Origin of the sequence: Paenibacillus sp. J23TS9, assembly GCF_018403225.1 — a bacterium.
Taxonomy (GTDB): Bacteria; Bacillota; Bacilli; order Paenibacillales; family Paenibacillaceae; genus Paenibacillus_AQ.
The window spans coordinates 1,725,742-1,783,412 of the sequence record NZ_BOSG01000001.1 but is presented as its reverse complement, the minus strand read 5'-3'; the positions used below and the strand labels follow the sequence as shown (position 1 = coordinate 1,783,412).

55 protein-coding genes and 1 pseudogene (2 of these 56 only partly in view) are annotated in these 57,671 nt (G+C 44.6%); 41 read left to right on the top strand and 15 right to left on the bottom strand.

The features are described from left to right. The 9 genes from KJS65_RS08490 to KJS65_RS08450 all read left to right on the top strand — a co-directional run. A protein-coding gene (locus tag KJS65_RS08490) for an alpha/beta hydrolase family protein (RefSeq protein ID WP_213649435.1) crosses the window boundary here: on the top strand, positions 1 to 1,363 show its 3' portion. The gene continues 92 nt to the left of window position 1, outside the view; only the last 1,363 of its 1,455 coding nucleotides appear in the window; the start codon falls outside the window, past its left edge; it ends in the stop codon at positions 1,361 to 1,363. 314 nt (positions 1,364 to 1,677) lie between these two features. Further along, entirely contained in the window at positions 1,678 to 2,664 is a 987-nt protein-coding gene (locus tag KJS65_RS08485; protein ID WP_374706144.1) for an alpha/beta fold hydrolase, read from the top strand. A gap of 128 nt (positions 2,665 to 2,792) precedes the next feature. Next, entirely contained in the window at positions 2,793 to 3,146 is a 354-nt protein-coding gene (locus tag KJS65_RS08480) for an ArsR/SmtB family transcription factor (protein WP_213649433.1), read from the top strand. Beyond that, the gene (locus KJS65_RS08475; protein WP_213649432.1) at positions 3,146 to 3,739 is read left to right on the top strand and encodes a YdeI/OmpD-associated family protein; all 594 of its coding nucleotides are present in this window, start codon (positions 3,146 to 3,148) and stop codon (positions 3,737 to 3,739) included. The genes KJS65_RS08480 and KJS65_RS08475 overlap by 1 nt, the downstream gene beginning before the upstream one ends. Before the next feature lie 338 nt (positions 3,740 to 4,077). After that, positions 4,078 to 4,749 carry a helix-turn-helix transcriptional regulator gene (locus tag KJS65_RS08470; protein ID WP_213649431.1) on the top strand — a complete coding sequence of 224 codons (672 nt, stop codon included), beginning with the start codon at positions 4,078 to 4,080 and terminating at the stop codon, positions 4,747 to 4,749. A gap of 40 nt (positions 4,750 to 4,789) precedes the next feature. Then, entirely contained in the window at positions 4,790 to 5,965 is a 1,176-nt protein-coding gene (locus KJS65_RS08465) for a MalY/PatB family protein (protein WP_213649430.1), read from the top strand. 35 nt (positions 5,966 to 6,000) lie between these two features. Next, positions 6,001 to 7,527 carry a Na+/H+ antiporter NhaC gene (nhaC, locus tag KJS65_RS08460; RefSeq protein ID WP_213649429.1) on the top strand — a complete coding sequence of 509 codons (1,527 nt, stop codon included), beginning with the start codon at positions 6,001 to 6,003 and terminating at the stop codon, positions 7,525 to 7,527. A 154-nt stretch (positions 7,528 to 7,681) separates the two neighbouring features. Continuing rightward, positions 7,682 to 8,068, top strand: coding sequence for a RidA family protein (locus KJS65_RS08455; protein WP_213649428.1), 387 nt, complete (start codon positions 7,682 to 7,684; stop codon positions 8,066 to 8,068). 334 nt (positions 8,069 to 8,402) lie between these two features. Beyond that, complete coding sequence (locus KJS65_RS08450) at positions 8,403 to 10,247, top strand: Ig-like domain-containing protein (RefSeq protein WP_213649427.1); 1,845 nt, start codon at positions 8,403 to 8,405, stop codon at positions 10,245 to 10,247. Positions 10,248 to 10,330: 83 nt separating this feature from the next. On the opposite strand, the gene KJS65_RS08445 is transcribed toward KJS65_RS08450, so the two are convergent. Beyond that, positions 10,331 to 11,593: an FAD-binding protein gene (locus KJS65_RS08445; protein ID WP_213649426.1), complete on the bottom strand. Its 1,263-nt coding sequence runs from the start codon at positions 11,591 to 11,593 to the stop codon at positions 10,331 to 10,333. A 214-nt stretch (positions 11,594 to 11,807) separates the two neighbouring features. Between KJS65_RS08445 and KJS65_RS08440 the strand changes: the two genes are divergently transcribed. Both KJS65_RS08440 and KJS65_RS08435 read left to right on the top strand, forming a co-directional pair. Continuing rightward, positions 11,808 to 12,248 carry a DnaJ family domain-containing protein gene (locus tag KJS65_RS08440; RefSeq protein WP_213649425.1) on the top strand — a complete coding sequence of 147 codons (441 nt, stop codon included), beginning with the start codon at positions 11,808 to 11,810 and terminating at the stop codon, positions 12,246 to 12,248. Between the two features lie 293 nt (positions 12,249 to 12,541). After that, positions 12,542 to 12,850 carry a hypothetical protein gene (locus KJS65_RS08435; protein WP_213649424.1) on the top strand — a complete coding sequence of 103 codons (309 nt, stop codon included), beginning with the start codon at positions 12,542 to 12,544 and terminating at the stop codon, positions 12,848 to 12,850. Between the two features lie 280 nt (positions 12,851 to 13,130). On the opposite strand, the gene KJS65_RS08430 is transcribed toward KJS65_RS08435, so the two are convergent. The 6 genes from KJS65_RS08430 to KJS65_RS08405 form a co-directional block, all read right to left on the bottom strand. After that, the gene (locus KJS65_RS08430; RefSeq protein ID WP_213649423.1) at positions 13,131 to 14,651 is read right to left on the bottom strand and encodes an ABC transporter substrate-binding protein; all 1,521 of its coding nucleotides are present in this window, start codon (positions 14,649 to 14,651) and stop codon (positions 13,131 to 13,133) included. A 29-nt stretch (positions 14,652 to 14,680) separates the two neighbouring features. Next, positions 14,681 to 15,442 carry a response regulator transcription factor gene (locus tag KJS65_RS08425; protein WP_136605384.1) on the bottom strand — a complete coding sequence of 254 codons (762 nt, stop codon included), beginning with the start codon at positions 15,440 to 15,442 and terminating at the stop codon, positions 14,681 to 14,683. Then, positions 15,417 to 17,180, bottom strand: a complete 1,764-nt coding sequence (locus KJS65_RS08420) for a sensor histidine kinase (protein WP_213649422.1) — start codon at positions 17,178 to 17,180, stop codon at positions 15,417 to 15,419. Before KJS65_RS08420 ends, KJS65_RS08425 begins: the two co-directional genes overlap by 26 nt. A gap of 136 nt (positions 17,181 to 17,316) precedes the next feature. Next, on the bottom strand, positions 17,317 to 18,822 hold the full coding sequence (locus KJS65_RS08415; RefSeq protein WP_213649421.1) for an ABC transporter substrate-binding protein: 1,506 nt from the start codon (positions 18,820 to 18,822) through the stop codon (positions 17,317 to 17,319). Positions 18,823 to 18,907: 85 nt separating this feature from the next. After that, entirely contained in the window at positions 18,908 to 19,837 is a 930-nt protein-coding gene (locus KJS65_RS08410) for a carbohydrate ABC transporter permease (protein ID WP_213649420.1), read from the bottom strand. A gap of 13 nt (positions 19,838 to 19,850) precedes the next feature. Beyond that, complete coding sequence (locus KJS65_RS08405; RefSeq protein ID WP_213649419.1) at positions 19,851 to 20,807, bottom strand: ABC transporter permease; 957 nt, start codon at positions 20,805 to 20,807, stop codon at positions 19,851 to 19,853. 325 nt (positions 20,808 to 21,132) lie between these two features. On the opposite strand from KJS65_RS08405, the gene KJS65_RS08400 reads away from it, so the two are divergent. The 7 genes from KJS65_RS08400 to KJS65_RS08370 all read left to right on the top strand — a co-directional run bounded on the left by KJS65_RS08400 (position 21,133) and on the right by KJS65_RS08370 (position 27,583). Continuing rightward, the gene (locus tag KJS65_RS08400) at positions 21,133 to 21,498 is read left to right on the top strand and encodes an MmcQ/YjbR family DNA-binding protein (protein WP_213649418.1); all 366 of its coding nucleotides are present in this window, start codon (positions 21,133 to 21,135) and stop codon (positions 21,496 to 21,498) included. 204 nt (positions 21,499 to 21,702) lie between these two features. Next, complete coding sequence (locus tag KJS65_RS08395; protein ID WP_213649417.1) at positions 21,703 to 22,623, top strand: hypothetical protein; 921 nt, start codon at positions 21,703 to 21,705, stop codon at positions 22,621 to 22,623. A gap of 86 nt (positions 22,624 to 22,709) precedes the next feature. Beyond that, positions 22,710 to 23,450 (top strand): ABC transporter ATP-binding protein, encoded by a 741-nt coding sequence (locus tag KJS65_RS08390; RefSeq protein ID WP_213649416.1) that lies wholly within the window; start codon positions 22,710 to 22,712, stop codon positions 23,448 to 23,450. Then, complete coding sequence (locus KJS65_RS08385) at positions 23,443 to 24,189, top strand: ABC transporter permease subunit (protein WP_213649415.1); 747 nt, start codon at positions 23,443 to 23,445, stop codon at positions 24,187 to 24,189. Before KJS65_RS08390 ends, KJS65_RS08385 begins: the two co-directional genes overlap by 8 nt. 15 nt (positions 24,190 to 24,204) lie before the next feature. Then, entirely contained in the window at positions 24,205 to 25,686 is a 1,482-nt protein-coding gene (locus KJS65_RS08380) for a sensor histidine kinase (RefSeq protein WP_213649414.1), read from the top strand. After that, positions 25,683 to 26,369 carry a response regulator transcription factor gene (locus KJS65_RS08375; protein WP_213649413.1) on the top strand — a complete coding sequence of 229 codons (687 nt, stop codon included), beginning with the start codon at positions 25,683 to 25,685 and terminating at the stop codon, positions 26,367 to 26,369. The genes KJS65_RS08380 and KJS65_RS08375 overlap by 4 nt, the downstream gene beginning before the upstream one ends. Positions 26,370 to 26,869: 500 nt before the next feature. Beyond that, complete coding sequence (locus KJS65_RS08370; RefSeq protein WP_213649412.1) at positions 26,870 to 27,583, top strand: alpha/beta hydrolase; 714 nt, start codon at positions 26,870 to 26,872, stop codon at positions 27,581 to 27,583. A 164-nt stretch (positions 27,584 to 27,747) separates the two neighbouring features. On the opposite strand, the gene KJS65_RS08365 is transcribed toward KJS65_RS08370, so the two are convergent. Then, positions 27,748 to 28,551, bottom strand: a complete 804-nt coding sequence (locus KJS65_RS08365) for a helix-turn-helix domain-containing protein (protein WP_213649411.1) — start codon at positions 28,549 to 28,551, stop codon at positions 27,748 to 27,750. A 172-nt stretch (positions 28,552 to 28,723) separates the two neighbouring features. Between KJS65_RS08365 and KJS65_RS08360 the strand changes: the two genes are divergently transcribed. Beyond that, positions 28,724 to 29,533, top strand: a complete 810-nt coding sequence (locus KJS65_RS08360; protein WP_244864437.1) for a phytanoyl-CoA dioxygenase family protein — start codon at positions 28,724 to 28,726, stop codon at positions 29,531 to 29,533. Between the two features lie 172 nt (positions 29,534 to 29,705). Beyond that, on the top strand, positions 29,706 to 30,335 hold the full coding sequence (locus KJS65_RS08355; RefSeq protein ID WP_213649409.1) for a type 1 glutamine amidotransferase family protein: 630 nt from the start codon (positions 29,706 to 29,708) through the stop codon (positions 30,333 to 30,335). 103 nt (positions 30,336 to 30,438) lie between these two features. Here the strand turns inward: KJS65_RS08355 and KJS65_RS08350 are convergent, their stop codons facing one another. Then, the gene (locus KJS65_RS08350; protein ID WP_213649408.1) at positions 30,439 to 31,005 is read right to left on the bottom strand and encodes a TetR/AcrR family transcriptional regulator; all 567 of its coding nucleotides are present in this window, start codon (positions 31,003 to 31,005) and stop codon (positions 30,439 to 30,441) included. Between the two features lie 201 nt (positions 31,006 to 31,206). Here KJS65_RS08350 and lpdA point away from each other — a divergent pair, with 201 nt between their 5' ends. Together lpdA and KJS65_RS08340 are read left to right on the top strand one after the other, a co-directional pair. After that, on the top strand, positions 31,207 to 32,586 hold the full coding sequence (gene lpdA, locus KJS65_RS08345) for a dihydrolipoyl dehydrogenase (RefSeq protein WP_213649407.1): 1,380 nt from the start codon (positions 31,207 to 31,209) through the stop codon (positions 32,584 to 32,586). A gap of 56 nt (positions 32,587 to 32,642) precedes the next feature. Further along, positions 32,643 to 32,795 (top strand): hypothetical protein, encoded by a 153-nt coding sequence (locus KJS65_RS08340; RefSeq protein ID WP_213649406.1) that lies wholly within the window; start codon positions 32,643 to 32,645, stop codon positions 32,793 to 32,795. Between the two features lie 185 nt (positions 32,796 to 32,980). On the opposite strand, the gene KJS65_RS08335 is transcribed toward KJS65_RS08340, so the two are convergent. Genes KJS65_RS08335 through KJS65_RS08325 form a run of 3 tightly spaced genes read right to left on the bottom strand, consistent with a single transcriptional unit; the run spans position 32,981 to position 35,078 of the window. After that, positions 32,981 to 33,586, bottom strand: a complete 606-nt coding sequence (locus tag KJS65_RS08335) for a response regulator transcription factor (protein ID WP_213649405.1) — start codon at positions 33,584 to 33,586, stop codon at positions 32,981 to 32,983. After that, positions 33,583 to 34,683, bottom strand: coding sequence for a sensor histidine kinase (locus KJS65_RS08330; protein WP_213649404.1), 1,101 nt, complete (start codon positions 34,681 to 34,683; stop codon positions 33,583 to 33,585). The genes KJS65_RS08335 and KJS65_RS08330 overlap by 4 nt, the downstream gene beginning before the upstream one ends. 17 nt (positions 34,684 to 34,700) lie before the next feature. Beyond that, positions 34,701 to 35,078: a hypothetical protein gene (locus KJS65_RS08325; protein ID WP_213649403.1), complete on the bottom strand. Its 378-nt coding sequence runs from the start codon at positions 35,076 to 35,078 to the stop codon at positions 34,701 to 34,703. Positions 35,079 to 35,513: 435 nt separating this feature from the next. On the opposite strand from KJS65_RS08325, the gene KJS65_RS08320 reads away from it, so the two are divergent. Further along, positions 35,514 to 37,910, top strand: coding sequence for an Ig-like domain-containing protein (locus KJS65_RS08320; RefSeq protein ID WP_213649402.1), 2,397 nt, complete (start codon positions 35,514 to 35,516; stop codon positions 37,908 to 37,910). Between the two features lie 11 nt (positions 37,911 to 37,921). On the opposite strand, the gene KJS65_RS08315 is transcribed toward KJS65_RS08320, so the two are convergent. Next, on the bottom strand, positions 37,922 to 38,092 hold the full coding sequence (locus KJS65_RS08315) for a hypothetical protein (RefSeq protein ID WP_213649401.1): 171 nt from the start codon (positions 38,090 to 38,092) through the stop codon (positions 37,922 to 37,924). Positions 38,093 to 38,438: 346 nt separating this feature from the next. Here KJS65_RS08315 and KJS65_RS29810 point away from each other — a divergent pair, with 346 nt between their 5' ends. From KJS65_RS29810 to KJS65_RS08250, 14 genes and pseudogenes are all read left to right on the top strand, one after another. Next, positions 38,439 to 38,543, top strand: coding sequence for a DUF6254 family protein (locus KJS65_RS29810; RefSeq protein ID WP_244864436.1), 105 nt, complete (start codon positions 38,439 to 38,441; stop codon positions 38,541 to 38,543). A gap of 382 nt (positions 38,544 to 38,925) precedes the next feature. Next, the gene (locus KJS65_RS30250; protein ID WP_213649400.1) at positions 38,926 to 39,825 is read left to right on the top strand and encodes an exosporium glycoprotein BclB-related protein; all 900 of its coding nucleotides are present in this window, start codon (positions 38,926 to 38,928) and stop codon (positions 39,823 to 39,825) included. Between the two features lie 24 nt (positions 39,826 to 39,849). After that, entirely contained in the window at positions 39,850 to 40,314 is a 465-nt protein-coding gene (locus KJS65_RS08305; protein WP_244864435.1) for a DUF3889 domain-containing protein, read from the top strand. A 320-nt stretch (positions 40,315 to 40,634) separates the two neighbouring features. Further along, a complete protein-coding gene (locus KJS65_RS08300) occupies positions 40,635 to 41,552 on the top strand; it encodes a LacI family DNA-binding transcriptional regulator (RefSeq protein ID WP_213649399.1) in 918 nt (305 codons plus the stop codon). A gap of 26 nt (positions 41,553 to 41,578) precedes the next feature. Beyond that, positions 41,579 to 42,943 carry an alpha/beta hydrolase-fold protein gene (locus KJS65_RS08295; RefSeq protein WP_213649398.1) on the top strand — a complete coding sequence of 455 codons (1,365 nt, stop codon included), beginning with the start codon at positions 41,579 to 41,581 and terminating at the stop codon, positions 42,941 to 42,943. Further along, positions 42,927 to 44,279: an alpha/beta hydrolase gene (locus KJS65_RS08290; RefSeq protein ID WP_213649397.1), complete on the top strand. Its 1,353-nt coding sequence runs from the start codon at positions 42,927 to 42,929 to the stop codon at positions 44,277 to 44,279. Before KJS65_RS08295 ends, KJS65_RS08290 begins: the two co-directional genes overlap by 17 nt. Positions 44,280 to 44,480: 201 nt before the next feature. Next, the gene (locus tag KJS65_RS08285; RefSeq protein ID WP_213649396.1) at positions 44,481 to 45,167 is read left to right on the top strand and encodes a response regulator transcription factor; all 687 of its coding nucleotides are present in this window, start codon (positions 44,481 to 44,483) and stop codon (positions 45,165 to 45,167) included. An 84-nt stretch (positions 45,168 to 45,251) separates the two neighbouring features. Then, positions 45,252 to 46,181 carry an ATP-binding cassette domain-containing protein gene (locus KJS65_RS08280; protein WP_213649395.1) on the top strand — a complete coding sequence of 310 codons (930 nt, stop codon included), beginning with the start codon at positions 45,252 to 45,254 and terminating at the stop codon, positions 46,179 to 46,181. Further along, entirely contained in the window at positions 46,174 to 46,917 is a 744-nt protein-coding gene (locus KJS65_RS08275) for an ABC transporter permease subunit (protein ID WP_213649394.1), read from the top strand. Before KJS65_RS08280 ends, KJS65_RS08275 begins: the two co-directional genes overlap by 8 nt. A gap of 21 nt (positions 46,918 to 46,938) precedes the next feature. Next, a complete protein-coding gene (locus KJS65_RS08270; protein WP_213649393.1) occupies positions 46,939 to 47,832 on the top strand; it encodes a sensor histidine kinase in 894 nt (297 codons plus the stop codon). Positions 47,833 to 48,181: 349 nt separating this feature from the next. After that, the gene (locus tag KJS65_RS08265; RefSeq protein ID WP_213649392.1) at positions 48,182 to 48,778 is read left to right on the top strand and encodes an RNA polymerase sigma factor; all 597 of its coding nucleotides are present in this window, start codon (positions 48,182 to 48,184) and stop codon (positions 48,776 to 48,778) included. Then, complete coding sequence (locus KJS65_RS08260; protein ID WP_213649391.1) at positions 48,711 to 50,027, top strand: DUF4179 domain-containing protein; 1,317 nt, start codon at positions 48,711 to 48,713, stop codon at positions 50,025 to 50,027. Before KJS65_RS08265 ends, KJS65_RS08260 begins: the two co-directional genes overlap by 68 nt. A gap of 157 nt (positions 50,028 to 50,184) precedes the next feature. Next, positions 50,185 to 50,346 (top strand): annotated as a pseudogene (locus KJS65_RS29800) (cation:proton antiporter domain-containing protein); the annotation flags it as partial. 52 nt (positions 50,347 to 50,398) lie between these two features. Continuing rightward, on the top strand, positions 50,399 to 50,893 hold the full coding sequence (locus KJS65_RS08250; RefSeq protein ID WP_213649389.1) for a DinB family protein: 495 nt from the start codon (positions 50,399 to 50,401) through the stop codon (positions 50,891 to 50,893). 138 nt (positions 50,894 to 51,031) lie between these two features. On the opposite strand, the gene KJS65_RS08245 is transcribed toward KJS65_RS08250, so the two are convergent. Further along, positions 51,032 to 51,904, bottom strand: coding sequence for a helix-turn-helix domain-containing protein (locus KJS65_RS08245; protein WP_213649388.1), 873 nt, complete (start codon positions 51,902 to 51,904; stop codon positions 51,032 to 51,034). A gap of 88 nt (positions 51,905 to 51,992) precedes the next feature. Between KJS65_RS08245 and KJS65_RS08240 the strand changes: the two genes are divergently transcribed. The 4 genes from KJS65_RS08240 to KJS65_RS08225 all read left to right on the top strand — a co-directional run bounded on the left by KJS65_RS08240 (position 51,993) and on the right by KJS65_RS08225 (position 56,207). After that, on the top strand, positions 51,993 to 53,351 hold the full coding sequence (locus KJS65_RS08240) for a sulfatase family protein (RefSeq protein WP_244864434.1): 1,359 nt from the start codon (positions 51,993 to 51,995) through the stop codon (positions 53,349 to 53,351). A gap of 379 nt (positions 53,352 to 53,730) precedes the next feature. Further along, complete coding sequence (locus tag KJS65_RS08235) at positions 53,731 to 54,051, top strand: ArsR/SmtB family transcription factor (RefSeq protein WP_213649386.1); 321 nt, start codon at positions 53,731 to 53,733, stop codon at positions 54,049 to 54,051. Positions 54,052 to 54,143: 92 nt separating this feature from the next. Next, positions 54,144 to 55,145, top strand: coding sequence for an NADP-dependent oxidoreductase (locus KJS65_RS08230; protein ID WP_213649385.1), 1,002 nt, complete (start codon positions 54,144 to 54,146; stop codon positions 55,143 to 55,145). Between the two features lie 255 nt (positions 55,146 to 55,400). Next, positions 55,401 to 56,207, top strand: a complete 807-nt coding sequence (locus KJS65_RS08225; protein WP_213649384.1) for a TetR/AcrR family transcriptional regulator — start codon at positions 55,401 to 55,403, stop codon at positions 56,205 to 56,207. Positions 56,208 to 56,271: 64 nt separating this feature from the next. Here KJS65_RS08225 and KJS65_RS08220 read toward each other — a convergent pair whose 3' ends face one another. Next, positions 56,272 to 57,671 carry the 3' portion of an MFS transporter gene (locus KJS65_RS08220; protein ID WP_213649383.1) on the bottom strand. 160 nt of this gene lie beyond the right edge of the window, so only the last 1,400 of its 1,560 coding nucleotides appear in the window; its start codon lies beyond the right edge, outside the window — the gene reads right to left on this strand; it ends in the stop codon at positions 56,272 to 56,274.

Here is a 57,671-nt window from a genome sequence, read left to right as displayed (position 1 = left end):
GCTTCTGAGTATAGGAAGCAGCGTTATATTCGTAGTTCAATTGTTGGTTGAGGGGTACAGATGGCAGCTGCTTTTGGTATATATGATGACGGCTCTATTCATACTCATCGTGTTATTCAGGCATTCAAAAAAGATGGTGAATATAAAAATAGGGAAGCCGTTGAAATATAGTTTATCTTCCATCATCGTCATTTTACTTGTTGTATCTACCAGCTTGTCTGTATACTTGCCTGTCTTTCATTTGCCGAAGCCTGATGGGCCAGACAAGGTGGGGACGCAAACATTTCATTTTACGGATCAAAACCGAGATGAGGTCTTAACTGAAGATCAAAGCGATAAGAGGGAGCTAATGGTTCAAATTTGGTACCCTACTGAAAATAAGAAGAACAACAAGAGTGAAACGCTTTTTCCAAAAGATAAAGGAATGTTCAAAAAGTATATTCAGACATACGCTAATTCTTTAAACCTTCCCGATTTTGTGTTCGATTACTGGAAGTATAGTAGAACCAACTCTTATGAAAATGTAGAAATATTACCTTCTACTAGTCCTTATCCCTTAGTGCTGCTATCTCATGGCATGGGAACCAGTAGAGTTCTGCATGCATCACAAGCTGAGAATCTTGCCAGTCATGGGTTTATCGTGGTCACAATCGATCATACGTATAGCACCTTTGCTACCATTTTTCCGGATGGTCATGTAACGGACTATAAAACAAAGATGACAACAATAGATGATCGTAAAAGAATTGGGGATATATGGACGAAAGACGTAGAGTTTGTAATCAATCAAATTGAAAAGCTGAATTCAGGTGCAATCGAAAGTCAATTTAAAGGGAAAATAGATTTAAATAACCTAGGCGTGATGGGGCATTCTTTTGGGGGTGCAACGGCGTTTAATACAACTTATTTAGATCATAGAATCAAGGCCGGGATCAATATGGACGGGTCACTATTTGAAGTGGAAAATAGAGATGCTATCAACAAGCCGTTTATGTTCATAAGATCGGGAAGTTTTAAAGACTGGTTAGTAGATTTTAAAAATGATAAAAATTCGGATAATGAAATAAATAAACAACTTTCAGATGAGCTGCACATTATTAAAAATGTTATCAATCAGGGGGGAAGTGCGATTTATGTAGAAGGAACCCAGCACTTCAATTTCACGGACCTTCAATTCTATTCTGAGTTGATTAAACTGACGGGGATAACAGGAGATATAAATGGTAAAAGAGGCTCAAGCATCGTAAATCAATACGTACTCGATTTCTTTAATAAGCAACTGAAAGGAACGGGTGGAAATCTGATTCAGGGACCGAACGATATGTATCCAGAGGTGAAATTTATAAAGCCGGAAGACCTTTAACCGATCATGTCCGACTGCGTAAAAATAATAATCATGATGATCAAAATATGAGGAGCCATCGTTTTTCGCTTTTGCACTGTTTATTGCCATTGTTTATATTGTTAACAACAATTCGGAGCAAGATCAAATAAACCTAGTCAAATCCTCCATGCTACGGCGTCATGTTCAAGCTTCATTGCACGTGACGCTGCAGCATTTTTTTTACTTGTTCATGCTCCGTTCATATTGCCGCCATTGGGAGTACATATTCGTCGTATAAGCTATTTATTACGGCGGTTTAAGATAGTCCAATAAACAGATAAAGACAGGAGAAGATGAGAGTGACACAAACAGAGGAAATGAAAACGAAGAATGGAACGAAATTAAAGAAAGCACGCAATATTTTGCTTAAAATCTTAGGAGCAATTGTGATAGTCATTGTTCTTTTTCTAGGCATTGTTTATTCCGTTAATGTGATCAGTAACCTCTCGGAGCAAAAGAGAATAGAGCCCTATGGTCAGCATGTATCAGTAGACGGGAAAAATATGAATGTGTTGATTCAGGGAAATGGCGAGGAAACCGTCGTGCTACTACCTGGTTATGGAACAGCAGCACCTGCCCTTGATTATAAGCCGCTAGTGGAAGAGCTATCTCCATTTTATAAAGTCGTCGTGATTGAGCCTTTTGGTTATGGATTAAGTGATGTAACCGAAAAAGAACGAAGCATAGAAAATATTGTGAGTGAGACTCATGAAGCGCTGAAGAGTCTTTATATTGACCGATATATTCTAATGGCCCATTCCATTTCAGGCATTTACGGACTCGATTATGTGAACAAGTATCCAAACGAAGTAAGTGCATTTGTCGGAATCGATAGCAGTGTTCCAACGCAAGGCGGTACGGATGATGAATTTCCGACAGAAACTTATAAACTACTCAAAAAATCAGGTTTCTTCAGATTGCTAATGAAACTAAGCCCTGACCAACTTGTTACACCAATAGTTGATGATGAAACAAAAGAACAAATAAGAATCCTTTCTCTCAAAAACATGTTTAACCCGAACATCTTGAATGAAGGCGAAAATTTTAATCATAATTTTAAAGCAGCTCAAAATTTAACTTTTCCTAAAAATCTTCCTGTTATTTTCTTTTTGCAAGCGAATGATACAGAGACTGAAGGATGGATACCACTGCATGAAGAGCAAGTCAAAAATTCTGTACATGGAAAAGTAATAACAATGGAAGGAGACCATTACTTACACCATACGAAATATAAAGAAATCACTGAAAACTTTAGGGAATTTATGAAAGATATAAAATAATCGTTCACTTGACATGTCATCGTTTGGTGTCCTACACTCATTTGGACAACAAAAGGTGTCCTATTTGGTTAGTATGAAGTTTACTCGTTTGTATTACAGGAGATATTGATGAAAAGGTGGGGGGGATTATGAACGTAAAAAGCCAAGTAAGGGATGTGTATGACGCTGTTGCCGATCCAACAAGGCGGAAATTACTCCAAATGTTGGCAGATGTTGAGGAATTACCCCTATATGAAATAACGGTTCATTTTCAAATGGGTCGTACTGCAGTTTCTAAGCACTTGGCTATCCTTAAAGATGCTGATCTTGTCCTTGCTCGAAGGGTTGGTAGAGAAACGAGGTATCGGTTGAATGCCGCCCCACTCCAAGAAATTCAAGATTGGGTATCATTTTACGAAGGATTCTGGAAAGATAGAATTGGGGAGAACTCTAAAAATGTTTTGAAAACACAGTATTATTATGATGAAGAAAGGTGTCCTTGATGACAACTAGTAGATTGAATCCTAAGGTTGATGAATATATAAGTAAATCTAAAAAGTGGAAGAAAGAGTATGAGAAGTTGAGAAATATCGTTCTTGACTGTGAGCTGACCGAAGAATTTAAGTGGATGCATCCTTGCTACACGTTTGACAATAAAAATATCGTTTTAATACATGGATTTAAAGAATATTGTGCGCTTCTGTTTAACAAAGGTGCCTTGTTACAGGATACCCATCGGATTCTAATCCAACAAACGGAGAATGTACAGGCGGCGCGTCAGATTAGGTTCACAAATGTTCAAGAAATCATTGAAATGGAAACCATTTTGAAGGCCTATATTTATGATGGCATTGAAGTTGAAAAGGCTGGTTTGGAAGTGAATTTCAAAAAGAATACAGAATTCATAGTTGCTGAAGAATTTCAAAATAAATTAGATGAAATTCCTGCCTTGAAAACTGCTTTTGAAGCGTTGACACCCGGACGGCAAAGAGCATACCTTCTTCATTTTTCTGGACCCAAGCAATCCAAAACCAGGGAGTCAAGGGTAGAAAAATGCATGCCGAAAATTCTGGATGGAAAAGGATTAAATGATTAGATTTAAATGAAGAATTTTTTAATAATAATGAAAAAGCTCAATTTCCCTATTCATTTCTGGAGAAATTGGGCTTTTAGTATTGAAATTTTCTTATTCTTATTAATCCTTATCTTTCTGAAGGTACCCGAAAAGAAGTTTTTTTGTTCGTTAAAAAGAGGCTGTAAACCTTGTTCCAATCAGGAAAATCGGAGCATATCCGGAAATTCAAATAAACTTTTTGCAAATTAGGGATTGAAACCGCTTTATCAATGTAATATAATTTTATTACGATAATAAATTATTATAACGATAATCAAAAAAACACATAAAGCAAGCAGGGAAGGAGACAGATATTATCCATGAACGAAAACCAGCAGTTTCTTGAGAAATTTTTCCCGATTGCTTCATTTATCGCGGCCATTATTGGACCCAAGTGTGAAGTGGTTGTGCATGATATCAGCGACCCGGAAAGATCGATTATCTTTATTGAAAACGGTCACATCAGCGGGCGCAAAGTTGGAGACGCCTCCACCGATCTGGTTCTTAAACTGTTGAAAGCGGAAGCATATCGGGAAGAGCAGTTTATTGCCAACTACAAGGCTTCGGGCAAACTGGGTCAAAGCTTCAGATCATCCACCTTTTTTATAAAAAATGACGAGCATGAGCTGGTGGGACTGATGTGCCTGAACATTGACATTACCCATATGGAGGTCGCTGCGGAATGGATTCAGCATATTTTGCAGGGAGGCTCGCTGTTACCGCCATCTGCGATTGAGGCGCCTCAGGAGGACAAGCAGGCCAAGGAATATTTACAGGGAAACGCGGATGATTTGCTTCAGCATATGATCACATCGGTACTTAGCAAAATAACAATTCCGGCTGACCGGTTATCTCCGCAAGAGAAAATTGAGCTTGTGCGGGAATTGAACGAGCAGGGCGTATTTTTGCTGAAAGGCGGCGTATCTCAGGTGGCAGCATCATTATCGATATCAGAGCCTACTGTGTACCGTTATTTGCAAAAGCTGAAATAATTACGAGCATGTACATGTACGATCAAGGGAAGGTGACATCATGAAATATAATTTTGACCAAATCATCAGCAGATTCGGCACGAATAGCGCAAAGTGGGATGGCATGGCCCAGTCCCTGGGAAGGGATATGATCGCACTTTCGGTAGCCGACATGGATTTGCCTGCGCCACCGGTCGTGGTGGAGCGGATAACGGAGATGGCAGGACACGGAATATACGGTTATACGGATCCGTTCCCCCCATACTTTGAAGCTGTACAAGGATGGCTGTCCAAAGCCTACGATTGGCAAGTGCCGCAGGAATGGATCGTATTTTGCCCGCGGATTGTACAGGCCGTGTCGGTTATTATTCAGAAATTGACGGAGAAAGGAGACCGTATTTTAGTCCATACCCCGGCCTATCAGCCTGTTGCGAAGGCGGTTTCGCTAAATGACAGACAGCTGGTGCAAAGCCCGCTGCAGCTCGTCAGCGGCCGGTATGAGATTGATTTTGAAGACATGGAGCGTCAGATGAGTGAGGGTGTAAAAATGGTCATGCTGGTCTCCCCGCATAACCCGACGGGAAGGGTATGGACGATCGATGAGCTGAAGCGGATCTGTGAGTTGTGTATAAAATATGATGCACTTATCGTATCCGATGATATTCATGCGGATTTCATCCATGCAGGCCATGAACATACTGTGATTGCCAAGCTATCGGATGAGGTGGCAGACCGTTCGATCATCTGTACTTCTCCAGGAAAAACCTTTAATCTCGCAAGTCTGGAAATTGCCAACATTATCATTCCTAACGGGCAGCTGCGGGAACGCTTTAGGGAAGGATTGCAGCAGGCAGGCATTCATAACCCGACCTTTTTCTCCGTGCCGGCCTTGGAAATGGCCTATACGGCAAGCGATGAATGGCTGGACGAGCTTCGCACTTATATTACGGACAATATCGCTTATACGATGGATTTTATAAAGGCGCAGATGCCTGAACTCAAAGTTATTCAGCCTGAAGGAACCTATTTATTGTGGGTGGATTGCACAGCCTGCAGCAGTGATGAAAGCGGTTTAATTGAATGGATTCAAGAAAAGAGCAGGGTAAGTGTGAGCTACGGAACCTCCTTCGGGGCGGACGGTGAGGGCTACATCCGACTGAACGTTGCTGCTCCAAGGCCTCTTCTACAGGAGGCTCTGCAGCGTATGGCGGATCACTATCCTTTACACCAGAAGTAGTCAGCAATTCATTTTATCCCAGGGGGAATACAACGATGACTGAGCCAAATAAGGTAAAACACATCAAGGAACCAACGCTGTTTTTGGCTTTACTTCCGATTATTACGATGGTCGTGCTGCTGTGCTTAGGATATGTGATGTTCGAGCTACCGCCAGAACCGCTTATTATTGCGTCAACGGTTGTCGCAGGGATCATTGCGGTTAAACTGGGCCACAGCTATAACGATATATTAAATTCCATTGCTCAAAAAATCGCCAAAACGATGCCGGCCATTCTGATCCTGATTACCGTAGGATTCATGATCGGCGCATGGATGGTGGGCGGTACGATCCCGATGATGATTTATTACGGGCTCAAAATTATTAACCCGCAGTTTTTGTTAATTACCGCATTTTTGGTGACATCGGTCGTATCGGTCTGTACAGGTACATCATGGGGATCGGCGGGCACGATCGGGGTCGCATTTATGGGCGTCGGCGCCGGGTTGGATGCGAATCTGGCAGCCGTTGCGGGTGCGGTTGTAGCCGGTGCCTATTTCGGTGACAAACTATCGCCGCTGTCGGATACAACGAATATTGCCTCTCTGTCTACCGGAGTGAATCTGTATGAGCATATTGGACATTTGCTGTATACGACACTGCCTTCGTTTATCGTAGCTGGAATTGTCTATGTGATTACCGGTCTGAACACGCATGCATCCGGCGTGGGTGTCCCTGAAAAAGTGGGTACCGTCATGGATACCCTAGGCATGATTTACCATTGGAATTTGCTGCTTATCGTTCCGATACTCATCGTGTTATACGGCTCGATCCGAAAAAAACCAACACTACCGGTCATGCTGCTGTCCTCAGCCTTTGCGATGGCCAATGCATTGATATTCCAAGGTTTCTCTCTGCATGATGTCGTAAGTTCTGTACTGAACGGATTCGACATCACGATGGTTCACGTGAAGGGATTTGATCCGGCTGCGGTCATTCCGGATGTGCCGAAGCTTCTGAACCGCGGTGGAATGAACTCCATGATGGGAACGCTGTTAATCTGTTTCAGTGCTATCACGTTTGCAGGCACGATTTCGCTCACGAAATCGCTCGAGCTGATTGTGAACAAAATCCTGAAGCATGTACGCTCCACAGGTTCGCTGATCGTGGCGACAATTGTAACCGGTTTAACGATGATTGGCGTCACAAGCAACGGTCAGGTTTCGATTTTGATGCCTGGAGAAATGCTGCGTGAGGCGTATATCCGTCGGGGATTGCATCCGAAGAATCTCGGGCGGACGGTCGAAGACTCCGCAGCGATAACAGAACCGATTCTGCCTTGGACTGCAGCAGGTGCATATATGGCCGGTACCCTAGGCGTCGCAACGCTTGCATATTTGCCATGGGCAATGCTGTGCTGGACAGGAATTATTTTCGCTACGATCTGGGGCTTTACCGGATTTGGGATCGCCAAGCTGACACCGGAGCAGCAAGAGGAAATGTTAAAAGAGTATGACGGACAGGGTGGAGGAGAAATGAACCCGAAGCCAACCGCAGCTGCAAAAGCAGCGCAAGCCAATTAACGACGCCATTGATATGCTCAAGCAGGTATTTGCAAAAATTCGGGTTACGGCTGCCTGAATGTTGAAATGTCTTCCTAGTCGCATCGCTGACCGGATTTTTGCAATGACAATAACTATATAAGCGTTTATTAGCGCGAACAAGGAGAGAGAAACCATGACAACACAAGAGAGACATACTATTGCAACAACCGAAGCTCCTGGAGCGATCGGCCCCTATTCCCAAGCGGTTCAGCTCGGAAATATGCTGATCACTTCCGGTCAGCTCGGAATGGATACAACCGGCGAGTTTCCAGCTTCGGTGGAAGAGCAGACTCAGCGCTCACTGCTCAATGTGAAGGCGATCCTGGAATCTGCAAACTTTAGCATGAATCATATTATAAAAACGACAGTGTTTTTGCAGGATATGAATGACTTCCAGAAGGTTAATGAAGTGTATGCAACATTCTTTGAAGAGCCTTATCCGGCACGAAGCGCGGTACAGGTAGCCAAGCTGCCAAAGGGCGGGCTTGTGGAGATCGAGGTTATCGCCGTGAAAGCTTAACATCTTGAAGTAATGATCCCCTCCAAAAGACAATAGGTAAATAAAAAGAGCCGTCCCAAGAAAACGTTGATAACGATTCTCCGGACGGTTCTTTTTTGCATGGGTATCCACTGTTCTCAACGGAGTTCCAAAGCACTATACTTGTAGTCGCTTGCCTAAATTAGATATCGCTGTATTCGTCTAAAGTATCAGATGACAAATCATACCATTGTAACAAGGAATTGAGAAATTTGTTGGATAGAAATGAAATGGGATCAAATGGATAATGAATGGGATTAAGGATTTTGACAAATTTTCACGACTAAAATAACCGGGTGTTGAAAGGAGTGTGCTTGTGGGTAGATTTTTATCGAAAATGCTGACTGTATGCATGACCGCTTCGCTATTGATGTATTGTGGTGTGGGATTTGACAAAGCTTCTGCGGATGGAACGCAATCTGTCGTCGAATGGACCAGGGATTACGGAAGCATTTCTTCCGGGGAGGGCGTGATCTCTACTTCCGACGGCGGCTATTTAGCCACGGGGAATGTGAGGGGTGGAGACAAAGACGGAGATGATTCGTTTCAAAAGGCCTATGTCTTGAAGCTGAATGCTAAAGGTCAGGTCAAGTGGGAACAAAAGCTAGCACATAGCTATTCGAGTAATACGGCGTACCTGGCGACGGAGACGAAAGACGGGGGTTACCTCGTATTAGGATCGTCAAGGACTGAAGGCGAATCCAAAGATGAGCTTTACATGATCAGATTGGATTCCTCGGGCAATGTATTATGGGACAAGACTAAGGAGGACGCTGCGATAGACAGCACCCCGGTATCTGTGATAGAAACGGACGACGGCAGTTTTTTGATTGCCGGAAGAGGGATTGTTAGCTGGGTTGCATATGAACAAGCTTATATTTTGAAAATCGATGCGAACGGCAACGAGGTATGGTATAACAAATACCCATTCACGGGAAGCGACTTTTTCAACGATCTGATACCCGCGATCGACGGCGGATATATCGCTATCGGTCATGCAGGATTGGCGGAGTATGAATCCAAAGACTATGATGCCATGCTGATCCTGAAGCTCGACGATCAGGGCAAAGAAGTATGGTCGAAACAGTTTATCGATCCGAAAAGCAGGTGGACTGCCCATTCAATTGTGGCTGCAGAAGATGGCGGATATGTGGTCTTAAGCCGGAAAAAAATGGATGACAAAAATTTGGTGTTACTCACCAAACTCGACCTTGAAGGACAAGTGCAATGGGAAAAAACTTACTCCGACGGCGAAAATTCCGAAATGTATAATCGTCTGGTGCGCACAAAGGACGGCTATGCCATGTTAGGCGGACATAATTCCAGAAATAGTCTGAATGAATCGAAAACGCAGTACGGTGTATTAAGTGTCAATGTTAATGGAGGGGTGATTAGCCGAGATTTATTTAAAGGTCCTCCGATCACCTATGTCGGTAAGGCCGCAGGAACGCCAGACGGGGGATTTATTTTCCCTGGAACCGTTACGCGGGGAGATACACATAAATTCCAAGTGATGAAGCTGTCGCCTCCGGCTGAAGGAACCCCTGCCGAGCGTGCTCTGACAGGCATTTCGTTTACGGACAAGGAAAAAAGATTAAAAGCAGGCACAAGCGCCGCCACCGTGCTTCAAGCCGTATATTCCGACGGAAGCAAAGAAGATTTATCCAGTGCCGGAGTGTACGTTTCGGGTGACAGTGCCGTTGCAACCATCGACGCATTAGGCCGGATTTCGGGGAACGAGCCGGGAGAAACGTACGTCGAAGCAACATTTGAAGGGTTTACTTCAAGGCTCAACATTACGGTGCTGCCTAAGGATACAGACGAATTCGATCCGGTGTCCGGTTATATCAAGCTTGATTCGGGCGAATACTCCATTTTGGAAGGTTCAATGCTCGATCTGAAGGTCACACTGTATGACTATAAAACGAATACGGAATCGGATATCACGAAGCTTACGACCTTTACAAGTAATCATCCGGACATAGCAGAGGTGGATGAGGAAGGAAACCTGATTGGTCATAAGCTGGGAGTGACCCGAATTTATGCGCAATACAAAGGAAGCCGCATTTCTGCCGATGTGCAGGTGGTCCGTGCAGCTTTTCCTCAAGAAAAAATGCAGCCGAGCATGGAAAATTCTGAACATAGTGTAACGACAGAATAGAGGCTGCTTCGTTCGTTGTCACGAAACCGAGGAAGATAAGCTTAAGAAGCCGCCGAAATGGCGGCTTTTTGTGTGTGAATAGATCAATCCGCCATAAGATACGTATTCAAAAACTGGTTTCTAAACTTGCCTTCCGGATCGCAATGAAGGAGAAGTTTTCGGAAATCGGGCAGACGTTTGTAAAGCGCTTGCAATTGGGCGGGCGGCATGGTGAACAGTTTGGCCCAATGCGGACAAGCAGCAAAGGGAGAGAGACGCTCTTCGATCATGGGCAGCACTTGCTGCACGGCTTGCCAGTCGGGCTTCCAGGTGAAATGTATCGCAACCGAATCCTGCTTATAGCAAGGACTCATCCACAGTTCATCTTCTGCAATCATGCGAACCTCGGATACATAAAGGAGAGGGGAAATATGCTCCCGCAGCTCATCGATCGCACATAAGGCTTGGTAAGCGACTTGTCGAGGGACAAAATATTCGCTTTGCAGTTCCTCTCCGGCGCTTGGGGTGAACTCCATCCGGAAATGAGGAAGCCGTTCGAACCAAGGTCCCGGGATCCCCATCTGTTCACTGCAGTTTTCCGCTGTATAACCGGGCACGGGGTGGACATTTCTTGCCGCCCTCGTAGCGCCGAAAAATTCCGGTCCCATCCCGACGCTGGTGCCGTCCAACATACGATGCTTCAGCCAGACTTGGTTGAAGCGGGATTCCTTCCAGTCCGTGAACAGACTGACGCTGTAGGCGGCAGAGGTGATCTCATCGAAAGAATCTTCCAGTTTCACCAAAGGCAGATTTTCGTATACGTACTGACTCATCTCGAATGCTGGAATGATATCAAGCGTGATCTTCGTGACGACGCCAAGGCCCCCCAGCCCGACAGCCGCTCCGTTGACTCCATCTTCATGATCTCGCGAGAATCGCATCATGTCTCCGTCCGCTCTCACGATCTCCATGGAATGGACCGCTGCAGCCAGATTGGCGTTCCGCACACCGGAGCCATGCGTTGCAGTTGCGCATGCGCCTGCAACCGTAATATGCGGCAGCGATGCCAGGTTATGAAGCGCATAGCCTTGATCGTTTAGATAACGGCACAGATCGCCGTAGCGGATTCCGCCTTCAACAGTTACCCTATGATTCTCGCGATCCAGTGCGATTACCCGGTTCAGCTTTTCCAGAGAGAGCTGCATTTCCGAACTGTCCGCGATTCCATTGAACGAATGCCGTGTTCCTAACACTTTGATCCGGCGGCTCCGAGCTACGATCTCTCTCATTTGTTCCAAGGTCTCAGGAGTATGGAGCTCCGTGGCGCTGTACTTGTAGTTGCCTGCCCAGTTGTGATTTTGATTCATCTGCTCACTCCTCCTTCACTTTAAATGTTCATATCATATACATGATAGCAGGGGCAGGGACAGACTCTCAACCCTATCGTATACTCTTTTATCATTTGGAAAATATTCAAATCTTAGCAACAGTGGCGTGATGAGCTTATGCTACAATGAAACTGCAACTAGTGCATTTTTCGTAAAATAGATACAAATCCGTTTCTAAGGAGAGGTGACTTGTATGGATTTGAACGATAACCAAAAAGAAGCAGCGCCAGAAGAGAATCAAAATAACAAAAAAGAAACGAATCGGATGTCGACAAGCGGCTGGCTTTTGGAGACAGCCGTTGACGAGTTTGCCCAAAATGGCGGCTTTGACGACTTGCCCGGAAAGGGTAAGCCGATAAAGATAGGGGATGGTGATGTTCTCACTGGGATCATGAGAAACGCCAACTACCAGCCTGCATGGATTGAACTGAGAAAAGAGATTGCCGCCGACTTAAAGCGGATTACCGATCGTTCAGGCATGAACTTACTTATGGAAGCTGAGCTAATGGACGCTGAGCTAGAACACATCAACCAAAAAATCCGGAAATATAACAGACTGGTTCCGAACCCTCTTTTGCAAAAAGGTCTGGTCTCCGGTATGAATCTGCACACAGCCTATGATAAATGGGCTTAGCCCATTTGAATCTATTCGCCAAGTGCTTGGGAGATCAGTGGTTTAATGAACAAAAGCGATATAGAGGCTTTACAACGATAAGCATAGCTGATTCATTTTAATCAAAAGAAGTATCTCCCGTAAAAGGAAATACTTTTTTTTTGACTTAATGAAGTCGTCTTCGGCCTCTGACAAAAATGGATTTTGACAGTGGATTCAGGGAATGAGAAAATATTGTTTTGTAGAAGAACGATAGTTGTGTAAAAAACTGTCACATATTAGATGTAGAATTATAAAAATTTGGAGGCATATCCATGAATCAGCGATTTCGTATAACACGATCGATGCAAGAAAACAATGCAGAGCAAGCCATTTCTTTGGATGAGTGCAAACAATACTTTGCATCCAAACCCGATTTTACCTATTCACAGGTTTTTACAGTGAAAGGACCCGAGAGCACGATGTCCATCGATGGGGATTTTTTTATGTGGAAGCAAGGGGGTATTGAAATTCCTTTCCGGCTTTATTTGGGAGATTTATATGTAGCCATTTCCAGCGAAGCTATAGTTCCCAAAATGATTGAAATTGCAACAGATTTGCGAGCAGATGTGGTTGAAGGGTAAAACGTTGGTCTCGTTAAGCATTTAGGGAAGGAAGAAAGCCTACCTCTTTGCCGAAATGATGAGAAAAGCTTTGGAGTTCGGAGTATATGCTCAAACAACAGGAATTTTATATCCGGAGTTTCTTGGTGGATGTAAATGATGAGAAAAGAGTAAGCGACCAAGCTTGGGATATTGGAATATTATGACAATGGATAGAAAACCACTAGAAAATACAAAAGTCCCGCAATCAATTTCGTGATTGCGGGACTTTTGTGGAAGACAGGGTAGCGTGCTATAGCGTTTACCTATTTGCGCCACGCCACGCATCCAGTTGCTTTTGCACTTCTTGCCGTATCTCGTCGATGCCTGCTAGCTTGAGCTCCTCGTTAAATTTGGGGAGGATCATGTCCACATCGACTGAGCCAGTCATGAGACTGGGATAGTATTTCTTCCAAATCATCTCGATGTTATCGGTTTGGGCGGTCAACTTGGAGAGATCAGGAGTAAAACCGAGCACGGATGACTTGATTACTTCTGCGTTGTATTTGCGGAATTGATCCCATTTATCGAGAGGTTCCGGATTATCACCGCCCATGGTTTTCAGTATAAACCAGTTGCCCTGAGTGTATTGTACTCCTGCATAGCTGGCTGGCGCATCCGGGATCGGGTCACCGTGGCTGTCTTTGCTAGGAATGGGGGCTACTTGCCCATGTTCATCCAGCGTGTAGTGGACTCCTTCAATACCGTAATTAAATAAGTTTCGTATTTCAGGGTCGGTATTGAGTAGATTCAGAAACTTAATACACTCAACGGGATGCTTGGTGTTGGCATTAACAGCCATGATGCCTCCACGGACGGATTCTGTGGTAACGACGGTGGGGGTTACGGGATTCGATACAACCTTGTAGCCGCGATCCTTACTCCAAGTCGTCTCCGAGAGCGGGCCGCCACCTGAGGATTTCCAGAACACTTTAGCCCCACGCTTAAGTCCGCCAGGCTCCCGTAGCGCTGCATCCTTATTAATGAAGCCCTCCTTATAATAACGACGTAAAGTGTCTAATACCTGCCGTGCTTCCTTTGTTTCGAAGATATTCACGACCTTAGCGCTCGGGTCCAGAGATTTCACCATCAAGGGAACTTTATTGTTCACAACATATTCATAGCCATAAAGAGCGAAGAAATTTTGTGAATCCTGATCCAATTCCATGGGTATGTATGACGGCTCTTCCTGTCTAATCATACGGAGCAACGGTTCAAGTGATTCCAGAGTGTTGTATTTGGTAATGTCGATATTGTGCTTTTTTACTATTGAAGCAGGATACATCCAATGATCACGTACGGCCAGCTCTTTATTGGTCGGTACTCCGTAAATGCCCCCATCGTTCATTCGTACCCCTTGCCAAAAAGTCGGGTCAATGTTGTCGTATAAATCTTTGCCCAGACTCGTAAGGTAATCATCAAGTTTCAGCCATGCTCCGCGCATTGCGGTGGCTGCATAATTGGGTGCAAAAGCAATATCGAAAGGGCTTCCTGCGGATATAAGCGTGTTCAGCCGATCTTCATACTCTTGCCAGCCTACCTTGATATAGGTGATCGTTACACCAATTTTAGGAGCCATGATTTCATTGATCTTATCATTTACGAGCTGCAGGTCTTTGTCGGGCTCTCCAATCGTGTAATAAATCAGATTGACGGGGTCGCCACCATATTTATCGTAGTTATTTTTGCTAGGCTGCCGGGAACAGCCAGTCATATTTATTGTGAGCAGCAGGATGAGGCTGATTGTCATGAAGATATATCTGTGTCTAGAGCGCATCAGCATCGATATCCTCCTTTCCGCCGTGTTCGTTGTTAACCTTTTCCCCGCAGATCAGAGGGGGATTTTCCGAAAAAGCTTTGAAAGTGTGTATAAAAATAATTGAGATTATTGTATCCAACAGATAGCGCGATATAAGAAATCTTCTCATCTGTCGATTGAATTCTTTCTTGTGCGAGCAGCATACGGTAAGCCATGAGGTATTCTGAAAATTTCATTTCGGTTTCCTTAAGAAATAATTGCCCAAGGTAGGTACTGTTCATCTGAAAGCGTTCTGCCACTGATTTCAAGGTAATATTCTGAGCATGCTCCGTCTTGATCATCAGCAGAATACGGTTGACTAGCTTGGATAGGCTATCATAGCTGACATCCAGTACCGGATCCTTGTTCAAACGCTCGCTGCCCTTATTGCCTATCGTACCACCCAGATCTTCAACAATAATCTTCTCAATAACTTGTTGTAGCTTCGGACGTTCTACAGGCTTGAGCAGATAGTCTTTGACTCCACAGCGGATGGCTTCTTGGGCATACTTAAATTCACTATAGCCGCTCATAATAACATATTTCGTAGGAATTTGAAGTTCATTGAGTCTGCAGATCGCTTCGTACCCAAGATTCTTGCCAATGCAAACATCAAAAATGGCGACATCCGGCATAAGGTCTATGATCTTGGATATGGCCTCCTGCGTAGACTCGCAGGTATCGATCCGGCCGAAGCCGTATTGTTTCCAGTCCAGGATTCGCTTCATCCCCTCCAAAATCTGAGGTTCGTCATCCACAATCATCAGCTTGTACATGTTCAATCACCTCTTTTGATATCCGTACCGAAATCTTGACTCCAGCTTCCTCATTATTTTCAATTTTTATAGAGTAGCTGTTCCCATAGAAGAAATGAAGACGGGTGTTTACGTTGCGTAGACCGATACTCTTGGAAGAAGTATCATCATGGCTCGAGAGGGTGCTTCGAACAGTATTTAAGCGTTCTTCATGAATACCACGCCCATTATCCACGAATTCCAATACATAATGGTCTTCAGCTTCCCAGCCATTAACGACATACAGGTTCAACTCTTTGCTGGCGATAAAGCCATGGATGAAAAAATTCTCAGCCAAAGGCTGCATCCAGAATTTTACGGTAGGGATCGAGAGTAACGCCGGTTCGACATTGACTTGATAATAAAAACGCTCCGGATACTTAAACTCCATAATCTCCAAGTACTTTTGCAGCAATTCCAGCTCACTGGCAATCGAAATAATATTCTCTTTTTTGACAATTTCACGATAGAGCGCACCCAAGGTAGCAATGGCATCAGCGGTATCCCTGTCCTGGTTAACAAGAGCAGTGGAGCGGATAACCTCTAATGTATTGTACAGAAAGTGAGGATTAATCTGGTGCTGAAGCGCTTTCATTTCAGTTTCTTGCTGTTTTAGCTTAAGCAAATATTCGTTACGAATATGCTTATCTAATTGCTGTATCATATCGTCTAATTCCCTCGCGATCATGCCGTATTCATTGCGGCGATAACGAGCAGGGCGATTAGGTGTGAAATTCGCTGTTTTCACGCGTCCGATCGATTGAATAATGCGGTGCAGAAAGCGGGCATCATCACGCATATTGTACACAATGAGCAGCAGTACGCTAATCATGGTTGTTATTATGATCAGAAAGATGGTAAGCAGCATCCTGGCATGCTGACGAATCAGCATAGATAAATCAACGATGCTAACGAACTTGAAATTAAACTTGGTGGAGGGGAAGGTGACAAAAAATATATGCTTAAAAAGACCCTTTGAAATAAAACCATGACTTTGTCCATTCGCCGCCGCCATACGGGACAGTTCCTTTAATTCTTGGTCCTGTTCATTACCGATAAGGTATATGTCGCCGGAAGCACTGACTGCAGCAGCCTTGCCAAATCGATAAGTTTGTATGGATTTAAAGATTTGATCACTGCTGACCAAGAAACGCAGCTCTCCGAATTCCTGTGATCCTACTGTTGGATCTGATAGTTTCTTGCGATATACGAATCCTTTTAATAGGGTATCGTGAAAAGCTTCATCTGTATTTGGAAGACCGAACATGAAGCTCGTATTTCCGTTGTCAGTAAAGCGTACAACATTGCCGTATTGGTTGGTATGCAGGCTAATCTGCGTAATTTCACCTTGCGCCCAGCTGTACAGATAGGTTTTAATATCCTCCGGGAAGGATACCAGCGGTTGTGAGAATTGACTGTTCTGCAGTCTGCTGGTTAAGTAGCCTTCAACACTGCTGCTTGAATAACTATGAACATCATCCATCAGACTGTGATTGGAGTATATACGCTGCATGTAAGCCTCAATTCGGTCGGCATCATACTGCAGCTCATTCTCTACACCGGCGAAAGCGTTGGTTGCCTCTATACGGGCATCACCAACCCATTGATTCAGCAGCATTGCACAGGTCAAAATGCCAAGTGCGATTCCAATGGTCAAAACGAAGATGACATAAGCAATAAACTTTTGACGATAAATTTTGATTTGCAAAAAAGAGCTCATACGACACCTCAATTGCAGTAGGTCGCCCTAAAGTAAGCATTTACCATACCACTTTAACATGATTAAGCGAAGCTTCATAGATAGGAAAAAGCATCCCTTACAGAATGTCTCAATAAGGGATGCGCATGAAAGTAATCTACTTGAAATAATTATTAATTTGCTCTTGAGCGGCTTTCATGATCGCGTCCATACCAGCGGACTTTAACTCAGCTGTAATCTTCGGAACCATTTTCTCCGGATCGGATGCTCCTGTGATGAGTTCATATTTGTATTTATCCCATACTGCTTGGCAATTGGCCACTTCTGTCTGAAGATTGCTGATGTCTAGTGCAAAGCCAAGGACAGTAGAAGAGGTTGCTGCATCATTCAGCTTTTTAACCTGTTCCCATTGATCTTCAGGAGCCCCTTTTGTAACTGCTAGATTAAAGAATGTACCTTGTGTGTAGGCAGCCAGCGGCCAAGTATCGGAAGTACGCTCAATAACCTTTTCACCATCGACGTTTTTGTAGTCTACGCCTAACTCACCGAATGCCAGCATATTGCGCAGTTTCGGATCTGTGTTGACTAGTTCGAGGTATTTCAATGCTTCCTTCTTATATTTCGAATTCGCCGAAATTGCATTCAGGGACCCTTGGATCGTACTCGTTGAATAAATAGGTCCATAATGCTGAACCATATCATACTTTTGAACAGCATCATTGATTTGCCAGCCTACTTCTGCTCCAGGGAATGCCTGTGCTGCAAAGAAGGCTCTTCCTTTTTCGTTCTCCGTTTTCGTCGGAGCATCCGGGTTGATGATGCCATCTTTATACCATTGATGCAAAAGTTTCAGATTAGCCATCACATCGGGCTGCTCGAGAACCGAGACAACCGTGCGTGATGCATCGTCAGCTTTTACGCCAACCGGAGGGAAGCCCAGTGTTAAATCGTCATACTCGTTTAAGAAACCGTTCAAGCCTTCGCCTTGCGTCATCGGCAATGGATAGAAGCTCTTGCCTTCAGCCTTCATGGCGTGCAGAGGCTTATCAAGATCCTGCAGTGTTTTGATATTGTTGATATCAATATTGTACTTTTGCACATATTTATCATCGTATACCCAATACTGCGTTAATGCTGAATCCTTATAAGTAGGAACGGAATAATACTTGCCGCCAATCTTTGTACCTTCCCATACCTTTTCAGGAATCACTTTGTATAAGTCAGGTGTTTCACTTTGAACCAGATCGGTGATATCGGCAAGAGCACCCATAGCCACTTGCTTGCTGTATTTACCGCTGTTTGTGAACATAATGTCGAATGGTTCGCCAGTATTCACAATGGTGTTTATTTTCGTGTCCCATTCACCCCAGCTGGCTACCTTGATGTCAATTTTCACACCAATCTTCTCAGCTGTGTATGCATTCATGGCATCAATAGCTTTGCTGAAGTTATTAGGCACTTGGCCGCCGATGGTCCACCAGACCAAAGTCGGAATATCCTTACTGGCTGTTGTAGTGTCCTTTGATGTGTCTGTTGTCTTCGTAGAACTATCTGTCGCAGATCCATCGGTCGTAGATCCTGACTTCGAGCCGCCACAAGCTGCTAACGTAGTTACCAATGTCAGAGCACAAAGCGTAGAGATGAACTTAAAAGATTTCTTCATTCCATTTCCCCCTTATGAATTTATATCACCGTAAGAGTTGTACAGTGATCTATCATAAACCAAGTTTGCTTGGCTTATTTCGTCATCATCCTTTGACAGCACCGATCGTTAGTCCAGAAATAAAATATTTCTGGAAGAAAGGGTAGGCGAAAGCTACAGGCAGAACAATTAGAATGGCTACAGCCATGCGGGCAGATTCCTTCGGCATCGTTGTGACAAGTACTGCGTAGCTAACGCCCATACTTGCGGCATTCTTGGCGAGTGCATCTACGTTGCTCATTAAGCTGTTAAGCAGTGCTTGCAGAGAATATAGGTTTTGGTTATCGATATACAGCATCGATTGGAACCAGTCATTCCAATAAGCGAAGCAGAGAAACAGTCCTATGGTTGCAATGACCGGCAAGGAGATCGGTAGGATGATTGAGAAAAAGATTCGAAGCTGGCTCGCGCCATCAATTTCAGCAGATTCAATCAGCCCATCGGGAATCGTACTTTTAAAGAAAGTTTTACAAATGATAACATTGAACGATGATACTGCGAGCGGTAGAATCAGTGACCAGATACTGTCCTTTAGTCCCAATAAATTTGTATTAATGAAGTAACTGGATACCAAACCGCCGTTGAATACCATTGGGATAAATACCACCCAGGTCAGAAAGCCTTTAAGCTTGTATGCTGGGCGAGAAAGTACATAGCCCATGGAGGTGGTAAGAAATACACCAAGCACAGTACCAGCTACTGTAACAAGTGCGGATACACCGAGCGCCCGCAGAATCATCGCGCCCTGCTTGACAATATAGGTGTAAGCCTCCCCTGACAAAGCAACAGGCAACAGATGATATCCTGTCTCACGTATGGATGCTTCACTGGAAAATGAAATGGATAAAACAACAACGACAGGTATGACACAGATCAGCGCCAAGATGATAAAAATCAGGTTGAAAAAAATGTTCACGACTTTGTTTGTGCGATTAAATTTCTCAAGGCCCGTTTCGTAAGCCGTTCTCGTTGCCATCGCCCTTACCTCCTTACATCATCGCGCTATCTGGATCAATTTTGCGAACAATCCAGTTAGCGGTTAAAATCGTTGCACAACCCAGAACGGACTGTACGAATGCGGCAGCAGATGCCATACCGACTGTAGCGGTTTTCAGTTGTTTATACACCATGACATCGATGGTGGTAGACACGTTGAACAGAGAATTGGAATCTCTCGTGACCTGATAGAATAAGCCAAAATCAGTGTAGAATATGCGTCCAACTGCCAAAATGAACATCATGACGATAACTAGCTTGAGCATTGGCAATGTAATAAATCTCGTCTGCTGCCAAATGGAAGCGCCATCAATAACAGCTGCTTCATAATAAGTGCTGTCAAGGCTTGTGATCGTTGCCAGATAGATGACCATACCATAGCCCAGGCCTTTCCAGATATTCAAGAAAACCAGAAGGTAAGGCCAGTATTCCGGCGCCATGTACCAGTTAACAGGATCACTGCCCATACTGACGAGCATTTGATTGACAATTCCTTTATCAAAGCTTAGGAACGCCCAGCCTACAGCAGATACGACAACCCAAGATAGGAAATAGGGGAGGAACATCATCGTCTGATAGACTTTACTTGCTTTGCGGCTGTGAAGTAATCCGATCATAATAGCGAATAGAACGGGCAGTACAATGCCTGAAACGATAAAAATAATATTGTATCCAATGGTGTTTCGAATAATGATCCAGGCGTCATTCGACTTGAATAAGAACTCGAAATTTTTGAAGCCTACCCATGGACTGTTAAACACATTGCTCAAGAAGCCGCCGCTAATTCTGAAGTTTTTGAAGGCAATAATGATCCCGAACATAGGTAAGAAACAAAACAGTATGTACCAAATCGTCGTCGGCAATGCCAAGAGGGTTAGTTCCGTATCCTGTTTGCGCCAACGGCTTCGTAAGCGCTTTCGTTTGTCTTGTTGTTCGGTTTTAGAGCTCATGTCTGTCACTCCTTCCGGTGTTTTCTCGATTGTATTGCACTTGTTAAATTCATTGTATAAGAGAAGGATCGGGTGCTTCTAGATAACAAACTTGATACTATAGTCAACAAACGTTAGATTCGAAATATTAAGTTTACATAATAACCAGTCACATCTACCTAATGATAGGATCTGCACCTGTACAGAACGTCGCGTCTATCTCTGGGCTAATGCTTGTCAATCCAAAAATTGACCACATTTTAGTGAATGGTCAAGGTACGTTCAGTTATAATGATGATAAATGCTACGAGGAATTTGTTAACATTGGTGAAGGAGAGGTACTGAATTGAATAACAATATCATCGAATACTGTTTACTGAAGAAGGGAGCAACGAAAGATTATCCGTTTGGACCTGATCCATTAGTGATCAAAATCGCGGGTAAAATGTTCGCGCTGATTTTTCAGGACAAAACGGATCAATGGCTCTTAAACCTAAAATGTGACCCGGTAATTGCGGAAAACTTGAGAGAGCAGCATGAGGCCGTTCGACCAGGCTATCACATGAACAAAAAACACTGGAATACAATTATCATCGACGGTTCCTTGCCGGAGTCGGATGTCTTTATAATGATTGACCATTCTTATGATTCGGTTGTCAAAACTCTTCCAAAGAGCCTCCGGGAATCTCTCACGGGAATTCAAAAGCTATGATTCTTTAGGATGAATTTCATCGATCAATCCATAACGCAAACGAGAAAGTAAGGGCAGCTGTCTTAGACGGTTGTCTTTTTTATTGAGAAATTCACGACTAATGTTGATTTAATAATAATTTAATAAATGCTTCACAAGGTTATAATCCTTATTGCCTATCATTGATCTTGTAAGACAAATTTCTTATTTTCAGGAGGAAAAAGCATGAAGAAGAAATGGTTAATGCTAGGCGGCGTACTAGGTATTAGTAGCGTCATGATGATTACAACAGGAATAAATGCATTTGCGAGCACATCCGGATATGACGCATATAAATCTGCGTTGAAGAACACAAGAACGATTCAGAATGTAGCTGTGCAAGCATCCGCTTCTTTGCAGGATAATGGCAATGCTCTTGCCAGTGCGGCAGGTAACTTCAAGATCAGTCTTAACACACAGACAGCGAGCGGCAGTGCGGATGTAAAAGTGAATGGTGCAACACAATCTGTTAACTTCTATAAGCTGAAAGATCAGACCGTTCTTAAATCAAGCAGCAATGAAACATATTATGTCAAACAACAAGACAAAGAGAAGAAAAAGAATAATGAAAAAGAAACGCTAGATCCGCAAATTCCGCAGCAAGTTGAGACCGTTATTGATGCACTGGTAGGTAACTTGAAAGATTATGTCGCAGTAGATGCGAAGACAGATGGTTCTAAAGAAATTACAGCCGAGCTCGATAATTCTCAAATTCCAACCGTCGTGAACGCCATCGCTCCGCTTGTGATCAAACATGCTTCCAATCAGAAGCACGATGGGGAGAAGAAAGATGATACATCGAAAGAACTTCCATTTAATCGAGATGTACTACAAGCTTCGTCACTGCAATTGACGCAAGATATTAAGATTGAGAAGGTTTCCTTCAAAGCTGATATCAATAATGCGAACTATATTGAGCATCAAGAAGCTGACATCACAATTTCCGGTAAAGACGTTAGCGGAACAGCGCATCAAGTGACTGTACACCTGCAAGCAAACCTTTCGGGTTATAACACGACAACACCGGATACGATAGATCTTTCTGGTAAACAGGTTCAGCAAATGGATAATCATCAACATGGTAAATTTCATGGTGACAATGAATAATTGAGGAATCAATGATAGTAAAGCAGCAGATAGTCTGTACTCAGGGTCTATCTGCTGCAATACCATATGAAGGAGGGATCATCCAAATGGATCCGATATTAGAGACGCATCAACTTACGAAAGTATACCGCAATAATAACAGAGGGATTCGGGATATTAATCTGCAGCTGCATGCCGGTGATGTGTATGGATTACTTGGGCCAAATGGGGCAGGCAAGACAACATTTTTGAAGCTCATTACGGGTTTGATCCGTGCGGATCGAGGGAAGATTACACTCTTTAATGGAGACCTGATCGATCAATTTGAAGAAGGTATGCAGCATGTCGGCTGTATGATTGAATCAGCAGATTTTTATGATTTTATAACTGGATGGCAATATTTAAAGTTGATTGGCCGATTTTATCCGAATATTACGGATCAACGAATTACAGAGGTATTAGAGGTTGTAGGCATGATCCAAGTTCGCAAAGATAAAATCAAGAATTATTCGACTGGCATGAAGCAGAAATTAGCGCTTGCTGCGGCTATTTTGCCGAATCCTAAGTTTGTTATTTTGGATGAACCTACGAACGGTCTGGACATTGAAGGCACGGTGATGTTCCGCCGGCTTATTAAACAGTTGTCTGAAGAGCATGGAACCACATTCCTCATTTCTAGTCATATGATCCACGAACTCGAGCAACTATGTAACCGCGTGGGGATTATTGTTGATGGGCAATTGATTCAAGAAGGGTATGTATCTGACTTGCTAGCAAGTGGGCAATCCCTGGAACAATTCTATATTCATGAATTAGAAAACGGGAAAGGGGAGAAGGAAAGTGCATAAATGGAGAGCTGGGTTTATCAATGAGCTTTGGTTGCTCTTATATCGCAAGAAAATGATAGCATTCTTCACTTTCTCACTCGTACTTCCGATTCTGCTAGCCGTCTCACTTCACGCATTACAGCCTATATTGGGACTCGTAGCGGTTAGCCAATCCTTTCCGATTCAAATGTTAGGTATATATACCGCGGTTTGGATTCCCCTATTCATTTTAACCATGACAGCAGATCTTTTTCCTAGTGAAGTGGCTGCGCGAACTTTGAAGCTTGCTTTCTTACGACCCAATACGAGATTTCATGTATTCTGTGCGAAGGTTGCAGCGCTCGCTGTGGGGATCGGTACGCTGCTTGTTTTATTAGGCGTGGTTACATTGATTTGTAATGTATTTGCAGGTGCTCCCCTTAGTTTTACAGAGGGATTGGGCGTACTCAAGGCCTATGTTGCTGCTTTCGTTGCGATGGTCGCGCTATCTGCTGTCTTTGTTTTTGTATCTCAATTTTTCAAAAGTTCGAGCGGATTTATGGTCACTGCCATCGTACTTTACGTGGCACTTAAAATTTCACCATTTCTACTGAGCGCCATGTCTACGTTCTCACCAGCTTCCTATACCGACTGGCATATGCTATGGATTAGTCATACCGTCGCTGTAGGTAAATTATGGTCCACTTCGCTATACCTGTTATCCAGCTGTGTGTTGTTTTTTACACTAGGTTACTATATATTTGATCGAAAAGAAGTGTAAACGGGGAATTTACCGATGTCGATTCGTATTAAGTTACTGCTCTCATATGCTGCTATGTTAATTATTCCGCTTGTGATCACGTTCTTCACAGCTATTCTATTGATTGTCGTATTTCGTGGTGATCTTCAGACAATCCGTGAACAATATGGAGCAAGTACCCATCGCATGTTCGAAGATCAACATGTCGAAGGTATATTGAAGGAAATGAAGCGATCCGTTGAGAAGAATCCTTCCATTCTGATCGATTCAAAATACTTGTCAGATCTGGACCAAGAGCTGCTATCCATTAAATCCAATTTGATTGTACGTAAAGATGGTCGCATTATATATACATCACCTACATTGCAACAGACGGATATTCTGAATCATTTGCCGGCATACGATGAATCAGGATATGTGGAGAGAGATGAGCCAGAACGCATTGGGAAGCAGCTCATATCATTAGGACACTTTGACTTTAGATTCGCTGACCAAACACCAGGTACCGTCATTGTTGTGACAGCCTTGAATCCCTTGGTGAACTTCGCGCAGAAATTTTTTCCGATTCTTTTTATCACCAGTATTGTTATTTTGATTCTGACGAACACCCTGTTAACGTATTTCGTATCTAGAAGTATTATTCGCCCCCTTCAGAAACTGAAGATTGCGATGAAACGTATTGAATCAGGCGATTTAGATTTTCAAGTTAAACCGACGAGTAAGGATGAAATTGGGGAGCTCAGTGTTGCCTTTGAACAAATGCGAAATCAGCTTCAGCATTCGATCCATACACAAATCCAATATGAAGAGAATCGGAAAGAACTCATCTCGAACATATCTCATGATCTTAGAACTCCTTTAACTGCGATCAGAGGGTATGTTGATGGTCTGGGAGACGGAATTGCAGACACGGCGGTGAAGAGGCAGAAATATATCGATATCATTTCTTCCAAAGCAGAAGAGATGGACCACTTGATCGATGAGCTATTCTTATATTCCAAACTGGATTTGAACCGGTTACCATTTCAATTTGAAATCGTTGATTTCTACGCATTTTTACATGATTTATCAGAAGAACTCGAATTTGATCTCGGCAAACAAGATATCCATTATTCATCGAATATTACATTAGAATCAGAGACCTATGTGTTGATCGACCGAGACAAACTTAAGCGGGTGTTCGCTAATATTATGGATAATGGATTGAAATATATGGACAAAACGGAGAAGACTTTTCATCTTCGGGCGTTTATGACAAAAAATGATGTGGTTATTCAGATGACGGATAATGGCCAGGGAATAGAGCCTGACGCACTTCCGTATGTATTCGAACGGTTTTATCGCGCAGATCTGTCTCGTAATAGTAACACGGGTGGAAGCGGGCTCGGCCTCGCCATTACTAAACAAATTATAGATGGTCATGAAGGCACGATTCAGGCAGATAGTAAAGTTGGCGAGAGTACATGTATTACGATAACCTTGCCTTTGAGAAATTATAAAGTTGGTGACCAGCCATGAAGCAAATTCTTATTGTTGAAGACGAGAAAATCATCGCGGAGTTGGAAAGGGATTATTTGGAGGCTCATGGTTATAAAGTAGAAATCGCGGCGGATGGCGATTCGGGGTTAAAGCTAGGGATGAGCGGGGAGTACGATTTAATTATTTTGGATTTGATGCTTCCACGAATCAATGGTTTTGATGTCTGCAGGCAAATTAGAGAGAAGCATAATGTACCCATTCTAATGGTGACTGCGAAGAAGGAAGATATCGATGTGATTCGGGGCCTAGGTCTTGGAGCAGACGATTATATTACCAAGCCATTCAAACCGGGCGAGTTGGTTGCAAGGGTCAAGGCTCATTTAGCTAGGTACGAGCGGCTGATTGGCACGAAGGAAAATAAAGAACAGATCCGTATTCACGGCCTCTTGATCGATTATGGAGCACGAAGAGTTTTTGTACACGATCAAGAGGTGATACTAACGACGAAGGAGTTCGATTTACTCTATTTTTTGGCATTGAATCCAAACCGTGTATTCAGCAAGGATCAATTGTTCGAGAAGTTATGGGGGATGGATGCGCTGGGAGATTCACAGACGGTAACGGTCCATATCCGGAAACTAAGAGAGAAAATTGAGATCGATGCATCCAAATCTCAATACATTGAAACGGTATGGGGTGCAGGGTATCGTTTTCGATTGTAAATAGAACAGATCTTCATGGTGTGAATCCAAGCGAAGATCTGTTTTTGCTGTGTGTTCAATTCATTGGCTACGAGCCTGCTTAAAGATATTGTAGCAGAGCGTACAAGATTAATAATGCACTGAAAACTAAAGTCAATACTCCGCGAATACGCGTGAACATTAAACGTCTAGCGGTTGCGTAGGGGTCGCCAAATCCACCAAACAGCCTTGTATCGGGTCTTTTGACCGTAAATAAACCACAAGCAAATATAGTAATACCTAACATTATCAAAGGCATTAGAATCGACTCCTTTATATAGAAAACGCATGGGAATACAAATAGTTACATTTATGGTGGCGATATTTCATCTACCAAACAGTTTTAATCCATCAATGGATGGGTTATTGATCAAAGATAGAAGAGTGGATTAATCAAGAAAGATATACACAAGGCCTGCTTGATATCTTTTCTCACCATTTTATCTGAAGAAGTTGCAGAACAAGAAGGGGGCTTTGAAATCATGATGGAGACATTCGTATCCCCCAGTAGCACATGTACAAAGAATTGCCGCACGGTGGTTTACTTTTTTGCCGGAGTACTGACGTATCGGAACAATTTTGATGCCGCTGCCAGTGAGATCGCCAAAAGATATCAAAATGCAATAATTGTGATGATCTTTCCCTATGGGATTGCAAACGGCAATACGGGTTCGTCGTTAATCCGTCTGCTGGCCCGGCAGCTTACTCAAGTAAGCTATGATCTGTCCCGTGACCAGTCTCGCCGGGTAACAAACGCAGCGCAAATTATCCGCGAGCATGCAGCAATTGCGGATCATCTCATCCTTATTGGGCACAGTGCCGGAGGCGTGATCGCCTATCGGGCAGGGCTTTATTTGGAGGAGAAGTACGGATATCAGCGAGTTCAGGTATTTGCTGTAGGGTGCCCAAAGTTTCATTTGAAGGACATTCCATACAATGACAGATTTACATATATCACTGGCCAGAATCCGGATAGAATCACCCAAATTGGCAGCTGGCGCAAGCCGGGATCTAGGGTATACCGTGGAAGGCCGGGACGCGAAATTCAAATGGAATTTAATCCGGCTCATCTGGGATGGCGGTTTCATGCTTCGTATTTCCTGAAATCGGTCTGGACGGATTCGAACCAAGTGTTCCATACCAATTCAGAAGACTTGGTCTCCAAAATCTATGAACTGTACCCGGGAACTGATTAGGACTGAATAAGTGTTGTGTAAATTGATAACCCTTATTTCGGGAATGGAGAAAAGGCGGAATAGGTATTCACATTATTCCAGTTTCCGGATGACATGTCTTGTACATTAGTTAGTGGGAAACGTCACCTGGCAAGCCAGCGAACAAGTCAGCGGACGGAAGTGGTTCATCGTCTTTTCTTGCGATAGCCTCTCGGACTCATATCCTGCCACTTATGGAACTGATTTATAAAATGATTGTAATTCTGATAGCCGACGTCATACGCGATGTCGGCTAAGCTTCTATCTGTATGCTCCAGCAGCAGCGCGGCTTGGCGGATGCGCATTTGATTCAGCATATCGATGATCGATAGTCCTGTGCTTTCTTTGAATAGATGTGACAACCGCGACGGTGAGAGTTGAACCGCCGCCGCCAGTTCGTCAATCTTAATTGGCTCACGCATACTTTGCGAGATACGATTCAACGTGTCCTCCACACGGCTGTCAAAATGCTGCTTCCGTCTGCGTGCGAGCAGGATGAGCACTTCGCTTAACGATGCTAGGCACAGTTCATTCCAATAGCTGCTGCGTTCCCTTGAATCCATCAGTAAACGCGAGAACGCCCGGTAAATTCGATTGCGGGTAGAATCGCCCATAACCGTTTCGTTAAATAGCTTAGCCTCCGGAAGCAGATTCGCCTGTATTGCATGATCGGGAAAATGCGCCCACATAAAGTGCCAGCGCATGCCCTTAACCGTTCCATATTGCTGCGGCGTTCCCGGTTTTATAAGGGTGACGTCACCAGGTTTACAGCAGAGATGCTCGCCAGGGACATGGAAGTACCCTTCTCCTCCCAGCGTATAAGTAATAAGCCAATCTCCCATGCCTGCAGGACGGACTACCGAATAAGAATCCGGTTCGTCGAAATGGCCGGACAAAACGATACCTGAAGCAGAGCCATTATAATCGGATGGTACGTTTAATTTGATCATTGCTGCACTCATTCCTTTTCCCACGATTCTTTATAGCAAGCATAACGCCGAACATCATGAAAAAACAGTGCGATAGCAGAATAATGTGAAAATAGAGCATCATTGTTACTTCCATGACGGCCTTCATTTTTCCTATACTGAATACATCAAGGAGAACATGGAGGGTTGCACAGTGAGTACATCTTTACCTGCGCTGACAGAAGAGCAAAAGCAGTTTTTTGAGGAGCAAGGTTATCTGATTGTGAAAGGTTTATTTAATCCGGAGCAGCTTGCGGAGATTGAGGAGACATTCGAGGGGATTAGCCACCAGACGATTCCAGGCTACTTCGAGCCGAAACTGGATACCGATATGACAGACCCTCTTTCTCGTTATCCGCGGGTTATGCATCCACACCGGTTCAACGAAACGGCTAAGCGCTACATGCTGCATGAGCCTGTGTTAGCGATATTGGCAGATTTGTATGGTGAGGAGGCGTATGCCGCGCAAAGTATGTTCTACTACAAGCCGCCGGGCTCGAGGGGACAGGCACTTCATCAAGATAATTTCTACTTGCAGGTAGAACCGGGTAACTGTATTGCCGCATGGACGGCGATCGATGCCGCGAACGAGGAGAACGGGGGCTTGCTAGTCGTGCCGAAAACGAACGACTACGAGATCGTCTGCCCGGACATCGCCGATTCCAAGGAATCGTTCACGACGCATTACGTGAAGCCGCCGAAGGAAGAGAAAGCGATTCCGGCTATTATGGACAAAGGCGACGTGCTGTTCTTCAACGGTAATCTCATCCATGGTTCTTACCGGAACAAAACGAAGGACCGTTTCCGCCGCGCTTTTATTTGCCATTATGCGAACCGATCGGCTACTAAGATTTCTCAGTATTATAAACCTCTTTACCGCGCAGATGGATCCGAAGTTATTTTGGAGGACAACATGAACGGAGGACCTTGCGGTGTCGAGTTCAAAAATGTCTATCCCCATTAATTTAATGGTTCAATGACTTGAATGATTTGCTAAAGGTTAAAAAACAAACAAGCACATTAAAAATTGAATTGCTTCTTCTAGAAGTTTTGAAAACTTTACTGACTGAATATGTCAGTAAAGTTTTTTTATAATAGAGTAAACCGATGAATTAGTTACAAAAGGAGTGAGTATTATGCACGCAAAAAAAGTGTATCTTTATGTATTTGATACGATGTCAGACTGGGAGGTAGGTTATTTAATCGCTGAACTAAACTCTGGAAGGTATTTCAAGAAAGAATTAGCGCCTTTAGAGGTGGTTGCTGTAGGCGTTGATAAAAATCATGTCACTACAATGGGAGGATTGAAAATTCTGCCTAGTATTACAGTAGATGAATGTATTTTGGAAAGTACTGATGTTATAGTCCTTCCAGGCGGAAATACTTGGATGGAAGCAGTTCACGAACCTATACTGAAAAAAGTTTCTAAAGCTTTAAAAGAAGGTACTGTTGTTGCGGCGATTTGTGGTGCAACAGCGGGACTTGCAAAGATGGGATTGCTAGACTCGAGGAGACATACAAGCAACGATCTGGAATATATGAAAATGATTTGCCCTAATTATTCAGGAGAAAAATATTATGAAATGGAACCAGCAGTAACTGATGGGAATTTAGTTACTGCATCAGGAATAGCTCCGTTGGAATTCGCGATGCATGTATTAAAGGCTCTAGATGTATTTGCACCGGAAACATTACATTCATGGTTCAATCTTTATCAGACTCATGAACCTAAATACTTCTTCGAGTTAATGAATTCTATCAAATAACTGCTAAGTAAAACAACGGGTTCTACCTGTTCATACCTAAAAAACAAGCGGCAGAAATGCCGCTTTTTATATTGATTTTGCTTCCCAAGGCTCGGTTGTAACATTAGTTCTTAATAAGCCCTTTAGCATGCTGCTTGCCAGCTGAGAGAAGACTGTCGCTGAGTTTAGAATCATTAACGGATCGTGCCAGCATTAGGGTTCCGACCATCGAACTAAGCAGTGTGCTACCTGTGGCTGTGTCGACTTTTGCCGCATTGGAAATAAACACAATCATTCGTTCCAGCTCCTCGGTGAACACCTGGCGAACCTCATCTGAGGATCTGGAAATTTCACTGGAAAGGGCAGGCAGGATGCAGCCCATTTCTGTTCTGTCACGGTGGTATGGGCTCAAATAGTAATCGATGATGGTGTTGATTTTGGGTGCGTTCTTCTCTTGGTCAGCGGCTTTCTGCAAAAGTACAATCGTATCGCTGATGGCATACCGGCAGGCTTCGGCGACCAGTTGTTCTTTGTTGTCAAAATGTGCGTAGAACCCTCCATGAGTCAGTCCGGCTCCTTTCATAATGAAAGGAACGCTTATGTCGCGAATTCCATTCGTACGAAAAGCTTGGGCGGCACTTTCGATGATCTTGCCTCTAACTTTTAACTTATGGCCTTCAGGATAAGGCATTGCAATCACTCCGATACGTATCAATCTATTTTAAAAAATTATAGTCATCATAATAAAACATGTCAATTTTTCAGATGGGATGACATTGGCATTAGAAAAAAATAAACGAAGCTATTGACCGAGTTAAAATATGATGAATATAATATATTATGACCATCATATTATATTACAATGAGACATTTTATTAGGAGGTATCAGGGGATGAGTCAGCATGAAACAGTTGATACATTAGTTATTGGATCAGGTCCTGGAGGATATGTGGCGGCACTGCGAGCTGCGCAGCTTGGGATGAAAACGGCAGTTGTCGAACGTTCCCATCTTGGCGGAGTGTGCACCCATGTAGGATGCATTCCTTCTAAAGCACTGATTGCAGAAGCACATCGCTTCGATTTGCACAGGCAGTGGAATCAGGCGGATGGTTCAGATTTCTTTAAGAATGCTCAGGCTTTCAAACAAGGGATTGTGATGAAACAGGCTGGAGGAGTTAATTATCTGTTGAAAACCGCCGGAGTAACGATTCTGGAGGGGGAGGCCAGCTTTATTGATGAGCATACGGTTGCCATTAAACAAACAAGAAAAACTGACCATATGATATCTTTTAAACACGCCATACTGGCAACGGGTTCTCGTCCGATTGAGCTGCAGGCATTGCCGTTTGGGGGTCGTATCTTGTCTTCCACAGAAGCGCTATCGCTCTCTCAAATTCCAACCAGCCTGATCATTATCGGCGGAGGGTACATTGGTGTAGAACTGGGGCAGATGTATGCCAAATTCGGAACAGAGGTGACGATACTGGAGGGAGGAGGACAAGTGCTGCCAGGATTCGAGGCAGAGCTAGCTGTTCCTGTTATCCGGCGGTTGAAGGCCGACGGCATTAACATCATAACAGGGGCGACAGCCGTGAAAGCAGAGCAGCATGCCGACACTCTAACACTTCATTATTTGAAAAATCAGGAGCAGCATCTGGTTAACGCAGAATATGCGTTAGTGACTGTCGGAAGAAAACCGAATACTGACGGAAGCTTAGGACTGGAACGAATTAACTTGCAGGTTTCAAGCAGGGGGCTGATTGAAACAGACGAACAGTGCAGAACAGCTATCCCACACATATTCGCAATTGGTGATATTACGAAAGGTCCGGCGCTTGCTCATAAAGCCTCCTATGAAGCTAAGGTTGCAGCAGAAGTCATTGCAGGTAATCCTTCTGTCGTGGATTATAAAGCGATCCCGCTGGTTGTTTTTTCAGAGCCGGAGCTTGCAAGTGTTGGCTTAACCGAAACGGAAGCAAAGGCAAAGTCTATTCCCGTTGTGATTGGAAAATCATCCTTCGGTATTAACGGTAGAGCATTGGCGCTTCAAGCAGCGGAAGGGTTTGTCAAAATCATAGCGGAACAAACCTCTGGGATCTTAATGGGTGCGCAAATCGTTGGGGTAGAGGCATCAACACTCATATCGGAGCTTACTTTAGCCATCGAGATGGGAGCAACCGTGGAGGATCTGGCTCTGACCATTCATCCCCATCCCACATTGGGAGAGGTGATCATGGAGGCTGCCGAGAATGCCGTTCGAAAAATCAGATGAACAGAAAAAAGGAGCAGCACGATTAGAAGCATTCAGGGAGGGGGAGAGATCAATGCATGAAACTTAAAGCGGGTTGGTATATTGGAATTGCCGTCGTGGTGATTGCAGAAGGAGCGCTTCTTGCTGCTGAAGGCAAAGATGCAGTTAGTCAGGCGGATAGCAGAAAACAAGGCGTGCTTGAGGCGGAGCAAAAAAATGATCATGTATGACAAAAGCCCGGGAATAATCGTCAACTATTCAGGCGGTTTATCGATCATCAGTTAAAACGTAATAGCTATCGACTTGTTGATAGGAAACAAAAAAACGACATATCTGTCGTTTTTTTTGTGCTGGTTTTTATCTCCGCACCCACATATATGGGATGCAGGAGTGAATTTTATTTTGGTTGAAGTTACTAATTTGATATCCACCCCTTACTTAGGGCGATTGCAACAGCATCAATTCGATTTTTCGCATCGAGTTTCTGAAGGATCTCTGAAATGTAATTGCGGATCGTACCTGGCGACAAATATAATAGCTTACTGATTTCACTTACGGAATATCCTTCCTTCAAGTAAGAAAGAAGTTCCGATTCCCTATCCGTTAGTGGGTTCAATTCTTTGCTTATGGAAAATGTGAGGTGAGGACTGAATACATGATTGCCCTCATAGATTTTGCGCAAAGATACCGCAAGTTCTGAGACTGGAGTATCCTTCAATAAATAACCCATTACCCCCGCTTTAACCGCACGCTGATAATATCCGCTCTTGGCAAAGGTTGTAACGATGGCGACCCGACATGTACTGCCCTCAGCACTAAGTATTTCAGCTACATCCAATCCGCTTAAAAATGGCATTTCAATATCAAGTACAGCTATATCCGGCAAGCGCTTACGGATAAGCTGCAAGGCTTGCTCACCGTTGCCGGCTTCCCCGACAATTTCGATATCCGGTTCCATCCCGAGCAGCCGACTGATGGCACCTCTTAACATCCCTTGATCTTCTGCAATGACGATCTTCATCCTATTTCCTCCTTGAACAACATTGGGTGATGAGGTATGGCTATCGTCACTTTCGTCATATTCTCAGGATCAGTATCTAGATCCAGCGTTCCTTCTATTAAAGATAACCGTTCCTTCATGCCCAGCAAACCTGTACCAAATTTACACACTTGGTTCTGGGCTTTCACTATACCATTACCATTATCACGAACGAGAAGCAAATATTGCTCATCGTCTTCGAGTAATTGAATGAAACATTTCCCTGCCCCGCTGTGCCTGACGACATTGGTTATACATTCCCGCAGGCACATGCCAAGAATATTCCGCACGATTGGCATCATCTTTTCCGAGTCGATTCTCATATACGTTTCTGCTTCAATACCGGCAGATACCAGAATATGATCGGCACGTTGAAGCTCCTCTCGGATATCGATGGATTGCATATCATTGACCAGTTCACGGATTTGCAGTAAAGCCGATCTTGAAATCTGCTGGACATCACCGACTTCGATTAAAGCCTCGTCAGGACTTAGGCGGATTAGCCGTTCCGCCAGTTCGCTTTTTACCGTAATCATGGATAACGTCTGTCCAAGCGTATCATGCAAATCTCTTGCAATACGTGCCCTTTCCTCAATTTTTATTATTTCAGCGTTGGCATGAGAAAGCTTTATGTGCATCTCGCAAGAGACCTGGTACATTTTGAACACGTAGGGTAGGGCAATTAAAGCGATGGAGATGGGTAGCCATTCGAATCGAAGAGGTTCGTTGGATAGGTAAGCAGACAGACTGATAGCAATCGTAAAACAGCCAATCATGGAACCAACCAACCACGAAATTCGACGATACGAAACAAGCAGCGACATCGTTAAGGCAGGGTAAAAACCGAAGCACATATGCCATGGAGTATGAACAAGGACGTAGTAGGTGACGATCATAAGTTGAATGCAGATGTTAATTTCACGGTACTTCGCATGAAGCATGCTCCGCCAGTAACAGAAGGCAAGCAGCAAAAATAAACATTCATCCAACCAAGCTTGATGAAACGGTGTGAAAAATAAATAGACTGCCGGTAGAATCAATGGTACGAAAACGAGCCATTTCTTTGTATTACGATCCATATCATTTTACCGCCTTATCAATTTGATACGCGCCGTTTTTGAAGCCATGTTGGAATCCACGCAATCGACAGCGAGGCAACTAATGCATGAAGCGTATTAGCAACCCCTGCAATATCGGTTTCCGATGGATATGCCCAGTCATATAGCGATAGCAGCAACGCCACTCCGACGGTTATCATACCATAATAGATCCTTGGTCTTGAAGTCGTATACCGAAGCTTATTATAAATCAACGCACCTACCACATTTACAACCACCGACGCAGCCATAATTGAAACGGGATTCAGTTGTATAAACTGGAGATCCAGTAATCCGCATAAGACATAGTACAAAACAATACATACTACCCCGGAGATGATTCCCACACCCAAGCCAACCTTTAAAATTCCTTTCATTTCTTCACCTGCTTTCATTCATTATGATTACAACCACATCGTATCATCGGCATTATTCATATTGTAGTTATAAATATCATCTCTTCGTACATCCCTTGATACGAAATGGAAATTAAAGCTCAATAAAGATATGTGAAGACAGCCGACGAATTGGCTGTCTTTTCTCGACCAGCTGGCAGGATTACGCAACAAAACATGGGTTTGACTCGAGATATATAGGTCGGATAAGTATGTCATATTAGGTGCACTTACGCAAAAGATATGGGACTTCAAAGCGCTGTTTCTTGTTTTTTTGTCGGATTCGGTTCTAATGTTCAGCACGTCAAAATATGAAAAAAGTAAGCGCTTTATTAATTAGCAAAGCCTGCGCCTTTCCTCATTCCAGTTATCTTGTCAAGGTCATTCACACTACATCGAAAGGAAGTGAAAAGACTTATGGCAGCCAAGCGGGGATATGTTAGGCTCCGGATCCGGCAAGAATATGCTGTCCGCAAACTCGGAATTTGTCTAGTTTTAATCGCTTTTCTGGCACTTTCCTGCATTCCCCCTTCATCGGTATCGGCCGCTGCGCAAATTACGATCGATTCACCAAGCACGGGCGGACCACTGAGCGCGGGGATTACCCGTCTGACCGGAACGTACAACGGCGTATATGATATCGAAATCGCGATGAACGGTGATTCTCTGACAAGTGCCCATATGAAAGATGGTGATACTGGCAGCTGGTATGCCGACGTTGATTTGTCAAAGTATGATGGTTCAGTTGAACTCGTGGCGAGGGGGACGGACGCACAGACTCGTTACGTGACTTGGTCTCCGTTTTTGCAAATCGAAGTGGATAATCCGCAGGCGAATATTCCGCAGGTACGAGTAATCAGTCCTGCGGAACAGGATGAGATCCAGGGACAAATCCAGGTTGAAGTAGAAGCATCCGGCAAAAACAGCATTGACCTCGTTCAGGTGAGAATCAACGGAGGGGAGTGGGAGAACACCAATCCGGGCGAAACAGGGTATTCGTTACAATGGGATACGGAGTCGGTTTCAGGAAGAATCAACAGCTTGGAAGCAAGGGCCGAAGACGTTAACGGCAATATAGGGTACAGTCAAACCGTATATGTCAAAGCCGGAATTACCGAGGATAGGGGAAACCATATAGCCGATGTTACCGGAACGGATGCCGGATATCAGGATGAGGGAAGTGTTAGCATAGACAGAAAGGGGACAGTGGCAGAAAAAAAAGCGGCGCAGGCCGTAACGCGGGATGTTTATCGTCAAGATCGGGCGTTGTGGATTTGGGAAAACGAATCCTATCCGCTCATCATGAACTCCGGTGCAAGGACGGTCTTGGATGCGATGTCATCGGATACGGATACTTTCGGTCAAGGTCAGATCCGGACCTGGTACTTGGCCGTAGGGAATTACAATGGGGTTCAAATGCTGGAAGACAAACGTACGGAGGTGCGCGATTTTATTGGATGGGCCCATAATCGCGGGTATCAGGTTCAGGCTTTGATTGCCGGCGGAACGACCCCTCCGTATTTCGGGGCGTATTCAAGGTACCAAACACAGGCCGTTGCCGAATTCGAAAGGATCTTGAATTATAATTTATCCTCTGGCAAGCATGAAAGATTCGATGGAGTTAATATTGACACCGAGCCGTACAGCCTTCCGGATTTTAAAAACGATAAGCCTTCCGTGCAAGTACAATATCTGGATATGCTAAAAGCTTTAATGGATCGTAAAGCAGCCTCCGGGCTATCTCTTCAAGTTGGAGCAGCTATTCCCCGCTGGTTCGATACCTCTGGTGACGCAACAGATATTTTATGGAATGGCTCGGTAAGGCCGCTTTCCGAACACGTCCAGGATACGCTCGATTATATTTCCATTATGGATTATCGCGACCAGGCAGAAGGTACAGCCGGTATCATTGAGCAGGCGCGGGGCGAGATGGAATATGCGAATCAAATCGGAAAGCCTTATTCCGTTGTGCTTGGTGTTGAAACGAAAGATATCGCGGATGGAGGTGATCCCGAAACGATTACTTTTAATGAAGAAGGACGATTGTATATGGAGGCTGAGCTGGATAAAGTGTACGCCGCTTTTGAGGGCAATCCGGCTTTCGGAGGCATTGCGATTCATTACTATGATTCGCTTCGTAACCTTCCTTCTGTATGGGGTCCGGAAGCAGTTCTTTGGCAGGCGCCTGCTGATAACGAACCGCCAACCGCCGTTTCCGGAGAGCCGCGGGCTACCGTGTTCGATTATCAGCAGATCGATATCTCATACGGCCCGGCAGCGGATAATGCCGCCGTTCAAGAATATCGCATTTACCGCGGAACCAGCACGGACTTTTCGCTCGATGAAGCGCATCTTGCAGGGGTATCCAATAGATTGGGCTTCCGGGACAACGGGCTGCTGCCTGACACGGAGTATATATATAAGGTCTCGGCCGTCGACACTTCAGGGAATGAGGGACCACCAAGCAGTCCGGTCATGGCGAGAACAGAGGTTACGTCATTAAAGCCAATGATCTTATCACAAATGCAGGTGAAGTTTGACGGTACGAAAGCTACGGTTACCATTCAAATTTCAGATATGAAAACGGGAGGGGCTATCGCTGCGGCAAATATCTCGGGACGTTTCACGTTTATGGCAGGGAAATACGTGAACGGGGCTGCAACGGCAGCAGGATCCTTTACCGCTGGCTCCGAGACCGTTTCTTCTCCATCAGGAGAGATTGGATTTGCTCCAAGACGGATCACCGCTCCCGGGTACTATTGGGCACAAGCCTATGATATGAAAGAGGGATCATCCGTCCTTTGGGGGAGTTGATGAAAGCGCGATTAATATAGACGCTCTTCCCCAGTTACTGGATTTTTAAATGCGGAACGAAACTCGTTGCTGCCAAGTTCTTCAGCTAGTTCGGTATCTTTTGGTTCCAAACCTTTGACGTGTGTTTCCGCGGTCTGATCCTGAACTTTGACTTGTTTTGCGGATTCTTTTTCCTTGTCCATTTGGCTAAGGTACCTCCTGTGTAATAAAATCAATACTCCTTTATGATGCATCTTCGACATTAACTCTATGCATAAGGATGGATATCAATGATGGCGATAGAGTTGCTCACTCATTGATCACCTTTTGAAAAACAATGCGAGATGTCCTTTGTAGTTATGAGCATGGCGAACTAGGGGCTTGGCTCAGACAAGAGCACCAGGGGCGTTCCAAACGGTGGCGCCGAATAGCCTTTCTGGGATGAAATGCTACAAGTACACATGAAATAAATTCATGAATGAAGAGAGAACAGGAAAGGCAACATACGAAAGTGGTATACATCTCAATTTCCAGAGGAGGAGAACTGTTATGGCTCACCAGAAGAGAAGGAATGAAGCTGCCTGGAAGTCACGAAAGCAAGAACAGCATCCCCATGGTAAAATTAAGTCGCTTAAGGAATTGTCCAGCGAATAGGATGAGGGCATACTACTTGAAAGAGAAAGACTGCCGGCTAAAATTACCGGCAGTCTTCTTCATTACCGGAAAGGTTCCCGAAATTGAATGAATAGTGCTTGAGCAACCTTATTTAACCTTTCCAACGCAATATAGCGAAATAGATTTGTATTTCTATATCTCATAAAAGTATAGACTTCCCCCTTTGTAAACAATCCGCTATTAGCCAACGTCATTCGTCTATACCTGCCGGGTATATGTTACGTATAGTAAACAAAACCCTAGGAGGCGATTGTACTTGAGCCATTGTAAGAAAGTTCATATTACTAAGCCACCCCATAAAACATCCATACATTTAAAAAAATTCAAATGCTGCCGCGGAGCCGTTGGACCGAGAGGTCCAATGGGTCGCAGAGGTCCTGTTGGACACATAGGTCCCACTGGTCCGCAAGGACCTATCGGTCCTCAAGGATTGCAAGGAGCAGCAGGACCGGTTGGTGCCGTAGGTCCAATCGGCTCGCAGGGTCCAGTCGGACCTCAAGGTCCCGTTGGCCAGGCAGGGCCGGTCGGCCTGACGGGAGCTACAGGAGCAGCAGGTCCTGCTGGCGGCGCCACGGGTGCAACTGGAGCTACAGGAGCAACTGGTGCCGCAGGTCCTATTGGTGCAACAGGCGCAACCGGTGTAACAGGAGCGACTGGCACAATCGGAGCAACTGGAACAGCAGGCGCAACCGGAATAACTGGTGCGACTGGTGCGACCGGAACTACTGGAGCAACCGGAGCAGGCGCTATCATTCCGTATGCATCAGGAATACCTGCAGTGTTGACCACAGTTGCGGGTGGTTTGATCGGAACGGCGAGCCTTATCGGTTTTGGTAGCTCCATCGCCGGTGTTAGCGTGGCTGCTGGCGACACGATCGATCTGACAGGAGCCGGGGGCACGCTTCTGAACTTCTCGTTTTCTGTTCCACGCGACGGGACCATTACCTCGATTGCTGCTTACTTTAGCACGACGCTTGCCCTCAGCCTATTAGCAACAACGGTTACCATTTCAGCACAACTATACAGTTCAACCACACCCGACAATATATTTTCCCCTATTCCGGGAGCTTTGGTATCGCTTGCTCCACCACTATCAGGTGTTCTGACTTTGGGTACCATTTCGAATGGAATTACAACCGGACTAAGCATTCCCGTAACAGCGCAAACCCGACTGTTAATGGTTTTCACGGCGGTAGCGGCGGGAGAAGTCCTCGTCACTACGGTCGCCGGCTATGCAAGTGCCGGAGTAACCATCAGTTAATCATATTTATATGCGGCTATTCGAATGATGCGAAACAAAATCACCGGACGTTTGTTACGATCATTCGGTGATTTTTTTCTTGAGAATATCCGCTTAATTGAAGAACGGGTAGCTTATTTTATATATCTGAAAGATGCAGGGGATATTAAGAAAAAAGCTCCCAGATGGGTGGTTGTTATGAAAAGATTGTTGATTTCCCTATTAGCTGTGTTTATTGTTTCCACTGCTTCCGTGGAAGCCGAACCAGAATACGCAAAATGGAGTGCTGTTGCAGTGAAGGAAACACAAAAACGATATAAAGCGGACATCATTGATTATAAGCACATAGGTCGTCTTGAAATTACACCAAAAAAGTCAGAAGAAAGGTTCAAACTTTGGCTTAGGAGCAAAGTAGGTAATGAATTCGGAGTGTATGTGTTTATCCAGTTTGACCCTTCAACCGATGTGATTTATTCGATTCGTTTTATTGAAGCTAATGGGTATCTATAGGAAAAAAGGATGGATGTTAATTAACGCCATCCTTTTTTTGTTTTGAAAAACTCTTGGAGAGCCTTCTCCAGAAGAAGGATTTTCTTTGAAATAATTTAGCATTGACTTTGCTGGCGATTAGAAGCTACTATATCATTTAAATAGGCCTTAAACGTTTAAGTAAGGAGGAGATCATGAATGGCAAGGTAAAACAATGAACGTAAATTTACCTGTATTCAGATGAAGCATGTTAAAAACCTACAATAGTACTAGTTTGTTTGACAACAGAATAGGGATATGATTAAATTTGCTTAAACGTTTAAGCGAAGGCGGTATACTCCATGAAAAAAACAACAATTAAAGATATAGCAAAAGAAGCAAATGTATCGATCGCGACAGTTTCTTACATTTTAAACAATGTGAAGACGCAATCCATTTCGGATGAAACGCGTGTTAAAGTGCTTAAAATTGCCCAGCAGCTGAAGTACGTGACAAACCGAACAGCCCAATCTTTAAAAATAAACAAAACCGGATTAATCGGCATTATTTTGTTTAAAGAGGAAAATCAACATGTATGGTCCGATTTAAAATATGCGAAGACCGTTTTCAAGCTTGAGCAATTATTCAGCGAGTTAGGATACCATGTTCTCTTTATGCAAATCGACAGTATGACGCCATCCAATAAAATTATTATGGAAAGAAATCTGGATGGGGCGCTATTAATTAATGTTGATCAAGAAAGATTCTCGACGATATCCAATTACTTTGGATTCGGGGTCCCTGTAGTTGTCATGGATAGTTATATCGATAACTCTTTGTTTCACAAAGTTCTGCCAGACATGGAGCAAAGCTTTAATTTATCTCAAGGTTTACTAGGTGATTCCCCCCAATTTCTGGTTATGGATTCCTATAACAATGTTGAATTCATGAACTTCATTAAACAAAAGTCAAATTTATCGGATAGCCAAATTTATGTCTCAAATCACACGGCTGGTAGCTTGAGTACATTCTTATCTCAATTTCCGGACGGCCCTGGCATGGTCATGAACGAATTTCTGGCGAATGAAGTATACAACACACATAAAAATATCGTCGCCATTTGCACATGCAATTGTTCGGAGATCCTGAGAGACAACATTAATAACATTAGATTTAATTTGAATGATTATAAGGAAATTGTGCACATGGTGGATCGTTACATTCAGGATGTGGATTACGTCAACAATGAGAATTTCTTATTATTGCCGCCCCACTCCTAATTACATTTGATAAGGGGGAATGCCTTGTGAATTTATCGCGGTTCATTGCCATCCATAACTTTTATTCCAATATACTTGGGAATGAGAGAGATATGTTTATTTACTTACCTGAAAGCTACGAAAAGAACGAAGATCAAAGATATCCCGTTCTCTATATGCATGACGGTCAGCATATGTTTTTTGAAGATCAGAAGGGCGAATCATGGGATATCCATAGCACGGTGGATGCTTTGGTGTCTCAAGGAAAAATGAGAGAAATTATCGTTGTTGCGATCGCTCATGTGGAAGACGCACGCATATCAGAATATATGCATGCCAATCCAGATGGACTGAATATTTTCAATACGACAAATCAAGGCGAACTTTATGAGGATTTCCTTATTAGGGAGGTTAAACCTTTCATCGACAAAGAATATCGGACGTTGCCTGATAAACATCATACGGCGTTAATGGGATCCTCCGCGGGTGGGCTCGTATCCTATAATATAGGATTCCGTCAATCAGATACTTTCGGTATGATCGGTGCGCTGTGTCCGTTCTTTGTCAGTGTGGACCCAAACACGATGGAAGATCGATGGTTAAGCCATGTATTCACAGAAAAAAAAGATCTTAAAATATGGATGGATGTCGGAGATTCTGAGGGCTTCACCGTCATGGAGAAACATGTGAGATATGTGGCAGATGTTCTTATTAACTGCGGATACCAGCCCGGAAATGATCTGATGTATTATCTAGCGGTGCATTCCGGACACTCGCAAAAGGATTGGGCGGCTCGGGTTCATGCGCCTTTACTTTATTTTTTTGGCGAAATAGGTACGCCGGTCCGTGTTGATTTGCAGGGTCCTGAAGCTGTTGGGATAGATGGACCCAAGCAAACCTTAAATGCGCTGGTTTATTTTAATAGCGGATTTATGATGTCCGATTTGGATGCAACCTATGAAGTTGGTGATCCCGATATTTTGGAGGTAACCAAGGACGGCAAATTAATCCCCCTACAAGCCGGGAAAACCCTCGTCACATATAAAAATAACAGCCTTACAGCCCAGTTGGAAATTGCAGTGGTACCGCATATGTCCGATACGGTCACCGTGAATATTTCTGTTAAAGTACCGCAATTTACGCCGGAAACGGATACATTATATGCCGGTATAGAATTACCGATGATTCATAAAGGACTTTATGGGGGCATGTTTGAGTTGCCAAGAGGCATTTCCTTTGAATTCCGTATTTCTCGTGGTTTTGGCAAGCATGAAACAGATCATGAAGGCAGGGAAGTTCCATATCGGAAATTCACAACGAATGATGGATTAATCCTGAATTATGAAGTTGATCATTGGGTAGATATCAAACCAAGTATTGTACAAGGTGATAAAAATGACATACAAATCTAGCATATTGAGGATTGAGAGCTTTTACTCAGCATATTTGGATAATAAGAGAGATATTTATGTCTATCTTCCTCCGAGTTATACATGCGAAAAAACCAAGCGATACCCGGTACTATACATGCATGACGGGCAAAATATTTTCCATCCCGCCTTCAATGGCTATTCATGGCATGTAGATCAAACCGTTGATCGATTGATTCATGAGCACAAGATGGAAGAAATCATTGTTGTAGGTATTCCTAACATGGGACAGGAGAGGTCCAACGAATATACCCATGACTTGGAGGGAGTACAATATCCACTCGATAAAGTTTTCATTCAACCCAAAGGTCAGTTATATGAAAAGTTTATCATTGAAGAAGTAATGACATATATTAATTCTGTTTTTCGAACAAAAACAAGCCCTGAACACACAGCATTATTGGGTTCATCTAGAGGCGGGCAAGTTACCTACCATATCGGATTTCGTCGTCCGGATATATTTGGCAAACTGGCTATCGTTTCCCCTTATTTTTATTGTGTAGATCCCATGTCATCCGAAGAAATCAGGCTGTATCATACCTTCGCAACGAAGCAGCCTCTATCCCGAATATGGATTGATTTAGGGAGCGCCGAAGGTACTTTAGTTATGGAGAAGCATACGCGTGCAGTGACAGAGGAACTCGTTGCTTTAGGATACGAAGCTGACACGCAATTGATCTATTTCAATGCTCCTGGGGCAGCTCATGTGGAGATAGATTGGGCAGTCAGATTATCTTCTCCACTTATTCATTTTTTTGGTAGTAAGGGCAAAGCACGTGCCTTATCTTTAGTCGGATGTGAAGAGGTTGGTATTGTTGGTCCTACAAGTCGACTGAACCCGATTCTGGATTTTGAGGATGACTTTAAAATGACCCTATTACGAGCGGCTTACCATGTGGAAGATCAAGAGATTTTGGATGTATTAGCGAATGGTACCCTTGTGCCTAAGAAAGAAGGGATCACATCGGTAACCGTTAAATACGAGGACTTGGAAGCTATGACAGAGATTCATGTGGTAAGTCAGCAGAAAGAGTATGTAACCTTGAACATGGTCGTTCATGTTCCGACAAACACACCTGTCGATATGAAACTGTATGCCTGGTTTCCATTAATTCACGATCCGGGCAGGAGAACCTACTATAATCAACTGCAAGTACCTCTACATGCTGAATTTATTTATCAAATCAGCAGACAGGATGGAATCGTTGAGGCGGATTCAACTGGCGAATCCGTTCAACATAAATATATAGCTTTAGAGGACGCCACGATCGAAATATATGTTGAACATTGGATGAAAAATGAAGCATGGAAAAATTAGGACAGCCGAATACAGCTCCAATCATTTTTAAAATAAAAGTAGATTGTTATAAACCACCTAGAAGTCGAGATTGCTATTGATGCGCTAGCCAAGCTCTTGGGATAACGAATCCTGAGGGCTTTTGTTATATAATGAAAATAATAGGTTCATATTGGAAGGATTTTCTCGATGTACTTTAAATTTTCGGAAAGAAGGGAAACTATGCCATTCAGCATTTTAGTGGTTGAAGACGATGCGGATATTAACCGATTACTAGGAACACTTTTAGGCAAGCATGGGCATGAGACAAAGTCGGCGTATTCCGGTAGTGAAGCGAAGCTTCTTTTGTCTATGCAGGAATATGACCTGATTTTGCTGGACTTGATGCTGCCTGGAATGTCCGGAGAAGAACTGATGAAGTACATCCGTAACCACTCTTATGTCCCGGTCATCATCATCTCGGCCAAGGTGGAAATGAAAGATAGGATCGACCTGCTCAAATGCGGTGCAGATGATTATATAACCAAACCTTTCGATAAGGAAGAGGTGCTTGCCCGGGTTGAGGCGCAGCTGCGACGCTACAAAAAATTCAGTTCTGCAGAGCAGATAGCCAAGCAACTGATTTATCATGACCTGGTTTTGGATATCACATCAAGAACCGCTACAGTAGCGGGCATCCCGATGTCGCTTACCTCCAAAGAATTCGAGTTGCTGACGATCTTGATGCGGTTTCCTAGTAAAGTATTCACGAGAGAAGATTTGTATCAAGCCGTATGGCATGAAAAGTATGCTATAGAAGATAACACGATTAACGTACATATGAGCAATCTGCGCAGCAAGATCTCCAAAAACGCCCCAGAACAGAGTTATATCGAAACGGTATGGGGCATCGGCTTTAAAATGGTCTGACTTTACGGTTTCTTTACGATTTTTTACGATTCGTTAAGTACTTGATACCAGCAGACTAGGTAAAGTAAGGTACGAGGTGATCAAATGATATCAAAGAAGAACATAATGATGTCGCAATCATTGACCAAAACATATGGATCCTTTACAGCTCTTTACCCCATGACCCTGTCAATAGCCAAAGGGGAGATTCTCGGACTCGTTGGCAGAAATGGAGCCGGTAAGACAACACTGTTAAAGCTTATAACGGGTCAGTGTCTGCCCACTGGCGGAGAACTGGAGTTGTTTTCGGAGACAACGTCCGAAGGGCTGCAACAGGCAAGGCAAAGGGTGGGGGCGATTGTAGAAACTCCCTGCTTTTACCGCGATATGACGGCAAGGCAGAATCTGGAGTACTATCGGATTCAACGAGGCATTCCCGGTAAGGAGAGAATTGAGGTAGCCTTACATGAAGTCGGTCTAAAGAATACGGGCATCAAGAAATTCAGGGATTTTTCCTTGGGAATGAAGCAGCGCCTGGGATTAGCCCTTGCGCTGATGAACCATCCCGATTTTCTTATATTGGATGAGCCGATGAATGGTCTTGATCCTCTGGGAATTGTGGAAATACGTGAACTGCTGCTGTCCTTGAACCGAGAAAAACAGATCACGATGCTCATTTCCGGACATGTGCTGGCAGAAATGCAGAGCCTAGCAACTACGTATGCTTTTATCGATGGGGGAAGGATGATCAAAACAATGACAGCGCGGCAGCTTGAGGAAAGCTGCGGACAATATTTCAGACAGGTGGTCGATCTTGAGACTAGAGCGGCGGCACTTCTGGAGAGACATTTTCCGGACATTCGATACCGTATACAGCCGGACAAATCCATCCACATTTACAATCTGCCGGGACAGACGGATGAAGTAACCCGGATACTTGTGGAAAACAATATTCGGCTTTTTGCACTGGAAACGAGAGGGACGAATTTAGAGGATTATTTTGTGTCCTTAGTGGGAGGGACCCGAGATGTCTAATTATTTGAAAAGTGAGTTGTATCGGCTTGTTCACAAAAAGGCGTTTTATCTCTTTATGGCCTTCTGCATGCTCGGTCCTCTCTTGATTACATTATTGACCGTTTCGACAGGAGGAGAGCTATACGCAACTACGGAGTTTGCCTTCAAGGCGGCTTTGAAGATGTGGAGCCTGGTGTTTATTATCGTTCCGATTATAGTGATTTTGTTAGTGGCGGATGAATTTACCGATGGGACGTTAAAAAATACGGTGGCGTACGGTATTACCCGAAGTACCGTCTTTTATGGCAAGTGGATGATGGAGCTGCTATTATTGACTGTCTCCTGGATGGCGACTTTTATTTCATTGACTGCTAGTGTGTTCCTGCTCTTGCATAACAACGGAACAACATATTTTATGAATTTCACGTCATCAATCGCGGGCGTTTTGCCATTGATCCTGGCTGCACTCACCGTTTCCCATTGTCTTTGTTTTGTGACAGAGAAACCATTGCCTCATCTGGTGTCTTATGCGGTCTTGATCATTGCCCTCCCCGAGCTATATTATATGTTTGCAAATGGAGTACCGGCATTAAGTGAGGTCACGGACGCGTTGCCGCTATTCCCATATGCTGCTGCGAATGATTCCGCATGGCTGAAGCCGAAGGGATTGATACTCTGCTGGACGACCGGAACAGTGTACATCATCCTGGCTTTTCTGATAAGCTCCAGACGGGTGATGCTGAAAGAATTCAAATAAAACCAAAGGAGCGTGACGGAAATGGTGACCGCTTTATTTGCCAGTGCGGCTATCATTTTTGCTGCGCTTTATTGGTTGTTACGCAGATCCACGAAACGGGCGACCGATCAAATGAGACATATTCTTTCCGATTCGGTTACCAACCGACATACCTACCTTTATTCGCCTGACAAGCGACTGGAGGCGTTGCTGGTTGAAGTAAATCGGCTCTTGACTGCCAGGCAGACTGATCGAATTCTGCATGAGAGAAAGGAGAGAGAATTTCGCAGGCAGATCGCCAATATTACCCATGACTTGCGCACGCCGCTCACCTCGATGCTTGGCTATATTGAGCTGTTGCAGGAGGAGCATCTCACTGTTGAAGAAGCTAAGGAATATCTGATTGTAGTGGAAAAGCGGGCAAAAGCGTTACGGTCACTGATTTGCAGTTTTTATGACTTGTCACGGATTGAAGCCGGGGATTACCCCATCATGCTGCAAAAGATCGATTTACAGGCTTTGCTTAAACGGGCATTGGCCGATCATTATTCTGAAATTATCGATTCAGGAATACAGGTCAATCTTGATCTTACGGATACGAATTGCTTCGTTATAGCGGATGAGGAGAGCGTGATGCGCATTTATATGAATGTTCTGCAAAATGTTCTGAAGCACGGTCAACGTTCCTTGCTTGTATTCCAAGGAGTGAGGGAAGACGCTCTTGTCACGTTGATTTCCAATGAAACGATATCCTTGCAGGAAGAGGATGTCCCCTATTTATTTGAACGAAGCTTCACTGGGGATCGAGCGCGGACGGAGCACAATAGCGGTTTGGGGCTTGCGGTTGTAAAGGGATTGATGGAGCAAATGGGCGGTCGCGTTCATGTAGAATATCATGCGTCTCTGTTTACGCTTTGTTTGGAGTGGAGGAAGTAAATCGATTTTATAACCAAGAAATTTATCAAGAGCCACCTTGTGATTGGAGCTGGTACGCGAGATCGCCTTAATTTGGCACAAGGGCCGGTACGTTTCGCAATCGGCTTTGGAATTCGTGAGGTTGTTGCAGAATATTTCGGGGCCATATCCAGACATTAAATGTAATTGCATAGGATGAATCGGACACTCGAGTGAATAGACGTCCTTTCGTTAAACAGCGGCAGTCTAGGATGTATTCCTGAGCTGCCGCTGTTTGTAATTTGTAGCTCCATCCTTATTTTCAGATTTTTTATATAAAATGAACTTTTACAGCCTCTGCAATCTCTTATCCATGTAAAGGGGTGAAAACATGAATGTAAAGCGTCTGGTCAAACACGCCCAAAAAGGCAACAAAGAGGCTTTATTGCAACTAATCTTAGCCGATCAGGACGCTTATTACCGTCTTGCCTATAAGTATATGGGAAATGAGCATGATGCGATGGACGCAATGGAAGACATGATCGTGACACTTTATGAGAAGCTGGAACAATTGCAAAAGAGCGAATCCTTCTACAGCTGGAGCAAAACCATTCTCGTCAATCGCTGCAAAGCATTGCTTCGCACAAGGGAACGGTTCCTCCCGCTTGAGGGCGAACCAGAAACGTCAATTGCTGCGTTAGCCGACGATAATCCATATCGCCAAACGGAGTCTGAGATGGACATGCAGGTGCTGCTGTCTCATCTGAATCAACGGCAGCGGGAAGCGATTGAGCTTCGTTATGTACATGATCTTCCGTATCAGACGATCGCGGACATGACCGGTGTACCGGTTGGCACGACCAAATCCAGGATTTCACAAGGCCTGCACAAACTGAAAGCCATGATTGGAGGTGATCGTTATGACAACGATCGAGGAGAGATTAAAGGAACACAAACAAGCCTTGAATATGATGCAGGCTCCGTCTGAACTTGAGAGCAGACTTCGTAATGCCCTTGAACAAGTTCCCGCCAAAAAGAGAACCATGAATAAAGCTGTCATATGGGCAGCATCAATAGCCGCAGCGTTATTTTTAATCATCGGAACCTATCAGTATCCAGCGCTTGCTTATTATGGAGGCAAGTTACTGAATAGTTCGGAGCTGAATTCACTCAGCTTTGCCGAGGTGGCGGAGCAAGGATACGGACAAACGATCAACAAAAGCAAAACGCTCCCGGATGGCACCGTCATAACGATTAACGGGATTATCTCCGATGAAAATGCACTGTCGCTGTATTACACGGTTGACCGGCAAGAGGGTGTGTTTGATGAGCATGGTTCTTTCCGATATTACCCGGACAAAATCCAAGGATTCTTATCAAACTCAATGATGAAAAGTGGAGGAGGTAATCACAGCAAAGACGAGACTCACTTTGAAGGAGTAAGCAAATTTGATCCGGTAAGCCCGTTTTCCAGAACATTAACCGTTACGTACTCTACGTGGCTGGATAACGGAAAACGAGCTTCCTATCCGATTCCATTCAAGTATGAAGCCAATAAAGCGATGAAGAGCATCATTAAGCAAAACATTTCGAAATCCGTTCCGGTGGATCAGGGATCGATCCATTATGACTCGATTACGGCTTCGCCAACCTCCACCATTGTGAAAGGGCATTATGAAATGGATGATGAAGAATACCCGAGGTTTGATGCTGCAACCAAGCTTTATGTGAATGGAACAGAACTCAAAGCATCGATGATGCGAGGGGACGAAAGCGCCGGAAAGGACATTATGGGATTTGAATTGGAATACGATGTGCTGCCAACCGATAAGATTGAGACCATTGAATTGGTGCTCTACAGTTTCATGGGATTCCAAAAATTAGATACGCCAATCTCCCTTACCACACCATCAGACATGTCCATCAAAGTCGGAAAAGAAAAACTATGGATTCGGAGTGTCACCAAAACCGACACAGGCTATGACATCGTCATCGCCAGAAAACAATTCACGATCTTGAAAACGGACAATTTATCCGTTCAGGCTGGTGGCAAAGTCGTTCCTGTCTCATCGATTTCCACTGCACGTCCTTGGGATTTGAAGAACGGCAACATCCTTTGGGAGCAGACGTATTCTTTTAATACAAAGGACAAACCGGGGCTTCTTCTGCTGGACAGTTTCCAATATATCAAAACTTATAATAAGAAAGTATCCATTCCGGTAAAAAACGAAAAATAATGCTTTATATGGGGAAACGAGGTATGCGAAGGCGTGACCTTCAAGATTGAACAAGGAGAGCGGATCGCCCTATCGGGTGCGAACGGTTCAGGCAAGTAGGGGCGATTTATCCGAATATGTAAAAAGCCACAGGATTGATGAAAGCCTGTTTAAGTCACCCTGGATCTTGAAACTTTTCGCACCATTACGGGTAACCGAGTCTGTGATTAGCGGAGCGCTTATCGTATGTTTTGCCTTATCGTATGTTGCAGATCTCATGGGCGCGGCCGCCATCGTCGGCGCTTTTGCAGCCGGCATAGCCGTCTCCCGAACCCCTTTCCTCCCGACTGGAATTTATAGTATGCTTATCCATAAGAGAGGAGAGGGATTTTATGGTTAAAGAACTAATTGTCGGCGACGTAACGCGTGAACTGACCAATACACGCCGCATTCTGGAACGCTTGCCCGAGGAACATATGACTTGGAAGCCGCACGAGAAATCGATGACGCTTGGCGGTCTTGCCACGCACCTGATCAACCTGCTAAACTGGCAAATCGCGATTTTTCAGTACCCGGAGTTTGATCTTTCAACCGTGCCGATGCGGCGGGAAGCTTTGGGAAGACGTACTGACTTTCTCGATGAGTTCGACGCGAACGTCAACAAGCTGGAAAAGCTTATCGCCGAATGCGATGAGCAAACACTCGGCGAGGAATGGACGTTGCGCCACGGCGACCATATCATTCTCCGCGAGCCGCGGGCGATCGCGCTCCGCACCTTCGGATTAAGCCACATGGTTCACCACCGGGCGCAGCTTGGGGTATATTTGCGGTTGCTCGATCTTCCGGTCCCGGGCTTCTACGGCCCATCGTCCGACGAGCAAGCCTGATAAACTTACTTTCTTGCTCCGAGAAACGTTAAACAGTCGCAGAGTGACGGCATAACCGCCGGTACTCTGCGACTGTTTTTTGTCTGGAGGAATCTCAAGGCAATCCAAGCCGGACATGTATTCGGTGGATTTTCTTTTTTAAAATTTAGAATGACCAGAACGCAGTACAATCTTGGAGGGGGATACGCCCATTACAGCTTTGTATTGCTTGGAGAAGGTGAAGGGATCCGAATAACCTAGGTGAAAAGAGACCTCCTTAATGGATTGTCTCGAATGCTCCAGCAAATAACGGGCGTAATCGATGCGAGTTTTAATCTGATAGGTTTTGATGGGTAACCCATATATTTGTTGAAATAGTTTCGAACAATATTTGGAGGATAGACCGGATAAGCTTGCCAACTCTTGAACCGAAAGTCTTTCTGCCGGATGCGTATCCATATACGCTTTGATGTGCTGGATGGCTGGATGAATGGGAGTATCTTGCCGCATGAGTTCCAGTTCTAGCGACATTTCGGCAAGTATTTGGCATATGGCAGCATGACACAATACATTCCTTCTTATGGAGGGAGCAAGGGTATAATAGCGGTGAATCGTTTCAAAAAGGATGCTGAACTTCGCAGTATCCCGCGGACGGAAGGTGAAGTGGCATGGAACCTCCGTTTTAGCAGCATATTTTTGCTCATCTTTATAGCAGCCAAGGGTAAAGCGAATGGGAAGGATACTCAGCGGTTCTTTAAGATCCCGATATGCCGAATGAACCGTGCCATCGGTCAGAAATAGCAGACTGCCTGCTGTTAGTTGATGAGGAGTTCCGTTAATCAGGTACGTCAGGCATCCTCTTTTAACATAGAGTGCATGAAATTCCTCAAGCACGCGTTCCTCGATGCGCCAGGAAGAGGGCACCGTTACATTATAGCAGCTGTATATACGAAACATGTCCTCGCCAAGCGCGGAAGACAGCAACGCATCCAAAAAAGTGGACGCTATATGAGGCAGTAGACTTTTTGACATGCTATTCCTCCTTTATGCTATGTAAATTCCGGCTTTTTACGACTAAAATTATAGCCATTACGACATGCATATTCAAGGAGGGGGTTATATGGCGGTGAAACCAAATGTACTTTTCATCATAGCAGACGATCATCGGTATGATGCCATCGGAGCAGCAGGAGACCGCGTGGTGCAAACGCCGATATTGGATGGTATGGCCAGAACCGGTACCATGATGACTTCAACGCATATTGTTGGTGGCGTCGATGGAGCCGTCTGCGTACCATGTAGAGCTTGCATCCATACGGGAACACATATTTTTCAAGCAACGGAAAGCCAGACGATTGGCGATTACGAAAAAACCGGAGTCATTCGTGCAGGAATGAACACCATGCCGTCTTGGTTTCGCTCCCATGGCTACTATACCCATGCGGTCGGCAAATGGCATAATGATCGGGCTAGTTTTTCTGATGGTTTTTGCAGTGGTAACGCACTGTTTTTCGGCGGCATGAGTGATCATCATCAGGTGCCGGTGTTTAATTATGATGCAAACGGCTTTAATCCTCGAGAACAACCGCGGATCGAAAAGCAGTTTTCAACAGAACTATTTACGGATGCGGCTATCGGTTTTTTGGAGCAATATGCCGAAGAAGATCCATTTTTCCTGTACCTGGCGTATACCTCACCGCATGATCCGCGGACGGCGCCGGAGCCATACGCGAATATGTACGATCACAAGCATATCCCATTGCCGCCAAGTTTTATGGAAGAGCATCCATTCGATAATGGCGAAATGGATGTCCGTGATGAGCATTTGGCCGCCTATCCGCGCCTTCCAGATGAGGTAAGGGGCCACATACAAGACTATTATGCCATGATTTCCCACATGGATTACCATATCGGCCGAGTTCTGCAATCGCTTGCTAATTCAGGCAGACTAGAGAATACCATCGTCATATATACCTCAGATCACGGTCTTTCCGTAGGCAGGCATGGGCTGCTAGGCAAACAAAATTTGTACGATCACAGTATTCGGGTACCCTGGCTGATCCAAGGTCCGGGAATTCCTGCAGGTAGGCGCATTGATCAGCTAAACTATCAATTCGATATTTTTCCTACCCTTTGCGCTATGGCCGGTTTAAACGCGCCTGATGGTATAGCCGGTCAAAGCATGGCAGACTTGATTCGAGGCGAGGTGGATCGGGGCAGAGAAACGGTATATGCACTATACAGGGATATTCAACGGATGGTGAAGGATGAGCGCTGGAAAATGATTAAGTACCGCCGTTCGGAACTAACGGGTCAGGGAAGTGATTGTAAGCAGTTGTTTGATCTTAAGAATGATCCCTGGGAGCTTCGCGATCTGGCTTCTCTTCCAGAATTCACTCAACAGGTCGAGAGACTGGAAGGGGAGCTGCGTAACTGGATGAATCGGTCTGGCGATCTTTATGCTGAATGCTTTTTGTAAGCGCTTTTTCCGATCAACGATTTATATAGCGACATTTCATAAAATAATGTTTAATTTTATAAATTCATACATCGGTACACCGGAGGAGCCTGCCGCGACAGGCTCCTTTCCGCGTTATTTGAGAAGTTTTTCCCTGTCGCTGCAGGGTTCTTCTTGTGTTTTTTTCGGTATATGCATGCAAAAAGGTTTTAAATATTCGCCAATCCGCTCAAGCAGAACTTTCATCCCGGGCGGGCTTGGAATCCGCTGCAGATACCTTTTGGAGGAAGTTGATATTATCTCAGCTCCGAAAAGAGGTGATGATGCGGATTGATTTTATTCACCGAATAGCTATAATAGGTTTAAACGGTTAAACGAATAAACTGAGCGAGGGGATTGTATGAACAAACAAACCGAGCATATTCTGCAGCAATTCAAAGAATGCATCCCTCTGATGGACGTATTGACCGATGAAAATCGTCAAGCCATCATTATGCTGCTGGCACAACATAAGTCGGGACTGAACGTCAATACGATATCCGAACACATCAATTTGTCCAGGCCGGCCGTCTCTCATCATTTAAAGGTGTTGAAGCAGTCCGGTTATATTCATTTCGAAAAAAAAGGTGTAGAAAATTATTATGTGCTGACGATCCGCAAACCGCTGGAACAGCTCAAATCGTTGATTGCGGCCGTTGAGGCGGAGTGCAGCAGGTCTTAACTGCCTATAAAAAAGTTTAAAGGAATGAAATCAAATTTTTTGAATAATTAGTTTAAATGTTTAAACGAATAATCTAATAGGAGTGATTGCAAATGAAGGCCTTCATTATCGAGAAATACGGAAAGAATACGCCACTATTCATGTCGGAGCAGCCTACGCCTGAGATCGGAGCACATGATGTATTGGTGGAAATTTATGCAGCGAGCTTAAATCCTATCGACTTTAAAATAAAGGAAGGGAAAGTCAAGCTCCTGCTAAATTATAATTTTCCTTTGATCTTAGGCAATGATTTCTCAGGCGTTGTCGTCAAAGTCGGTGACCGGGTCCATACCTTTAAGCCCGGAGACGAAGTGTATGGGAGACCCCGTAAAAATCGTATCGGCACCTTGGCGGAGTATATCGCTATACATGAGGAAGACATTTCGCTGAAGCCCCAAAATCTAAGCTTTGAAGAAGCGGCATCCATACCGCTGGTCGGCCTTACGACGTATCAAGCATTTTCGGATATTCTAAATCTGCAAAAAGGCCAAAAAATCTTGATCCATGCCGGATCCGGAGGCGTCGGCACCTTTGCCATCCAATTGGCCAAATTAATGGGAGCTTATGTCGCCACAACGGCGAGCGATAAGGGGTATGATATGGTCCAATCGCTGGGCGCAGACCAGATTATCAATTACCGAAAAGAGAAATTTGAAGAAATCCTTACGGGATATGACGCGGTGTATGATACCTTGGGAGGAGCCGCTTTGGAAAAATCATTCCGAATCCTGAAGCCTAACGGGCAAATCGTATCCATTTCCGGCGTTCCCAACGCTGCATTCGGAAAAGAACAACAATTAGGGTGGTGGAAAACAGCTGTCTTATCCGTTGTGAGCCGTAAAATTACGGCACTAGAGAAACAGAGCCATGTGAAATACCATTACCTATTCATGAAACCAAGCGGAGCACAATTGAATATTTTAAAAGACTATATTGAAAGAGATTACATTAAGCCGGTGATTGATAAGGTGTTTCATTTTACAGATGCAGGAAAAGCACTTCATTACCTGGAAGCTGGAAGCGCCAAAGGAAAGGTTGTCGTTCGAATAAAGTAATCCATCGGATGATTCAAGAACAAAAAGGGAGAATTTATCCCGGTTCCGTTTCGGTCAACGGACATTCGTTGGGTGGATACTCCGCGCTGGCTGCAGCAACATCATAAAAATTCTTATTGACCGGCAAAATGCATGTTACTTTTACCGGTTTTTAATTCATGAAGAGGGAGAATCTTTCGGCATTATGATATACTGTTTATATTATAAACACTTTTTATTATGCAGGCTGCGTTCGAACGAACAGGAGGTGAACAGATGAGCCCTGACGATTTAACACCAGAAGAGGTTGCCAAAATCTTGCCCCCCGGCGCAGCGCTCGGCTGGGGATTAGCGAAGCCGCCGCAGCGCGGACCCAAGCGCGAGATGAGCATCGATCTAATCGTGAAAAAGGCGATCGAGATCGCGGACAAGGACGGTCTTGCCTCCGTCTCGATGAACCGAATTGCTTCAGCGCTAGGCTTTACGGCCATGTCGCTCTACCGTTACATTCCCAGCAAGGATGATCTGCTGATCCTGATGCAGGATGCGGCATGCGATATTTCTTTACCCGCGGAAAGAGCTCCGCAGGAATGGAGGGAAAGCATGCGCGAGTACGTATTGGGCACGGTTGACGTATTTCGCAAGCATCCGTGGTATGGAGACATTCCGATTCTCGGGATTCCGATTACGCCAAATAATTTGCGTATCGTGGAATGGGCTTTGCGACCGCTTCGAGACATGCCTCTGAACCATTACGAGAAGATGTCTATCGTACTTCTCTTGAGCAGCTATGCCCGTACATATGGGATGCTTCAGAGGGACATCGATCGTGCCGTTCTAGCGGGTTCCAGTGAGGAAGCGTTCAGCGGGCTGAATTATTCGGCTGCGCTACGGTATTTAATCAAGCCGGAGCAATATCCGAATTTGCATCCGATCGTGATGTCCGGTGCGTATACCGGCGAGAACGAAGACGAGAATACCGTCGGCAACGATTTGGAATTCGGACTGGATCGGATTTTGGACGGGATCGAGCAATTTTTGATACAAAAAACGACCTCTGACGGCCCTGAGCATCATAAATAAAGTTTACGCACAAATGATGAAAAGGCTACTTCCAGGCAAATGCCAGGAAGTAGCCTTTTTGGTGTTATGCTCTTGACGATGCGGCGGCCTCGATATCCGTCTTCTTATCACGGAGCAATACGACCGTGATGACCGCGGCCAGAACCAGGATCGCGCCGGCAACGAGACAAGTGGTATGCATAGAGGTTACAAAAGCCTCACGGGATGCATCCATAACGCGAGAAGCAGCTTCTGCCGGCAAATGACTTGCTGCACTTGAAGCTCCGGCAATGGTCTGTTCGGCCGCATGAGCAGCTTCCGGCGTTAGCCCCTTGGGAAGAAGAGGGGAGACCGAATTCCGGTATACCGCTGCCAGAAGGCAGCCCAGAAGAGCGATGCCGAACGCGCCACCAAGTTCGCTGGAAGTTTCGATAAGACCGCCGACAGCTCCAGCACGGTCAACGGGAGCGACACCCACGACATAATCCGTAACAAGAGTCATGACCGAGACGATACCTGCAGCAATCAATCCGGCTCCGACAAGCACGATGACTAGCGGAGAAAAACCCTCCAAGCGAACCTGGGTCAGCACGACGAATCCGATTGCTGCCAGCAAGATGCCCGCCGTTATAATGCGCGGTCTTCCGTAAGTTTGCGACAGCTTTGCCGCAATCGGTGCCGCCGCCCCTACGGCTACGGAAGGCAGCACGCTCCATAGGGATGCAACGAACGGAGAATATCCAAGCACCGACTGAAGGAACTGAGTATTGACCAGTGAGCTTGCCATGAGCGCGAACATAGCGATGAAATTAACGAGAATCGAACCGCCGATTCGCCGCTCCATCAACGTACGAATATCGAGCAAAGGGTTGGGAATGTGGAGCTGCCGCCGCACAAACGCGATACCCGACAGCATGCCTGCAACAAGCATAACAAAAGGAAGCACTGCCCATCCATCCTCCGCAAGCGTCTTGACGCCATAAGTAAGGGGTAGGACAGAGGTAAGAACAAGAAGCGAACTAAGCACATCGATCGGACTTCGCATTTCGCTGCGCGACTCGGGTAGAAGGAACGGAGCGATAATGAGGAGAAGGGCCATCGCCGGGATATTGATAAGGAACACTGATCCCCAGGAAAAAGAATTGAGAAGCACTCCGCCGATGATCGGACCGAGGGTAACCCCGCTGGCCATCACCGCACTCCAAATCGACATAGCTTTCGTCCGCTGCGCGGGATCCTGAAACATGACGCGAATAAGGGCAAGTGAAGACGGCATCAAGGTTGAACCTGCTATTCCGAGTATTCCTCGAGCGATGATCAGAGATTCGGCCGATTGGGCGTATGCTGCGAAAAGTGAACTCAAAGCGAATCCGACCGTACCGATGATTAACAGGCGCTTGCGTCCGATTCGATCGCCAATCGCGCCCATCGTCAATAGCATACCGGCAAGAATGAAGCCGTAAACATCAAAAATCCACAATTGTT

Coding starts and splice junctions, on each gene's coding strand:
- KJS65_RS08485 (WP_374706144.1), top strand. CDS start 1,678: ATGAGAGTGACACAAACAGAGGAAATGAAAACGAAGAATGGAACGAAA.
- KJS65_RS08480 (WP_213649433.1), top strand. CDS start 2,793: ATGAACGTAAAAAGCCAAGTAAGGGATGTGTATGACGCTGTTGCCGAT.
- KJS65_RS08475 (WP_213649432.1), top strand. CDS start 3,146: ATGACAACTAGTAGATTGAATCCTAAGGTTGATGAATATATAAGTAAA.
- KJS65_RS08470 (WP_213649431.1), top strand. CDS start 4,078: ATGAACGAAAACCAGCAGTTTCTTGAGAAATTTTTCCCGATTGCTTCA.
- KJS65_RS08465 (WP_213649430.1), top strand. CDS start 4,790: ATGAAATATAATTTTGACCAAATCATCAGCAGATTCGGCACGAATAGC.
- nhaC (WP_213649429.1), top strand. CDS start 6,001: ATGACTGAGCCAAATAAGGTAAAACACATCAAGGAACCAACGCTGTTT.
- KJS65_RS08455 (WP_213649428.1), top strand. CDS start 7,682: ATGACAACACAAGAGAGACATACTATTGCAACAACCGAAGCTCCTGGA.
- KJS65_RS08445 (WP_213649426.1), bottom strand. CDS start 11,593: ATGAATCAAAATCACAACTGGGCAGGCAACTACAAGTACAGCGCCACG.
- KJS65_RS08440 (WP_213649425.1), top strand. CDS start 11,808: ATGGATTTGAACGATAACCAAAAAGAAGCAGCGCCAGAAGAGAATCAA.
- KJS65_RS08435 (WP_213649424.1), top strand. CDS start 12,542: ATGAATCAGCGATTTCGTATAACACGATCGATGCAAGAAAACAATGCA.
- KJS65_RS08430 (WP_213649423.1), bottom strand. CDS start 14,651: ATGCTGATGCGCTCTAGACACAGATATATCTTCATGACAATCAGCCTC.
- KJS65_RS08425 (WP_136605384.1), bottom strand. CDS start 15,442: ATGTACAAGCTGATGATTGTGGATGACGAACCTCAGATTTTGGAGGGG.
- KJS65_RS08420 (WP_213649422.1), bottom strand. CDS start 17,180: ATGAGCTCTTTTTTGCAAATCAAAATTTATCGTCAAAAGTTTATTGCT.
- KJS65_RS08415 (WP_213649421.1), bottom strand. CDS start 18,822: ATGAAGAAATCTTTTAAGTTCATCTCTACGCTTTGTGCTCTGACATTG.
- KJS65_RS08410 (WP_213649420.1), bottom strand. CDS start 19,837: ATGGCAACGAGAACGGCTTACGAAACGGGCCTTGAGAAATTTAATCGC.
- KJS65_RS08405 (WP_213649419.1), bottom strand. CDS start 20,807: ATGAGCTCTAAAACCGAACAACAAGACAAACGAAAGCGCTTACGAAGC.
- KJS65_RS08395 (WP_213649417.1), top strand. CDS start 21,703: ATGAAGAAGAAATGGTTAATGCTAGGCGGCGTACTAGGTATTAGTAGC.
- KJS65_RS08390 (WP_213649416.1), top strand. CDS start 22,710: ATGGATCCGATATTAGAGACGCATCAACTTACGAAAGTATACCGCAAT.
- KJS65_RS08380 (WP_213649414.1), top strand. CDS start 24,205: ATGTCGATTCGTATTAAGTTACTGCTCTCATATGCTGCTATGTTAATT.
- KJS65_RS08375 (WP_213649413.1), top strand. CDS start 25,683: ATGAAGCAAATTCTTATTGTTGAAGACGAGAAAATCATCGCGGAGTTG.
- KJS65_RS08370 (WP_213649412.1), top strand. CDS start 26,870: ATGATGGAGACATTCGTATCCCCCAGTAGCACATGTACAAAGAATTGC.
- KJS65_RS08365 (WP_213649411.1), bottom strand. CDS start 28,551: ATGATCAAATTAAACGTACCATCCGATTATAATGGCTCTGCTTCAGGT.
- KJS65_RS08355 (WP_213649409.1), top strand. CDS start 29,706: ATGCACGCAAAAAAAGTGTATCTTTATGTATTTGATACGATGTCAGAC.
- KJS65_RS08350 (WP_213649408.1), bottom strand. CDS start 31,005: ATGCCTTATCCTGAAGGCCATAAGTTAAAAGTTAGAGGCAAGATCATC.
- lpdA (WP_213649407.1), top strand. CDS start 31,207: ATGAGTCAGCATGAAACAGTTGATACATTAGTTATTGGATCAGGTCCT.
- KJS65_RS08340 (WP_213649406.1), top strand. CDS start 32,643: ATGAAACTTAAAGCGGGTTGGTATATTGGAATTGCCGTCGTGGTGATT.
- KJS65_RS08335 (WP_213649405.1), bottom strand. CDS start 33,586: ATGAAGATCGTCATTGCAGAAGATCAAGGGATGTTAAGAGGTGCCATC.
- KJS65_RS08330 (WP_213649404.1), bottom strand. CDS start 34,683: ATGGATCGTAATACAAAGAAATGGCTCGTTTTCGTACCATTGATTCTA.
- KJS65_RS08325 (WP_213649403.1), bottom strand. CDS start 35,078: ATGAAAGGAATTTTAAAGGTTGGCTTGGGTGTGGGAATCATCTCCGGG.
- KJS65_RS08320 (WP_213649402.1), top strand. CDS start 35,514: ATGGCAGCCAAGCGGGGATATGTTAGGCTCCGGATCCGGCAAGAATAT.
- KJS65_RS08315 (WP_213649401.1), bottom strand. CDS start 38,092: ATGGACAAGGAAAAAGAATCCGCAAAACAAGTCAAAGTTCAGGATCAG.
- KJS65_RS29810 (WP_244864436.1), top strand. CDS start 38,439: ATGGCTCACCAGAAGAGAAGGAATGAAGCTGCCTGGAAGTCACGAAAG.
- KJS65_RS30250 (WP_213649400.1), top strand. CDS start 38,926: ATGGGTCGCAGAGGTCCTGTTGGACACATAGGTCCCACTGGTCCGCAA.
- KJS65_RS08305 (WP_244864435.1), top strand. CDS start 39,850: ATGATGCGAAACAAAATCACCGGACGTTTGTTACGATCATTCGGTGAT.
- KJS65_RS08300 (WP_213649399.1), top strand. CDS start 40,635: ATGAAAAAAACAACAATTAAAGATATAGCAAAAGAAGCAAATGTATCG.
- KJS65_RS08290 (WP_213649397.1), top strand. CDS start 42,927: ATGACATACAAATCTAGCATATTGAGGATTGAGAGCTTTTACTCAGCA.
- KJS65_RS08285 (WP_213649396.1), top strand. CDS start 44,481: ATGCCATTCAGCATTTTAGTGGTTGAAGACGATGCGGATATTAACCGA.
- KJS65_RS08280 (WP_213649395.1), top strand. CDS start 45,252: ATGATATCAAAGAAGAACATAATGATGTCGCAATCATTGACCAAAACA.
- KJS65_RS08275 (WP_213649394.1), top strand. CDS start 46,174: ATGTCTAATTATTTGAAAAGTGAGTTGTATCGGCTTGTTCACAAAAAG.
- KJS65_RS08270 (WP_213649393.1), top strand. CDS start 46,939: ATGGTGACCGCTTTATTTGCCAGTGCGGCTATCATTTTTGCTGCGCTT.
- KJS65_RS08265 (WP_213649392.1), top strand. CDS start 48,182: ATGAATGTAAAGCGTCTGGTCAAACACGCCCAAAAAGGCAACAAAGAG.
- KJS65_RS08260 (WP_213649391.1), top strand. CDS start 48,711: ATGACAACGATCGAGGAGAGATTAAAGGAACACAAACAAGCCTTGAAT.
- KJS65_RS08250 (WP_213649389.1), top strand. CDS start 50,399: ATGGTTAAAGAACTAATTGTCGGCGACGTAACGCGTGAACTGACCAAT.
- KJS65_RS08245 (WP_213649388.1), bottom strand. CDS start 51,904: ATGTCAAAAAGTCTACTGCCTCATATAGCGTCCACTTTTTTGGATGCG.
- KJS65_RS08240 (WP_244864434.1), top strand. CDS start 51,993: ATGGCGGTGAAACCAAATGTACTTTTCATCATAGCAGACGATCATCGG.
- KJS65_RS08235 (WP_213649386.1), top strand. CDS start 53,731: ATGAACAAACAAACCGAGCATATTCTGCAGCAATTCAAAGAATGCATC.
- KJS65_RS08230 (WP_213649385.1), top strand. CDS start 54,144: ATGAAGGCCTTCATTATCGAGAAATACGGAAAGAATACGCCACTATTC.
- KJS65_RS08225 (WP_213649384.1), top strand. CDS start 55,401: ATGAGCCCTGACGATTTAACACCAGAAGAGGTTGCCAAAATCTTGCCC.